This window comes from Gottfriedia luciferensis, assembly GCF_002156865.1.
GTDB lineage: Bacteria > Bacillota > Bacilli > Bacillales > Bacillaceae_G > Gottfriedia > Gottfriedia luciferensis.
The window spans coordinates 1-57,671 of sequence record NZ_NCTA01000006.1 but is presented as its reverse complement, the minus strand read 5'-3'; the positions used below and the strand labels follow the sequence as shown (position 1 = coordinate 57,671).

Below are 57,671 nucleotides of genomic sequence, written 5' to 3'. Positions count from 1 at the left end.
TTTATTTTAAACCAAGCTCATTTTTACCAATCAACGCAAGTACTTCTTGTCCTTTAATTGTAGGATGTATATCACCTTTCCGAACATATACGGCCTGATTTTTATCAAATGCGTTAAATGCATCCGCTATTTTTATATTTTTATTTTTCCTTGCAACTTTTGCAATTACTGGGTTAATTGATTTTGTTAGTAATTCATTGGAAAGATAATGTAAAGGGTTATTGATCTGATATGGATTATAGAAATTGTAGATAACAATCGGTGCATCACTTAATGACCTTACTTCCTTAATAATTTCATTTAAATTTTGTGATAAAGCAGGTAACATCGAATCAATCACGCTAGGAATTTCAGTTAAATTATCCTTATTTTTCTTTAAGACATGTAAAAGGTCATTGTTTCCAATATCTAATGTAATATAGTCTGCTTGATTTATTGAGTTTCTAAAATTATTATCGTTCTTTAAGGCTTTTAATAGATTTTTTGTCGTCCACCCTGGCACTCCTAAATCACGAACTTCTAGGTTTGTATTTTCCGCAATCAGATACGGGAATGCATAACTAGATGGTTCTCCATTTTTAATGCCTAAATTGTAACCAAATGTTATCGAATCGCCTAAACTGACCAACTCAATATTCCCATTACTTTGACCATTGTTTTCCATTGCAAAAGCGGTGGTTGTAAATAACGATCCAGTTAATGCAATCGTTAGAAAAGTTGTACCGAATTTTCTTTTCACAAATCCGCCTCCTTTTAATTTAACGATTTGTCCATTGATAAAATACGCTAAGAACACTCTTTTTATATTATTTTTATTGATACTCAACTTTATACTTTAAACAATTAATAAAATTATTAACTTATGATGATCTATCTATACTTTTTTAAAATGATGGATTTGTAAAGTGAAATGACAAAAAAAGCTAACAAAATTGTTAGCTTCAAGCTGTAAAAAAATAATCTTGTCAAATAACTATCAAATTTTCGTAAAGGAAGTTTAGTGATGTTCATTTCCACTACAGTATGCTCGCTTTCCATGGGGCGAAACCTGAGCCTCCTCGGCAAGCCTGCGGGGTCTTTAGCCTTTCCGCATTTCCCATAGGAGTCGAGCATCCTTTCGTTCCAATAAACTTATTCTTCAAAAAAAGTATTCATTAAAAAACGAATTAAATATCCTTTACTTAGACCAAATTACTAATCAGTTTGAATTCATTTTTCTAATTATTAGTACTAAAGATTTTAATCTAATGAAAAAAACTAAGTAATGATTTGGGTTTGAGTGTATAAATATTGCTCAAAACAGATTAACATTTCTATTCATTAATCAATTATCAAATATACTAACTTTTTATTTCAATAGTGTTTACTTAATGACCATTTTTCATATTGACCGTTATATATTTCAACACTCTGAAGCTAACAAAAACGTTAGCTTTTTTCAGAAATATATTTTATTAAATTTCTACAACTTTCGAAGGATTATTTAATTTATATTTTACTTCCTTGTTCAATTTCTTATCAACAACTTTACCATCAAATTGATAAGCCTTACCTACTTCTAATTCAACAGCTTTTAAAGATTTACTTAATGAACACCAAGCGTTTCCAATTTCTAAATCTTGTTCAGCTTTTACAAAAACATTTTCCCAAATGACAATTTCTTCTTCACTGTCATTAAAATGATTATATTTCGTACTAAATTCTTTTACTGTTCCATTAAAATGTGATTTTTCTGTAGGTAACGTAATCGAAACAACTTCTTTCTTTTCTACTTTTTTCTTAGGAGTTGCCGTAGTTTTTGTTTCTTTCTTTTCTGATTCTTGTTTTTTCTCTTCTACAATTTTCGAATCATTATCTCCTACTAAATACACTTTCTTGAAGCTAGGAGACTGCATTTCCTTTAGATAGGCTGGATGAATACATGATTGGTTCCCATCTTCAAACTCAATAATAATCGTATGATATTCATCTGTTACCCCATATGTTTCATATCCTACTAATTTTACTTTCTTTTGGAAGTCTTGACCTTTAAACAGAAAGTCATATTTTGGATTTTTATTAAATAATCCCCAAAGTCTTCCCTTCTCTTGGTAATCTTCATCTGATAAAAATTTAGTAAAATCTCCTTTTGGAGGTATGTATTTAATAAAATCAGATTTATCTTTTTGAACTAGATTCTCTGTCATTTTTATTTGCTCCTTTTTTGAACTGTATTTCTTCTATTCATCTAAAAGAATAATTTTTGATTTCTATGAAATTATAGTGTAATTTGGAACATTTTGTCTATCTTATCACTGAATCTCTTTTTTTGTTTATTGAAATATTACGGTAAGTGAAATTTTAAGAGCAGGGATTAGGAAATGCAGGAAAAGAGTTTTATTGAATCCAATCATATTTCAATCGAATAAGACAGTCAAAAAGCCCCTATCCAAAACAGATTATTCCGTTTCAAACAAGGGCTATTTTACTATATAAATGAGGTATTAATTTAATCTAAATGCTTTAATAATAGATTGCTGGATGCGGTTGCCTTCATCATCCCATGCGCCAGCGCGAAGCGATACAGAGCCACCTGGATTTTTCGGAAGTTTAAGTTTCGTTTCCCAACCTGATTCTTGTGCATTTAATGTTGTTTCTTCCCAAGTATTTCCGTCATCGAAGGAAACTTCAAGAGTTGCTCCCTCGATTTGTCCTGCACCTTTTGCACCATCGATGTGCGAAGCAGAAAACTTTAGTTTAATAGAGCTTCTAGCCTTTACGTCCCCTGCTAAATTTGTATGGATATCATAGTTCAAAGCAAGTAACGGAACTGTCGCACGTTTTGCTTCATAATCTGACCAGAATGTCCATTCGGTGTGTGTTTGTGTAGACGTATTCCAGCGTGCTGGATCGCGTTGTGAGTCCTCAATCAGTTTATAATTTCCTTCTTCTATCTAGTTGTTTAAGCAATTTTTTAATGATGTCTTCAAGCTTTCTAACAAACTAAAATTCAACTTTGTCAAAATGATAGCAATTTGTTAAATATGACATTTTTGAATTAATGACAAGCTTTTGGCAATAGTCTTCTAATACTTTTGGACCTGTTACAAATTTACTCATTGCAAATGTGCCTTTACGATATTGATCCGTTCGATCTCTAGAACTATCAAAACGATAGTAAATTAATTTACCATTAAATTGATATTCTGTTATCACTGGGTCACCTTTTGAAGTAAATTCAACAAATCGAATAAAGTCAGGATTTTTATTTATCACATTATTTACGAATTGCTTAATTCTTTTATTTTCTTTCGCAGTTCGATGTTTATGTATAATATCACCGTTTTTTTTAGCGTCTTTTTTGCTATAAGATGCTGGAACCATGTTTGTTTCTTTCTTACCGTAATTTTCAATTTCTTTTACTAACATTTCTTTTGTAAATCCACTTGCTTCTGCAATCATAATATGATCGAATGAATAACTAATCCCAACTAGAAGTATAAATGAAATAATTGTTTTAAACATTTGAACCTCCATTATTTCTACCTATATTATATTTGGTTAGTTTTTCCATTCACGTATTACTTATACAAAAGTAGCGTTTTTTATCTAATCAAATTTTTTTCAATCGAGATTACTAAAAGAAAACCACCTTCATTAAAAGGTGGCGTAATCATTAGGAAGAATATGAACGATAAGAACTTGAATGATGTCTTCGCTGATACTTTCTTGAAGACGAAGAATGTCGATAATGGTGGTTAGAAGATGATGAGTGTCGATGCTGTTTTCTATGCTTACGATGACGACGGCGTGAGCTACCAAACAACGAACTAAAAAATCCAAGTTGAAGCATATCTGGATCGACTCCATATCTACCAACATCTACAATTCGTATTTCGCCATTATTCGTTAACATAATATTGTGATTATGCAGATCAAATGCATGAAGCCCCACTTTTTTAGCATCATAGATAGCATGTTCAATCTCATTTTTATATTGTTTACGTAGTTTTTTATTGTGTCCATCTAAATTATAAAATGTTTCTCCGTCTATACGATCGCATATCATAAATTCGTTTGTAAACGCATGTACTTTTGGATAATAGATACTATTCTCTAGCAAATGTAATTTAAACCCATCGTCTTGACTTTCTCCATCAAGCTTAAATACTTTCATTACATAATGATTGCGAGCGTATACATCCCCATCCTTACCGCTTGCTATGTATTCAAAATTGTCTGCATGTTCACCGAACATTGAAAAATCATGGAACTCCTTTATAAACGATTGTTTCATTCGTAATCCCCCATTTGATTTTTGTACAAACTTTTTATAGCTAATTCATTTATATTCTCTTGATTCATTCATTTTACCTACTATGATCGTTAAAAAATTTCTAATCGTATATGATTTTTCATTCTTTGGAGATACTAACGTCTTAACTGAGAAGATCGTAATGATCGAAATCGAAGACTGTGAAAGGATTCAAATAAAAATTACATATGTTCCAGTGTCGAGCTTTCACGTATAGTCTTTCCTTTATGAATTAATGAACAAACTATTTAATTTAAGGAGCGAAAAAATAATGCATGAAATCATTATGAGTTTAATTGCAGGGATTATAGTTGGCGTTGTTTTTACTCTTATTAAATTACCGATTCCCGCGCCACCTGTTTTTTCTGCAATATGTGGAATATTCGGTGTATGGGCTGGTATGAAATTAGTTCAACTATTTTTATAAAGATAAATTATTAATGATATTTTTTTTATGATTGGTAAAAATAAAATTGCAAAAGTGATAAATTTTTACTAGAAGGATTTATCTAGTCTGGAGGAAAACATATGTCATATATTATCGCTATAATAGGTATTATCCTACTTCTTGCGATTTGTTGGATAATGTCAAATGATAAAAAGAATATAAACTACAAAGCAGTTGCAATCATGTTAATCGTTCAATTGTTATTAGCTTGGTTTATGTTAAATACTGCTATTGGTAAAACTATTTTACAAAAGATTATCTCTTTCTTTAATAAAGTTTTATCTTTCGGTAATGAAGGGATTGCATTTGTTTTCGGTGATTTATCTACAAAAGGTTATTTCTGGATTAATGTTTTAATGATGATTATTTTTATTTCATCACTACTATCGATTTTAACGTATACAAGAATTCTACCTTTAGCAATTAAATATATCGGTGGAGCTGTAGCGAAAGTTACTGGATTACCAAAAATTGAGTCATTCGTTGCAGTGAATAGTATGGTATTTGGTGATACAACCGCAATCCTCTCAGTAAAATCTGAACTTCATAAGCTTACACCAAATCGATTATTCGTTGTTGTAACGTCTTCATTAGTCGCAGTATCTTGTTCAATCTTAGGTGCTTATATGCAAATGATTCCTGCAGAATATGTTTTAGTTGCTCTACCAATAAACGTATTCTCTGGATTAATTCTTTCATCAATGGTAAGCCCCGTTACTTCTGAGCAAGATGAAGAAATTAATGTGAAAGAAATGATTAAAGAAAAGTCACTATTTGAAGCAATCGGTAATGGAGCATTAGATGGTGGAAAAGTTGCTCTAATCGTAGGTGCAATGTTAATCACTTATATTGGATTACTGGCAATGATAAATTTTGTATTCAACTCAATATTTGGTCTAACTTTTACTGAAATATTAGGATATGTTTTTGCCCCTGTTGCCTTTATAATGGGTGTACCAACAGACGAATTAGTTCGTTCGGGATCAATAATGGGAACTAAAGTAGCAGCGAATGAATTTGTCGCAATGCTTGATTTCCAAAAAATAATACCAAATTTAACTTCTAAAACGATAGCAATTGTGTCATCATTCTTAGTTTCATTCGCAAACTTTTCTTCAATAGGTATTATTTATGGAGCAATCGCAGCGATTGATAAAAAACAATCCGAACTATTTGCTAAAATCGGATTAAAAGTATTATTAGTTGCTACATTAGGTTCGGTCTTAACAGGAACAATTGTTGGATTATTTGTTAGATAATTAAAGCATAAAGAACAAATAGTATATTTTTGATCCTAATTAAAATAACACCAAAGCATGAGCTAATTTAATGCTTGGGTGTTATTTTTCTTCTATTTTATTTCTTCTTTTTTAATTTTTCTTCTGCTTTTTTTCTATCCTCTATTGCACGAAATTTGACTATTTCTTTAATTAAATCAAATGGTAGTGGATCATTTATTGGAAATTGAACAGATCCTTTTGCACCTTTATAAATAGATAATTCTTCTTTAAACGCCGCAATACCACTTGCACCAGGATAAAAGCCAATATGATTTTTAAAAGCTGCAAAATGGACTAAATTCTTATGTACAGCAAAGGTCGGCATTTGATAGCTTATTTTTTCTACTGCATTTGGAACAATTTCTTTTATTGTTTTTCTTAGCGCTTGTAATTTTTCTTGAACATCAGGTTGAAATTGTGAAATATATTCATCAATATTGTCGAACGTATTTTTAGATTTTTCCATAATTTCTCCTTTTATAAAGTAATTAGATTAACTTTCAGATAGAGAACGAATTCTTCTTAGTGAAGGAAATAAGTACATCCATAACCCTGCTACAAGAACTGTACCAAGTCCACCTACAAATGCGGCTGGAACCGTACCAATTAATCCTGCCATTGTACCTGATTCAAACTCTCCAAGCTGATTGGAGGTTCCAATAAACAGTGAATTTACTGCGTTAACCCTACCTCTCATATCATCAGGTGTTTGTAATTGTACTAAAGAAGATCGAATGACAACACTCACTACGTCTGATGCACCAATCATAAATAATGCAAACAATGAAATAATTATATTTGTTGAAACTGCAAATAACATGGTTGCTAGTCCAAATACACCTAATGCTGCAAATAAAATAGGACCAAATGATTTTTTCAATGGGAAATAAGCTAATACTAAAGACATTAACAGTGCACCAACTGCCGGTGCCGTACGCATTAATCCTAAGCCCCAAGGACCGGTATGTAAAATATCTTGCGCATAAATTGGTAAAAGCGCTGTTGCACCGCCAAGTAAGACTGCGAATAAATCGAGTGAGATTGTTCCTAGAATAACAGGATGACGATAAACAAATTCTAATCCCATTAACATCGAACGTAATGTAACCGGCTCAGATTTACGAATAAATTGACTATCCAACTTAATTAAGTACGTAAGAAAACTCGAAATTAATAACGCAATTGTAGCAGTACAATATACGAACGCAGGTCCTAATGAAAATAATAACCCTCCAAGTGATGGTCCTAATATTTGAGCAGTTTGGCCTGCCGAAGTGCTCCATGAAATTGCCTGCTGTAAAATTTCTTTTGGGACTACTTGTGGCAATAATGCTGAAGAGGATGGACCCTCAAACGAACGACATGCTCCTAGTATAAACGCAGCAATTAAAATTTCCTCACGACCAAGCCAGTTTGCGAAATTCCCATATAAAAGTAGACCAGCAATTACTGCTTCAATCATTTGACAAAGAAATACAATTTTTCGTCGATCCACTCTGTCTGCAACTTGTCCTACGACCAAAGTAAGTAATACCATCGGGATAAACTGTGCTAACCCTACCAAACCAAGACTAAAAGCATCATGGGTCAGATCATACATTTGCCATCCAATTGCTACAGATAACATTTGAAATGAAGTGGAGGTTAACATTCTCGATATCCAAAAATTTGAAAACGAAGTTCCCTTAAAAGTACCATTTAAACCAAACAATTCAAAAATCTCCCTTTATTTATCGTCTTACCTAAATTTAAATACAGATCATTATACTATTTTTACACTGTGTTTGTTTAATCATTCAACCTATCGATTTTACCTTTTCATTTTCAATTATGTTTCAAATTTTTGTCTTGATTTTTAGATAATCAATTAGTAAGTCAATTAACTCATAATGATAAAATATAAGCTTATTTCGAACATAAAAATAAGCAATCTTACATTATAAAAAGATTAGTGTATTTTATATCTAAATTATTCAAGCGTAATCCAATTATTTTTAACCGCTAAAATAACTGCATTTAATCGATCCGATACTTGAAGCTTATGAATAATATTCGAAACGTGATTTTTTACAGTTTTACTTGAAATAAACAATTCAGTTCCGATTTGTATATTGGAATATCCTTGAGCCAATAATTGGAGTATTTCGATTTCTCTTCTAGTCAAAAGATTTTTCATTGATCTATAATCTAATTCTTTTCTTTTCTTGCTATCCTCAATAAGACGATTGTTTTCTTGTATTATTTTATTGGTTAAGCGAGAATCTAAAAAGAAATGACCATTTTGAACTTGTTTAATAATTTGGATCAAGTATTGTTCATCAATATCAGCTAAGCAGATTGCATTGACTCCAATGCTAATTAGTCGGACAATTTCGTTATAATCTAGATTATTTTTAAGAATAATGACATTCGCTTTGCGATTACGTAACTTGACCAACTGCGACTTTTTTTCCATTTCTTCATTTTTGACATAACAAATGAAATAAGTTTCATCTAATTCAAAAGTATTTATTTGATGAAAGTCTATTTTTTTAACATCCATTTTATAGTTTTCTAAAATCGTACAAATACCTGAAACAAATAAAGCATTTTCAACAAATATAAATGTTTTGTTTTCTTGATGATTCAACAAATTGTTTGCAAACATTTTTATTTCCCAACTTTCAACAATAATTTAAGCAACAGACTGATATTTAATTGCATTAATCCCTATTAATCCTATAAAATTAAAAGACATTAATATTTTACATGTTTTCAGTTAGAAAATATAGTAACCATTATTTAATCGAAATTTAAGTTTTACTTAACAATTAAATTCCCTTTCCAAATAGGATAGTTATTATAAGGAGATAAACATGAACTTTGAACAACTCGAGTATATTGTAACGGTAGCAAATGAAAAATCAATCTCAAAAGCTGCGGAAAAATTACATATTTCTCCTTCTGGAATTAGCCAAGCGATCTCGCAACTAGAAAAAGAATTAGAAATTAATATATTTAATCGCTCAAGGGGTGGAGTTACCCTAACTAATCAAGGAGAAATCGTTTTAACAAGCTCAATTGAAATATTAAATAATTTGACACATTTAAAAGAAAAACTTGCTAATAATAAGGAAACTAGTCTTAAACATATTCATTTAGCATGCGCTCCTACTTTTACTTTTCTATTGTATGATGTTCTAAAAAAATACACTGGAGAAAATAGAAATGTTACGTTTGAACTAATTGAAAAAAGTACGACACAAATTATGAATAATTTTACGAATGATCGTTTTGATTTAGCATTAGTCGTATCCACAAAAGCAGAGTTAGAAAAAGAAAATAAGTTAAATTTTGAGTATTTATGTACGGGATATGTCTGCGTTTTAGTCGGTAAAAATTCACCATTTTATAATTTAGACTTTGTAACAGCAAACGATTTAAATAATCAGAAGGTAGTTATGTATAATTTCTCAAATAAAAATTTTCTTCAAATGGCAAAAAGATTTAAAAATGATATTGTTTTCAAATCAAATCGTACATTAGCACTAATCGAGATGATAAAAGAAAACCAAGTATTTAAATATACTCACAATACGACTTTAAAAAATTTCCCCGAAGTACGAAAAGGTGAGCTAAAAATCTTACCAATTAAAGAAAATGATGATTTTATTTACCAGGACTTTTGGTTTGTATCCCCTAGCGACAGGCCAATTTCGAACACCTGTAAAGAATTTATACAATCGATCAAAAATCATTTACAAAGTATGACTGAATAATGTAAAAAAGCTAAATTCACAAGTATAATGTGTAAATTTAGCTTTTTTTGTTTATTTTTTATGCATTTGGAAAAATCTTTTTTAAAGCTTCGATCATATCTGGATTTGATTTGATCGTTGGACGAATTGCTCTAGTCATCTCTTCAGCTTCTTCAATTGTTTTAGCTTTGTTTAAAGCAATCATAGTCCCCATTGCTACTGTGCCTGCTCGTGTATTTCCTCCACCACAATGAAAGTACACCTTTTGATCATTTTGATACGCGTTCACAACATGATCAATTGCTTGTTTTAGTGTTTTAGCTTGTTCTTCTTTCGAATCTACTATTGGACTATGTACGCGATTTAATGAGGAATCTGCTTCAAATTTTTTTACTCTTAGATCAAAAATAATATCTGCATTTTCCTGTTCCATCATTTCTTTTACATCTTCAGCGCCACCAAAATAAATTCGATCTTTTATTAATTCCTGATAATTTTTACTCATACTATCCCCTACTACTTTTATTTTTTTATGATTTCATTTAATCTTTCTTTAACATTGCCTTCAAAAAGGCCACCGTGATAACAAATTACCCTATCAATATCAAATGATAATAGTCCTTCAATTGACTTTATCGACTGTTCAACATCATATGTGTATTGAGGATTTGAAGGGTACAGTTGTCCATTTTCGATCAATAATGCATCACCTGCAACTAATGTTTTAGATTCTTTATGATAAAAGCTAATATGTCCCGGCGTATGACCGGCAGTATCGATTACACTAATTCCTCCACAAATTGACAATTCATTCCCTAGTTCTAAACCATGATTTATTTTACCTTTAGGTGGATTTTCCAATCTGTGTTTAAATGCTTTACGGAAATCATCAGACGCTTCAGCAGGTAATGATTCTAGAGCCTTTGCAATTGATTCCGGTGTGAGTTTTACAAGCATCTTATCCCCTTGTATATAAGGTTTTTCAACCTCACTCGCGTAAACCTCAATTTTATTAATCGATTCATCTACAATCGCAGAAAGACTTCCTATATGATCAATATCTTGATGTGTAATTAAAATTTTGTTTAGTTTTTCAAATGATACCCCCAACTGATTGAAACAGTTTCGAAATTCGTTTAATTGTCCAGGATAACCTGTATCAATTAAGACAACATTTTGATCATCCCAGATTAAAGTTGGATGGATTTTATTCGACATACCATTTGTATTCATTGTAATCGTTAACATTTGGATATTACTTGTTCCATGCATAAAAATCACTCCTAAACAGAAATTTATTTATTCATTTGCAAGTATTATCGTACCTATTAAACCTTAAGTAGTCAATAAGTAAATATATTATTATAACACATAAAAATATATTTGTCAACGATTTTTTTCATCGGTAAAATATTTAACTTTTTTTTAATTGGTTCTGTAAAAAAAGAGTGTTGATGATTTCCGTTCCAGGATGCTCGCTTTCTTAAGTGCAGGGACAAGGAATAGCAGGATCAAGGGAAGATATAAAAAATTTTAGTGTATTTTATTTCCTCTGTTTATTTTTCGTCCTAAGCTTTCCTTGTTTTACCTAGCTTCCTGCTTTACCTACTCTTAACTCCTTCCACTCCAATCACTCTCTAAATATAATATTATTTAAATCCTTCTATAAAATCTTTTTCAAAAATGAGTTTTATATACTATAAACAATTGACATGAACAGAGCCTATTCTATTAATTAAATATTACACTAAATAAATAAAAAACCAGATATACCTGGTTTCAGTGTGTAGACAAATCCTATTTATTTGATTTTCAGACTGATTGAAAACGCTTGTCTTTAGAGGCGCGAAGCCTAGTGAGGAGCGGAGTTACCATTAGACGGTAATGAGCACCGCAGTCAGGCGAAGCAACGAAGAAAGCGAGCGTTTGTCAACAGTCTGAAACCAGATATACCTGTTTTTGGTCTATCTAGTTTGTACCTTAAAGAGGGATATTCCCATGTTTTTTCTTTGGTCTTGTTTCACTTTTTGTTTTGAGCATTTCTAATGATTGCTTTAATACTTTACGCGTCTCTCTTGGATCAATTACATCGTCCACCATTCCATGTGATGCAGCAACATATGGATTTGCAAACATTTCGCGATATTCTGAAATTTTATCGGATCGCGTGGCTGCTGGGTCGATACTTTGATTGATTTCTTTCGCAAAAATAATATTTGCTGCTCCTTCAGGACCCATTACAGCAATTTCAGCGTTCGGCCATGCATATACTACATCCGCTCCAATTGCTTTTGAATTCATTGCAACATATGCACCACCATATGCTTTTCTTAAAATTACAGTTATTTTCGGAACTGTCGCTTCTGAGTACGCATATAAAATTTTGGCTCCGTGTCGAATAATTCCGCCATGCTCCTGATTTACTCCAGGGAAAAATCCGGTTACATCTTCAAAAGTAATTAAAGGAATATTAAACGAGTCACAGAATCGAATAAATCTTGAAAGCTTATCAGATGAATTAATATCTAGTCCACCTGCCATTACTTTCGGTTGATTTGCAATAATGCCTACACTATTACCATCTAACCGTCCAAATCCAACAACTATATTTTTTGCGAAATTTGGTTGTACTTCCATAAAGTCGCCATTATCAAGAATTTGTTCGATTACTTTTCGAACATCATAAACTTTAGTTGATTCAATTGGAACTAAATCGATTAAATCTTCACGCCAGTCGTCCTGTTCAAAGAAAGGAATTCCTTCTGGCTTTTCGTTATTGTTTTGCGGTAAGAAACTAATTAATCTTCTCACTTGCTCTAATATCTCAGGTTCCGTTTCTTCAGTGAAATGTGCTACACCACTGATCGATGAATGCACCTTAGCACCACCAAGATTTTCAGTTGAAATTTGTTCTCCGGTAATCGTTTCAATTACTTTCGGTCCAGTTATAAACATTTGACTTGTTTTTTCCACCATAAATACAAAATCAGTAATAGCTGGCGAATATACGGCACCACCTGCACATGGACCCATAATGACTGAGATCTGTGGCACTACACCAGAATAAATAGAGTTTCGATAAAAAATATGACCGTATCCGTCTAATGAAACTACTCCTTCTTGTATTCTAGCACCACCTGAATCATTTAAGCCGATGATAGGAGCTCCTACTTTTGCTGCTAAATCCATAATCTTTGCTATTTTGATAGCATGCATTTCACCTAATGCACCACCGAAAACAGTAAAATCTTGTGCAAAAACGTAAATTAATCGTCCATGAATTTTCCCGTAGCCAGTAACAACTCCTTCTCCAGGACTTTCCATTTTATCCATGCCGAAATTTGTTGCTCGATGCTTGATAAAAGGATTTAACTCTACAAAAGTGTCTTCATCTAATAATAAATTAATACGTTCCCTAGCAGTTAACTTCCCTCTATTGTGCTGAGAATCGATTCGATCGTCTCCTCCACCCAGTTCAATTACTCTTTTTCTATCCATTAATTCATTTATTTTTTCATATGCAGTAGTCATTTTATTATTCAACTTCCTTTCTGGAAATGCTTGAAGATGGCTGGCATAATTCAATCAATACTTTATTCGTTGAATTAGGATGAAGGAATGCAACTAGGCTCCCATGTGCACCAATCTTAGGTACTTCGTTTATAAGGTTTATTCCTTGCTCTTTCACAATTTTTAACTGCTTCTCACAGTTTTCAGTTTCGAATGCGATATGATGAATCCCTTCACCTTTTTTCTCAATAAATTTTGCAATCGGACTCTCTGGGCTTGTTGCTTCTAACAATTCAATCTTTACTTCTCCTATTTCGATAAACGCCACACGAACCTTTTCACTTTCAACCGTTTCAATTCCAATAAGATTTAAGCCAAGGACATTTGTGTACAATTGAATAGAACTCTCTAAATCTCTTACAGCAATTCCGATATGATTTATTTTCTTAGGCTTAATCTCCTGCATTCAAATTTCCCCTTTCAGTACCTTCAAAAATATTTAATAGATTCTTTGCAGCTAATGTTGCTGTTATTGTTCCATTAACAATTGAGTTTTCGATGGATCGTAAATTTAGTTTTACACCTTCATGATTCATGAAGCTATGTTTCAATTGGTCATATACCATGTTGTACATCCAATCAATCATTTGATTTTGACGACGTTTTTGAAAATATCCTGAGTCTAGTGTAATTTGTCTAAATGCCAAGATTTCAGTCCAGATTTCTTCAATTCCTTCACTTAACAAAGCCGAAACTGTGTACGCCTTGCTAGTCCATCCAGGAGTTGAAGGTTGTAGCAAATGCAATATTCGATTGAATTCAGCCTTTGCTGCTAGTGCTTTGATTTTGTTTTCTCCATCGGCTTTATTAATGACAATCGAATCTGCTAGTTCCATGATTCCTTTTTTTATGCCTTGTAGTTCATCACCTGCTCCAGTCAGCATAACTAATAGGAAATAATCAACCATGGAACGAACTTGCACTTCACTTTGTCCAACTCCAACAGTTTCTATTAATATCACGTCATATCCAGCTGCTTCGCATACTAACATTGATTCTCGTGTCTTCCTTGCAATTCCACCAAGGGATCCTCCTGAAGCAGAAGGTCGAATAAAAGCATTTGGATTCCTAGATAGTGAATCCATTCTTGTTTTGTCACCAAGGATACTTCCTTTTGTTATCGTGCTACTAGGATCAATCGTTAAAACAGCAACCTTATGTCCTTGTTCACACAAATACATTCCAAAGCTTTCTATTAAACTACTTTTTCCGGCACCTGGAACCCCAGTTATTCCAATACGGATCGAACGTCCTGTATGAGGGAGTAGTCTAGTCAATACATTTTGAGCAGAATTCATATGCGCCAACGAATTACTTTCAATTAACGTAATTGTTTGTGCCAATATTGTTCTATTCCCCTCAAGAACGCCATTTACGTAGTCATCTTCTGAAAGCTTTTTCTTCCTTTTATTTTGTTGGTCCATTTAAAGCGTATCCTCTAGTCTACGATTAATTTCTTCGATGACTTTTTGAGCTGCAACTGGGATTACAGTACCTGGTCCGAATATTGCAGCAGCTCCGTTTTTCAATAAAAATTCATAGTCCCCTGCAGGTATTACTCCACCTGCGATAATGACAATATCTTCACGACCTAATTTTCTTAATTCCTCTACTAATTGCGGAAGAAGTGTTTTATGACCTCCTGCTAATGAACTCATCCCAATAACATGTACGTCATTTTCGACTGCTTGTAGTGCAGTTTCTGCAGGTGTTTGGAATAAAGGACCGATATCTACATCAAAACCTAAATCGGCAAATGCAGTTGCAATGACTTTCGCTCCTCGATCGTGTCCATCTTGACCTAATTTTGCAATCATAATTCTAGGACGGCGACCTTCAGTTTCCTCGAAATCATCCGCCATTTTACGAACAATCTCAATTTCCTCTTTCTCCCCATATTCAGCACTATATACGCCCATAATGGAACGAATAACAGCTTTATGTCGACCAACTACTTTTTCATATGCATCAGAAATTTCTCCTAATGTTGCTCTAGCTCTTGCAGCTTCAATTGCAAGCGCTAACAAATTTCCTTTACCTGACTTAGCTGATTCAGTAATTGCAGTTAATGCAGCCTGTACTTTCGCTTCATCTCTAGTTGCACGAAGTTCATGTAAACGCATAATTTGTGCTTCACGAACAGCTGTATTATCTACTTCTAGAACTTCTAATGGATCCTCTTTTTCAAGGCGGTATTTGTTAACCCCTATTATTGTTTCCTTACCTGAATCGATATGCGCTTGACGTCTTGCTGCAGCTTCTTCAATTCTCATTTTTGGTAAGCCTGTTTCAATTGCTTTTGCCATTCCGCCTAATGATTCAACCTCTTGAATATGTGACCATGCTTTATGAACCAGTTCACTCGTCAACGCTTCAACGTAATAGGATCCACCCCATGGGTCAACAACTTTACAGATTCCAGTTTCTTCTTGCAAATAAAGCTGCGTATTACGTGCGATTCTGGCAGAAAAATCTGTCGGTAAAGCGATCGCTTCATCTAAAGCATTTGTATGAAGTGATTGAGTATGTCCTAAAACTGCTGCCATTGCTTCGATACATGTACGAGTAACATTATTAAACGGATCTTGCTCAGTTAAGCTCCACCCGGAAGTTTGAGAATGTGTTCTTAATGCCATTGATTTTTCTTTCTTTGGATCAAAAGATTTAATTAATTTAGCCCATAACAAGCGGGCAGCTCTCATTTTAGCAATCTCCATAAAGTAGTTCATTCCAATTCCCCAGAAAAAAGACAGACGAGGAGCGAATGAATCGATATCAATTCCTGCTTTTAATCCAGTTCTTACGTATTCCAATCCGTTCGCCAATGTATAACCTAATTCAATATCTGCAGTAGCTCCTGCTTCTTGCATATGGTAACCAGATATACTAATACTGTTGAATTTTGGCATATGCTCAGATGTATAAGAAAAAATATCTGCGATGATTCGCATTGACGCTTCAGGTGGATAAATATATGTGTTTCGAACCATATATTCTTTTAAAATATCGTTTTGAATTGTTCCAGTTAATTGCGATTGGTGCACACCTTGTTCTTCTGCAGCAACAATATAAAAAGCTAAAACAGGTAATACCGCACCATTCATCGTCATTGATACTGACATTTTGTCTAAAGGAATTCCATCAAATAAAATCTTCATGTCTAAAATTGAATCAATTGCAACACCTGCTTTTCCAACATCCCCTTCAACTCGAGGATGATCTGAATCATACCCGCGATGAGTTGCTAAATCGAACGCAATCGATAATCCCTTTTGACCAGCTGCTAAATTTCTTCGATAAAATGCATTACTCTCTTCAGCAGTTGAAAAACCAGCATATTGACGAATTGTCCAAGGCTTATTTATATACATTGCAGGGTAAGGACCTCTTAAAAAAGGAGCAATGCCCGAAACATAACCTAAATGCTCCATATTATTTAAATCATTTAAGTCGTAAAGAGGCTTTACATCAATCTGCTCGTATGTTTTCCATTCCTTTATCTCATTTTCGACCTGCTTTGGAGGAGTTGAATTCGGTAATGTAAATGTTGTATGAAACGGCATTTTACTAAAATCAATTAATTTGTTCATTTTCTAAACCCTCCATCCAATTGAAGATTTTCCAATTTATCATAATTGTTTACATGCATATGGATGAAATCATTGACGCCAAGTTGTTTATATAAGTTCATTTCCTCTATAACAGGCTTTCCTGCTAAAAGAACATTTACTTTTGGATTTTTTAATTTAAATTGTTTTGTTAAAATTGGTACAATTTCTGGATATTGGTCATCAGTTGAACAAATTACAGCAATTGTTGACCCTGATTGATTAAACAGATCTATCACTTCAGTAATTGAATCAAACCCTTTATTTTGCAGTACTTTAAACCCACCGACTTCAAAGAAATCTGTAACAAAATCTGTTCTTGCCTTATACTTTGCAACAGGACCGTAATTTGCTACAAATACAGTAGGAAATTCACCATTTTTATGTTTGTAGGCTTCAGAAAATTGACGTAAAATTTCATACGGTTTTGCTCCACGATTAATCATTAAAGGACGAATCTTTGGCCGTGTTGAAGTTGAGTAGTTCATCATTTTTTTCAACTCAGTAATCGAAGCCCCGTTATTTGCTGCGTCAATTGCATCTTCCATTGAAAGATTTTCTAATTCTTTTAAATGAGCTAAGTTAGTTTTAACATCATCAGTAGTTGATTTTTGGTCAACATCTTCCTCTTGATTTAAAGCCTTTGTTTTTAATGACGTTTCCAAAAGATTTGGATAAATATTTGTCCCAATAAATTTATCTTTTCTATTTTTAATGTTCGCTGTTTTCTCTTCTGAAACTTGAGCAATCAATTCTTGAGGTAGACCGATTTGTAATGCTTTAAACATTCCTCCGTTTTCTTCCACCTTTTGGAAAAGTTCCCAAGCTTTTTCAGCAATTGTATAAGTAAGTGATTCAATATACCAAGATCCCCCGGCTGGATCAGTTACTTTTGATAAATTAGATTCTTTATCAAGTATTAAATGAGTATTTCTAGCAATTCGGCGTGAAAATTCATCTGATGTTTTAATGGCTTCATCAAATGGCGATACTTGCAGACTATCTGTTCCGCCAATTACTCCTGCGAATGCTTCAACTGTTCCACGTAGTATGTTTACATAAGGATCATATTTTGTTTTCGTCCAAGCGGATGTACGTGAATGGATCGTCATTTTTTGAGCAGCTTCATTTCCACCTAATTCTTTGATGATTCTTGCCCACAACATCCTCGCCGCTCTCAATTTCGCAATTTCCATGAAAAAGTTAGAACCGATTGAAAACGAGAAAATCATTTTATTCGCTGCATCATCAATCGATAGATCTCGATGATCCATTTCCCGTAAGTACTCTAAACCAGATGAAATAGCAAAAGCTAACTCATGAATAACATTTCCTCCAGCATCATGATAAGGATGTGTTTGAACAAATAGAGTGCGTAAATTTGGTGTATTTTTGATAGACCATTTTGTCATCTCAGCCATCATTTCATAAGTATCATTTAAAGAATAACTGAGGGAACCTTCCTTTACTAAATCGCTTAAAGGATCCATCCCAAAACAGCCTTTTATTTTTTTAAAATCATAATTTTGTTGTTGTATGTATGCTACAAATGAGGCAAAAAATGCTTTTCCTCCATTTGCAGTTTCAATATAAAATGGTACTTCCTCTAAATTGATATTTTGGAAAGCTTTTCTAAAATCGTTAACAGAACTAATTAATAGTCCCTTTCTTTTATTTGCTTGATGTATATTTATTTCATCTGATTCATATAGAAACAGCTTTAACATCGTTTGCCCTCTATCTAAATCATACCTTGCAATTTGGTTAAATTCCTCTGGGGTTGAAGAGTCGATATCTTGACAAATATCCCATGGTTTATCAAGATAACCTTGCTTTTTTGTTCCTCTCACAAATGGAAACTCTCCAGGTTTCGTCTCTAAATACGGAAAACCTTCGATATCTTCTTCCCTATACATTGGCTGCAAATCAATTTTTTCATATGTTCTCGTAACAAGCTTTTCCTCAATAGTGGCTCCTTTTAAAGATTTTTCTACTACGTCTCTCCACTCCTGTGCAGTCGGCTTCGGAAATTCAGTAAATAATTTCTCTTCTAAATGATGGTTTGAAGTATTTGTATTCTCTGACATGTTTAAAGCCACTCCTTTCCTTATCTTTCAATCTCATAAACTAAATGAACGATCAAATTTAAAAAAGTAAATCGACATAATAAGTTGTCACAAACATAAAAATGCAAAGAATAATTAAAATTTCGACAACCATCTAACAAAATCCTCTAAAATTATGAATATTAAGTATTTTTTAAATGGTCTAACTTTTCTTTTTTTATCAGATTTTTTCTTTTTAGTAATATTGATGATTTCCGTTTCAGGATGCTCGCTTTCCATGGGGCGTGAGCTGAGCCTCCTCGGCAAGCCTGCGGGGTCTCAGCCTTCCCGCTACTCCCATAGGAGTCTCGCAACTTCCACTCCAATCTATGTCTTTATTCATTTCTATACTATAAATTCATTCAATACCTATCAAAACCTATTAAAGCCTATAGAAAATGTATTCATTACAAGTGCTTAATTATAAGAAATGAGATTTAAGATTAGTAGCCCACAATATTAGAGACATATTTTTTTCAAATAAAAAAAGCTATTCTACCAATACGGCCTGAATAGCTTTTACTTTAAAATTAATTTGATTAATTAAACCTCTAAGACAATTTGATTTGACTTCGCTCTAGAGACACATGTTAAAATCATTTTATTACTTTTCCTTTGTTCTTCATCTAATAAATAGTCATGATGTTCCACTTGACCATCTATTACATTAATTTCACACGTTCCACATCTCCCTACTCTACATGAATAAGGTACTTTTAACCCTTCATCAAGTAATACCTCTAAAAGAGTTTTATCTACCGGAACTTGTTTTGTCTTTCCATTTGCTAATTTCACTTCAAAAGGACGTGAATTAGGAGTCAATTGAGGTTTAAATAATTCTAAATGAACACTTGATTTAGGATATCCAAATGCATAAGCAGCTTCGTTAAATTGAGAAATAAAACGATTAGGACCACAGAAATAGATATGAGTTCCAATTGAATGATTTAAAAGTGATTCTACACTTATACGATTAGAATTAACCTCTTTTGTAAAGTAAAAAGATGTTTCATTTTTAAAATTTTTAAATAGATATTCATAAAATGCACAGCTTTCTTTTGTGGCACAAGTATAATGTAATTCATAAGATTTGTTATTATTTTTTAATTCCTTCATCATTGATAAGAAAGGAGTAATACCAATTCCCGCTGCGTAAAACACATGGTGTTTCGCTCTAGAACTCATTGGAAAATGATTTTTTGGATAACTGATTCGTAATGGATCACCTTTTTTGATCTGACTATGCCAAAATTGCGAACCACCTTTCGAGTCTGAGCTTAATTGAATAGCAATTTTATATGTATTGTCTCTAGATGAATAATCAACTAAAGAATAAGGTCTGCAAATTGTATGAATACCATCATCAACATACGTATTAATATGAGAACCACCACTAAATGCAGGAAGTAAAAATGAGTCTGTTGGAAATAGAGTAAATTCCTTTACATTTGGTGTTAATTGTTTAATTTCACTAACGCGAACTTGGATCGTATTCTCTACCAATTTTGCTCCCTCCTCTATAAATTTGCTATATTCCCTAAGTATGCATCATATAAAGTTGAATAATAATCAGAAACTAGAAGTAATATATGACAGTTTTGACATTTCATTTCACTCCCAATTTCTAAATTTTTCAATTGCGTTAAACTATGACAACGACAACAAAACACCTTAGAATGCATTTCACCATATCCTACATACTGAACTTCATCCTCAAAAAATCCAATTTCTTCTATTAATGGTCTTAAATTTTTAAGCTCTTCTTTACTTAATGCTAAATAAAGATAACTTCCCATCTTCTGATTTTGTAACCAAGTTTTTAAATTATTCTTTGTCTGCTCTGGAGTTGAATCAAAACCAATAAATACGAAATCGAACGAATAATTTTTCGAAAGCAATTTTTCTAAAATTGGTTGTATTAATGCCATTCCTTTATGATTCGTACAAATTAAATACTTTCTTTTACCATCGATAAAATTTGCTTGTTCAACAATTAAATTATTCATCTATTTACCTATCTTTACCCTAGTTTATTTTTTAAATAAGTTAGTACAATGTTTTTATATGAAGATATCCCTTTATAGCTAAAATGTATTCTGGTAACTCCGAAAGAATCGTATAGAACTGCTTTAGCCATACCTTATTTAACGACAATTGCTCTAAAGATAATAAATGAGTATGAATAGTGAAGAGAAGCCCATTACTAACTGGTAATCGAAATAACTTCTGAACTTCTACTCGTAAATGAACAATTTGGCCTACATTTTCATGTGTTACATTTTTTCTTTCTTTACCCCATACTTCAAAAGTCTCTAATGAAGTATCCAGTCTATCACCAGCCATTAATGACCAGTTTTTTCGTGTCCACGGGTTTCCTTGATCTATATTTTTTATGAATCGTAGAATTCGATCATCTAATGATTTCTCATTAAACCGAGGAATTGGTTCATGAATTTCTTTAAATCGCATTCCTAATTTAAAGGCAAGTGACCAATTTGATGGAAAACATAGATGGCCAGCATCCAAATAAAGATCAGCATCTCTTTGGGCCATATAGAGTAAATCTTCTTGTACGTGTTTACCGATGAAATTCATTGGTTCACCATTTACTGAACTCGAATCTCCAAAGATAAAATGTTCTTCTTCCTTTAAAATTTTATTATGTAAAATCCAATTTCCGTTTCTTTTATGTAATTCAAAATAATGAGGATAAAAAGTTATTAAATGATTTAAAACTAATTCTACTATTTCCCACTGTGCTTCAAAACTAGTTGGCAATGCTTGATAGCAATGACTAGGTGAAGTTTTTAACAAAGTTCTTTTTAGTAGAATTTCATTTTCATATTTTGATGTGATTTCAATGCTATTAGGCGGATTTAAAATAATTGAATTATTAGAGTAACGATATGAATTCTCTTTAAATGGATAAGGAAAGCTATCAATTTTATTCAATTCATTTGAACACCCTTTATAATAGATTAATAAGAATTTTGCTAGACTACAGTTTGATTTTAATTAATTATAGGAATTTTCTGTTTTTTATGTCAATAGTTTGCCGTTATTATTGTGCAAATTAATAGTAAAAATTTCCATAAAAAAAATACTTATTTTATTCAATAAGTATTTTCAGTGTGTAGACAAAGTCCTATTAATCTGATTTTCAGACTGATTGAAAACGCTTCTCTTTCAAGGCGCGAAGCCTGGTAAGGAGTAGAGTTACCATTAGACGGTAATGAGCACCGCAAGCAGGCGAAGCAACGAAGAAAGCGAGCGTTTAGCGGCATCAGAAAAATTAATTATTCAATTTCACCTGTCCAAGCAAGCATACCACCAGTCATGTTGATAACATTGAATCCATGACTTTCTAAAAATTCTACAGCTCGGCTACTTCTTCCTCCAGCATGGCATACGACAATATACTCATTACTTTTATTTAAATCAGCCATTTTAAACTCAACTAAGCCTAGTGGAATATGAATTGCACCAGGTATCTTACCATTAGCTACTTCATCCGCTTCACGAACATCAATTATATTAACACTATTTCCATCCTTTATTAATGTTTCAAGTTTTTCAGCTGTTATTTCTTTCATCAGTATTTCTCTCCTTTTATGACCAGGCACCCATACCGCCTTTAACATTTGTTAAATTTGAATAACCCATTTTTTTAAGTACTTTACATGCTTTCATACTTCTTATTCCACTTTGACAAATAACAATTGTTTCTTTTTCTTTTGAAAGCTCGTTTGCATTCTGTTTCAATAAATGAAGTGGAATGTTTTTAAATTGTTTAATATGTCTACCTTTATACTCTCCAGGAGTTCGTACATCTATAAATTGCTTATCTTTACTTTTCAATTCATTTTTTAATTCTTCAGTAGAAATTTGCTTTACGCCTCTAACTGGTAAAAAATTTTGTATTAGTAAAAAGGCAATTAAAACGATGATTAGGATATTTAAGTATTCCATTAAAGTCACACTTTCTTTTACTATTAGCTTACAAAGCTAATAGTATTTTTTTAAAATCTTCTAAATTTTAATTTTAAATTTTTTTATCTACTTTTTACAAGTAAGTTAACAGCTTCTTTAACTAACTCTTCGGCATTTTCACCTTTTTCTTCAGCTAATCTTACGCACTCAACAAGATTCGAGCTGACGATTACACCGATTGTTCGATCCATTGCCGATCTTACTGCAGAAAGTTGTGTTATTACATCTTTACATTCTTTATCTTCTTCCATCATTTTAAGAATTCCTCTAAGTTGACCTTCGATTCTTTTTACTCTATTTTTTACTTTATCATCGTAAACCATAAAAATTCTTCCTTTCAAAATAATCTTTTGTTTTATTAGCTTAAGTGAACTATATACCCAGATAGGTATGAAGTCAAATAGTTAGCTCTTACTCTCAGAAAAAAGTTGACTGTTGATTTCCACTACAGGATGCAAGCTTAAAAGCTGGAACAAGGAAATGCAGGATTAAAGGGAAAGTGAAAGGAAAAGATATTAAAAGACTTAGAGTATTTTTATTATTTCCTATCTGCTTTTCCTGCTTTTCCTGCTTTCCCTGCCTTTAACATAGGAGTCGAGCTTCCTTTCGTTCCAATCACTTTCTTCATAATAAAGTGTTTTCTTAAATACAACTTGAATTACCGTTTATTAGTCCCTAAGGATTCTTCTAACCCTAAAATTTCTAATCTAAAAAGGCAGGTTCAAAGAGATGGATATGATATTTAAAGACTTTTAGAATATAAGTCATTCCTGTCCTATTTGCATTCTTTGCACCCAATTTCTCCATCCCCCTAAAAATATCAAATCCATTTATGGACTTCATTTAGTAAATAAGCAAATAAAAAGCAAAGCCTGATTCAAGAGAATGAATCGGACTTTGCTTTTTTACATATTTGTTACAAGAAAAGGTATCGTGACTACGGCTAATAACATTAGTAACCAATTGTATTTTTTTATGTGCATTTCAGATTTAATTGGTTCTTCTACTTTTTGTTCTTCATTTGTATTCATTTTTATTTCCTTCTTTCAATTTTAAGTATTTTTAATTAAAATAAATACTTTAATTCTTAAATTTGCTATTAGTTTCTACAATTTATAAACTAACAAAGAAAGATGAAAAATAAATGAAAATGTGGTTTTTATTTTTATTTTCTTGAAATTTAAAAAAAGAGTTAAAAGATCCTTTCAGTTTGTAGACAAAGTCTTATTTATCTGATATTCAGACTGTTTGAAAACGCTTGGCGGGCAGTCTGAAAGGAGTTAGTTTCTTAATGAACGACTCTTACTCTATTAAATGGATAGAATACCCCTTCTACTTTTCCGATGATTTCAGATTTTTTGATAAAACCTAATCCGTTTCTACTATCCATACTATTTAATCGATTATCTCCCATAACTAAGTATGAATTGTTAGGTACTTTTACTTGGTTAAATTGTAGGTATTCTTTATATTCAGTTCTTAAGCTTGCGTTAAGATAGTTTTCGTCGATTGATTTACCGTTAATATGTAAAACACCATTTGTTATATTAACTTGATCATTAGGCATACCAATTATTCTTTTAACATAGTACTTTGGATCATTTTGTTTTTTTATAATAACGACTTCACCTCTATTTATCGAAGTTATATGAAATGAAGCTTTGTTTACGAATAAGTAATCATGATTATGTAAAGTTGGTTGCATGGAGGCACCTTCAACAATAAAGGGTGAAAAAATAAAAAGCTTAATAATAAATGCAATCGTGAAAGAATACGCGATTAATTTAATCGTTTGCCATGAACTATCCTTTTTTTTAGTCTTCAAGTGTATATCCCCTTTAAATTTGTTTTATCCACATTTTAACATAAATATTGTTTGAATATTCCTTACAAATCTTTAATAAAGAAAAAATAGCAAAGCTAAAGTTGAGCTTTGCTATTTCATGATAAAAAAAAGAAAACGACAATCATTTTTCTTTGATGTTTATCATGCTCTTTTTCTATATTAGATTTGTTTTTGAGCGCTTTCAACCGCTTGCTCTCTTAAGCGAAATTTTTGTATTTTGCCTGATGCAGTCATCGGGTAGGCATCCACAAATTCAATGTAACGAGGAATTTTATGTTTCGAGATTTTCCCTTTACAGTAGTTGCGAATATCCTCTGGGCTTGTTGAAACATCATCTTTTAAAATGATCCAAGCCATTACTTCTTCACCATAAACAGAATCTGGAACGCCGACCACTTGTACATCTAATACGTCTGGATGTGTATATAAAAACTCTTCGATCTCACGTGGGTAAATATTTTCACCACCACGAATGATCATATCTTTCAGACGACCAGTAACTTTACAGTAGCCATTTTCATCCATGATGGCTAAATCACCAGTATGTAACCATCCTTCTTCATCAATTGCTGCACGTGTTGCTTCTTCATTTTTGTAATACCCTTTCATTACGTGATATCCTCTTGTACAAAGCTCACCTTGGACTCCACGCGGTACCTCAATAGATGTACCTGGTTCAACGATTTTTACTTCAACGTTCGGTAAAGCTTTACCTACAGATTCAACCCGTAATTCGATTGGATCATCCGTACGCGTTTGGGTAATAACTGGTGAAGACTCAGTTTGTCCATATGCAATTGTGATTTGATCAATTCCCATTTTTTCTATGACAGCTTTCATAACTTCAATCGGACAGTTTGAACCGGCCATAATTCCTGTACGTAAAGTTGATAAATTATATGTAGAAAAATCTGGTTCATTTAATTCGGCAATAAACATTGTTGGAACGCCATGTAATCCAGTACATTTTTCATCTTGTACTGTTTGAAGAACACGTTTCGGATTAAAGTCTTGTACTGGTACCATTGTAGCCCCAACAGTTACACAAGCCATCGTACCTAATACACATCCAAAACAATGGAAGAAAGGAACAGGGATACATAATCGATCCTCTTTAGTTAACTTCATACAATTCGCTATATTAAATCCATTATTTACAATGTTCGAATGGGTTAACATTACCCCTTTAGGGAACCCAGTAGTCCCTGATGTATATTGCATATTAATAACATCGTATGGGCTCATTGAATCAATTCGGTAATTTAACTCCTCATCAGAAACATGTTTTGCCATAGCAATAAGCTCATTCCATGAAAATGTTCCAGGATATTTTTTCTCACCAAGAACAATGACATTACGTAAAAAAGGTAATCTACTACTTTGAAGTTCTCCTGGAATGGAATCCTTTAATTCTGGTACGATTTCATACAGCATTTCTATATACGACGAATCTTTATGTTGATCCATTAATATAATCGTTGTTGAATCGGATTGTTTTAGCAAATATTCTAGTTCAGTTGTACGATAATTCGTATTGACCGTTACAAGAACAGCTCCCATTTTACCAGTAGCAAACTGTGCCGTCAGCCATTCAGGAGTATTTGATGACCAAACTGCAATATGATCACCTTTTTGAATGCGAAGACTCATTAATCCTTTTGCGATTTCCCTACAATGTTGTTCAAATTGCTCATAATTCATCCTTAACCCTCTATCAGCATAGACAACAGCTTCATGTTCAGGATGTAATTTAGCCTTTTCTTCTAAAAGTTTTCCTATCGTTACATTTAGTAAATTTGTCATCATATCCTCCTTAATTGATTTCCATTGGAAAAAATGTCTATTATTAACGGAACACAATTAAGAATATTCTATATTTTTAATCTTTTTCCTTTTAAAATATTTAGAGCAGGAATAAGGAAAGGCAGGATTTAGGAAAAAAACGAAAAGATTTAAGAGACTTTTGCGAATTTTCAATGCCCTGTAAGTAAATTTTGTACCATATGCTTCCCCTGCCTTTACTACTTCTCCCTGCACTTTCCTGCTCTTCCTGCCCCTAAAATTTTATCGATTGTAGCATTTCAATCAAATTTGGAGTGATTCCTTCTGATCCCTCTTTGTTTTCAAAATGAATTGTGAATCGAACGAGTTTCCCATCAACTTTTTTTACAACAATATTTTGTTGAATTTTTTTGTTATGTGCGTGAAGAAAAAAGTATGCATTTTTATAAAGAGGTAATCCTTGATTCGTAGGATATTCTGTTACTTTACCTGTAGATAACAAGTAATTTATTGAGTTCTTTTTAACATCACTTATTTTAGAATTTGCATCTAATATTTCAATCCGTGCAAAATAATTTCCATTCTTTTTATATTGAAGTATATATCTTCCAGGCTCCTCATGATCAAATGTATACCCAGCTTTGGGCTTCAGGCGAACATTTACTTTGAAAGGGTCATAACTTGCATCTTTACTGATATAGATTAATTTTCCTGCATAGATTACATCTGAATGTAATTGATTTATTTTTTTCAGTTCAGCTACAGTTGTATGAAATTTTTTTGCAATTGAATACAATGTATCCCCTTTTTTTATTTTATAAGATACAGTTTCGGCATTTACAGATTGTGAAAAAGCGAGCATAGTAGTAATACCCAAAGTTAATCCAACTGTTTTCAATAAACTTCTCCTCATTTGAACCCCCTGATTTTTCTATTTAGCGGATCATCATAAACCATCCACATTTTTAGATATATTCTTAAACTTCTACTTTTTTACCTTTTTTTAATGAATTTGTAAAAAAAGTGAAATAATTTCTCTTTAAAAAGAATGTCTGAATAGCATATCCAGGTAAAATATAAAAATAATTTCGTTTAACATCCCTGTCTTTCCTGCTTTTCCTCTCTTTCCTGCCCTTAACTTCAGATGCAAAAACAAAAAAAAGAAGAAGCTAGTGCTTCTTCTTTTTTACTTACATTGCGATACTATTATCATTTTTTGCTTCTGGCTTAAATACACCTTCCCATTTAGCAATTACGACTGCTGCTAATGAGTTTCCAACAACATTTACTGCAGTTCTTGCCATATCTAAAATACGGTCAATTCCAGCAATAAATGCTAAACCTTCAACTGGAATACCTGCTGTTCCTAAAGTTGCTAATAATACTACAAATGATACTCCAGGTACACCTGCGATACCTTTTGAAGTTACCATTAATACTAACATTAGAGAAATCTGTGCAGTTATTGATAAATGGATACCATACATTTGTGCAATAAAGATTGCCGCTAATGCTTGGTATAATGTTGATCCATCAAGATTAAATGAATAGCCAGTTGGAATTACGAATGAAGAAATTGACTTAGGTACTCCAAACTTTTCAACTTTTTCCATAATTCTTGGTAAAACCGTTTCAGAGCTTGCTGTAGAGTAAGCTAAAATCAATTCATCTTTAATTAATTTAATGAATTTAAAAATATTAACTCCAACCATTTTTGCAACTAAACCTAGAACAACTACGATAAAGAATGCCATCGTAATATAAACGGTAATGACTAATTTCCCTAAAGGAATTAATGATTCTAGTCCAAATTTTGAAACTGTAACGCCGATTAATGCAAATACTCCAAATGGAGCAAATTTCATAATTTGATTCGTAATATAAAACATTGTATCAGCTGTTCCTTGGAAAAATGCTAATACTGGCTTACCTCTTTCACCTATTGCTGCAATTCCTAGACCAAATAACACTGAGAAAAAGATAATTGCTAACATATTTCCTTCAACGAATGCTGAAAATATATTTGGAGGCACGATGTTTACAAATGTATCTGCAAAACCATGACTCTTAACTTCTTTAGCTGTTTCAACATAAGTGTTAATATCAGTTTTATGCAGAATACTCATATCAACACCAGAACCTGGTTTAAATATATTCGCTACAAGTAGTCCAATTAAAATAGCAATGGTAGTAATAATCTCAAAGTAAAGAATTGTTTTTCCGCCTAAGCGTCCAAGTTTTTTAGTATCACCAACACTAGCAACACCTACGATAATACTTGAAACAACAATCGGTATAACGATCATTTTTATTAATCGTAAAAAGATATCTCCAATTGGTTGTAGATAGTCTGCAACTTTTGGATTTCCATAAAAAATCGCGCCAACGATGATCCCGATAACAAGACCAATTAAAATTTGCCATGCTAAGCCAATTTTTTTCATATTAAAAGTCCCCCTAAAAAGTAGATTTTTGAAGTAGAATCCAAATAAATAACAAAACCATTTAAATGTTGAGATTAAATGGTCTTTTGAAAACTACATAGCTTCATATGTTGTCGATGGAACTTTCATCATTTACCCATCATTAAAAAATTATTTTTTGAATGTATTCAGAATTTACACTCAAAAAAAGATACAAAAAACAGTATATCAGAATTCTATTTGATTTCAATATGATACTGTTTTCCAAATGTCTGGTAATGTACTCTACAATTTTACTAGAAAACTAATAAATTTACAAATTCCTCTCATCTTTTTTTAATTATTTTTTAATTTTTATCTGTATTTATGGCTCATTTTGCCAAACAATTAAGTAAATAGAATCATTTTTCCAAGAAAGTAATAACCCCTTTATTTCCCTATCATAACAGTAAAAAAATATACTATTTTAATCAGTCTTTTGTTTACGAAACAGTTTGTTTTGTTTATGATATAAATTGTATAATTTGGTAATTATTTTTTTATATTAATTTATGAAAATGCTTTCAAATAAAAAAAAGCCTTTTACAGAAACTTTTTTAAAGTCATTTTACATAATTTGTATAATCAATCGTGATTATTACTAAAATAAGTTAGTAATTTAAGTTTAAGAAGTGAGGTATATTCATTGAAAACTAAAGTTAACCCGAAAGCAGTAATTGTCATTTTTGGAGCTACAGGAGATCTTGCAAAAAGAAAGCTATTTATTTCAATTTATAGATTGTTTTTAAGTCAAAAAATTGATGAAGGTTTTGCGGTTGTAGGAGTAGGAAGAAGACCTTGGTCAAATCATGAATTTCGTGAAACTGTAAAAAAATCAATCCAGTCTATTGGTTCCAATCCAGACGAAATTGAAAGTTTCTTATCACATTTTTATTATCATCAATTTGAAGTTTTGGAATCATCTTCATACATAGAATTAGGTAATTTATTAACGAACTTAGATGGTCACTATTCAATACCTGGTAATCGAATCTTCTTCCTAGCAATGGCTCCAGAATTTTTTGGTACAATCGCGAAACAATTAAAGGCAAATGGATTAGCTGATACAAACGGTTGGAGCAGAATCGTAATCGAAAAACCATTTGGACATGACTTACCAAGTGCAATTGAATTAAATGATGAAATTCGAGAAGCTTTTTCGGAAGACCAAATATACCGTATTGACCATTACTTAGGCAAAGAGATGGTTCAAAATATAGAAGTAATTCGATTTGCAAATGCAATGTTTGAACCACTGTGGAATAATCGATTTATCTCTAATATACAAATTACATCTAGTGAAGTACTTGGGGTAGAAGATCGCGGAAAATACTATGAGAATTCTGGTGCATTAAAAGATATGGTGCAAAATCATATGCTTCAAATGGCAGCCTTACTTGCAATGGAACCTCCTATAAAATTAACGACTGAGGAGATTCGAAGTGAAAAAGTAAAAGTATTTAAAGCCCTTCGAAAAATCGACGAATCCGAAGTAAAAGACTATTTTGTTCGTGGACAATATGACGCAGGTGTGATTGATAGTAAAGATGTACCTGCATATCGAAATGAAAATAATGTCGATCCCGTTTCTGAAACTGAAACATTTGTTGCAGGAAAACTTTATATAGATAATTTTAGATGGGCTGGTGTTCCATTCTATATTCGTACAGGAAAAAGAATGGCTACAAAGTCTACAAAGATTATCGTTCAATTTTCAGATATTCCAATGAACTTGTACTATGATACGAAAGAACAAATGTCACCAAATTTATTAATTATCCATATTCAGCCTGATGAAGGAATTACATTACAATTAAATGCGAAACGATCTGGTCCAGAAGGAAATGCGAAACCAATTCAATTAACGTTTAATAATAATTGCGTTGACTGTATAAATACACCTGAAGCGTATGAGCGATTAATTCATGATTGTATGTTAGGAGACGGGACAAACTTTACACACTGGGATGAAGTTAAATATTCTTGGAGTTTTGTTGATGTCATTTCTAAATCATGGAAAAATAATTTAGCGCCTCTTACAACATATCAATCTGGCTCAATGGGTCCAATTGAAGCTGATACATTATTAGAAGTTGATGGGCATAAATGGTGGCCAGTCACAGATCGACTGAATGAAAATAAAGATCATTTTTAAAAAGAAAACCCCTCTTGTTTTAAACAAGAGGGGTTTTCTTTTTAAGCCCACTGAGTATGGAACTTTCCTTCTTTATCAATTCGTTCATATGTGTGTGCACCGAAATAATCTCTTTGTGCTTGTATTAAATTCGCTGGAAGTGTTTCCGTACGATAGCTATCGTAATATGCTAGTGCTGCTGAAAAACATGGTATAGGTACACCAGCTTCAATTGCCACTACGCTAATTTTACGTAAAGCACCTTGATAACTTTCAACTATTTCTTTGAAATATGGATCAAGTAATAAGTTTGAAAGGTTTGCATCAAGATCATAAGCTTCTTTAATTTTTTGTAAGAAAGCTGCGCGAATAATACATCCTCCACGGAAAATCATTGCGATATCTCCGTATTTTAAATCCCAATTATATTCGTCTGATGCCGCACGTAGTTGAGCAAAACCTTGCGCATATGAACAAATTTTACTCATATACAACGCTTTTCGAACATCTTCTATTAATTGCTCTCTATTTCCATTGTATGTACTAGTTGATGGACCAGATAACATTTTACTTGCTTTTACTCTTTCATCTTTCATTGCAGAAATGAAACGTGCAAATACCGACTCTGTAATGATTGATAAAGGAACTCCTAAATCTAATGTACTTTGACTTGTCCATTTACCAGTACCTTTTTGACCTGCTTTATCTAAAATAACATCAACTAGCGGCTTACCTGTTTCATCATCAACTTTTGTAAAAATATCGGCTGTTATTTCAATTAAATAGCTATCTAACTCGCCTTTATTCCATTCATTAAAAACATGATGCAATTCTTCAGCACTTAACCCAAGCACATTCTTTAGTAAAAAATAAGCTTCTGAGATTAATTGCATATCACCATATTCTATTCCATTGTGCACCATTTTTACATAGTGACCAGCTCCATCAGGACCGATATATGTTGTACATGGCTCATTATTGACTTTAGCGGAAATAGCTTCGAAAATAGGCTTAACTAATTCAAAAGCTTCCTTTTGACCACCAGGCATAATAGAAGGTCCTTTTAACGCGCCCTCTTCTCCACCTGAAACACCTGTACCAATAAAGTGTATGCCGCTATCAGATAATTTTTTATTTCTTCTTTGTGTATCTTTATAATATGTATTTCCACCATCAATTAATATATCCCCTTTATCTAAATGAGGAAGTAACAGATCAATTGTAGAATCAGTTGGAGCACCTGCTTTTACCATAATTAATATTTTGCGAGGTTTTTCTAGGGAATTTACAAATTCCTCAATTGAAAAAGTTCCAACTACATTTTTACCATTTGATTCTTTTAAAAATTCTTCTGTTTTTTCAACTGATCGGTTATATACAGCTATCGAGAAACCACGGCTTTCAATATTTAAAGCTAAGTTTTTCCCCATAACTGCTAAACCAATAACGCCTATTTGTTGTTTAGCCAATTCAATTAGTCCCTTCTAATTAAAATTTGCAAGAGTAAGTAAATAAAATTGTTATTAATTACCTATATTTAATATGTGCTTTGAATCGTTTTGCTATCCTGATTACTACGCTAAATTCAACGATTCAAGCAAATACCTTGCACACCATAAACTTAAGGTCAATAATGATATTATCATATCAGAAGCTTTGATAAAATCTTATCCTCTAATGTTCATAAAAATTTAAAAATTGAAAAGAAGTGAAATTATGCTTGCCCAATTAATCGACAAATATAAGTGGATTCAAATTCTACTTACATTGATTATTGCCACTATAGGAGGTGTAATCTTTCAATTCATTAAATTACCAATTCCTTGGCTACTTGGACCAATGTTCTTTGTTCTAATATTTTCAAAAATGAAAGGTATAAAACTATTATGGCCAAGTAAAATTCGTGATACAGCGATGATTATAATTGGTTACACGATTGGTCTTTCTTTTACTGCTTCAACTTTTATTCAAATTGGTCATCAATTACCATCAATGATTTTGATGACGTTCCTACTCATCGTTTTCACAATTATTATTTCAATCATCATTTCTAAAGTATTCAAATTACATTATCCAACTGTGTTATTAGGGAGCATTCCTGGGGGCTTAAGCCAGATGATTACACTTGCTGAAGAAATAAAAGACGTTGATTTTACGATTGTTACATTCTTACAAATTTCAAGATTAATGATGATTATATTTTTCATTCCTTTATTAATCTTTAGTCCATTTTTCGATGTACATAAAAATTCGATTTTGGAACCGATACTACATTCAGCAGCTAGCTGGAGTGGTTTATTCCCAAATATCTTTATTTTTGCAATAGCTTGTACTTTACTTGGTATTTTAGGAAAGAAAATAAATTTTCCAACAGCATTACTATTAGGACCAATGATTGCAACGATCATTCTAAATTTATCAGGTCTTCATGGTCCACCACTTCCTACGATTATCTTAAATTGTTCACAGTTGATGATGGGTAGCTATATTGGGCTATTATTGAAACCAGAAAACTTAACGAACAAATTCAAAATAATCCTAATCTCAATTTTAAGTGGACTAATTTTATTATCTTTTTCACTTTTATCAAGCATATTTTTAACACACCTACATGCAATTAATAAGATAACCGCATTGCTAAGTTTAGCTCCGGGCGGAATGGATCAAATGGCACTAATCGCTAAAGAAGTAAATGCAGACATCACTGTTATCATGTGCTACCAACTATTTAGGACATTATTTATTTTTATTTTAGTTCCATATTTCTTGAGATTTATTTTTAAAGAAAAAGGCACTGTTAAAAAAGAAGGTTGATTTCTTTTCCAGGATGCCCTAAAGAGCAGGAACAAGGAAAGGCAGGATCAAGGAGAAAACAAAAGAGATTAAAAGAATTTAGAGAATGTTATTCATTTCCTTTCAGAATTCCTACCAATCTGTTTTTCCCTGCTTTACCTGCTCTTCCTGCTTTTATCACCATTTAGCAATAAAAGAGCCTAAAAAAATGGTCAACCAGTCATTTAACTGGATGACCATATAAAACTAACTCATTAGTTAGTTTAAATAATATCTATCACCTTGTTATCATTTAACCTGAAGCTCTATTATCTGTATTCTTACCTCCATTTGATGGAAATGTATCATGTTTTACACTTTCTGACTCTTGAAGTTGTTTGTCCGAAAGTTTCTCGTGTGTTGGACTTTTACCGAAAGCTAAAACGTTGAAAACAGCGACTAATCCTATAAGACAAATAGCACCTCCAGCAATCCATATCACGTTCTTATTCACCCTCTTGTAATAGTTTGTTTAATCAACTAACTCTATTAATTACAATCACTGACTTAAATGTGCTCTTATTATCTTTCCTATATCCATATTTTACCATTAAATAATATTTTAGGATACAATGGTCGCTACTCTTATTGGTGAAACTGCTAGTCAGTTCAAAAAAAGAGACTTTTTAGTGATTCGTGATTTTCAACTAATGCATAATTTCGTTCTATCAGTTTTTATAATTGATTGACTAGGTTCAGCAATTCTCCCAAATCATCAATTGTATATTCGATTTCATTTGATTCACTCCAAAATGGATCTTTTTTCCATACAGCGTTCATACCAACATTTAGAGCACCTATTACGTCATTTTCTGGATGGTCACCTACATATAAACTTTCTTCTGGAGTTACGCCTAATTTCTCTAATGCCCTTAAAAATATTTCAGGTTGTGGCTTTTTAATCCCTTCTTGTTCCGAAATTAATATGGTATCTATGTATTTATGGATTCCTAAAGCTTGGAGGTTTAAAGATTGAAATTTAGTAAATCCGTTCGTAATCATACCTAATCGTATTCCTTTATTTTTAAGTTCTTTTAGTATATATTCCATATTTTTAAAAGGTATACAACTAGATTGAAATGAATAAATATAATCTTCTAGTAGCTGTTCCCATGTTAAATTAGAAATCGAGTATTCTTGAATTAATTGTTGATATACCTTATCTTTCCATACATATCCCTTATTATCTAATTCAATGAATCGTTCGGTAAATCGCTGTTCAGGTATATGTTTTAATTCTCTAATGAATTTCTTATACTGATTTTTAATAAATAGCTTTAAGGAGCGTTCTCGATCTAATAAAGTTCCATCTAAATCAAAAATAACAGCTTTAATCACATCACTTCATCCTTTTTCAATAATACGATCATAAAAAAGTTTAAACTCAGCTCCTAACAAATAAAAGGAGCACATTTCTAGCATCTATTAAAAATCTTCTAACCTAGCATTTAGTCAAAAAAAGAATGGCAGAAGTAAATAACGTAATACATTAGTCGTATTTACTTATTTTAGCTCTTTTAATAGTTTAATAATTTCTTCATTTTGCTTTGAAACTTTTCGCAAAGCTTCTGAAAAATACCATATTAAATAACAAACGATTGCAATTAAAAATAGTATAGGTATTAGCAAAATTAAACTCCCCCAAACACATTTCAAATGTTGAAACCAAATTTCCTATCTTCCATATTTTACCATACATTTCAAGATCTTTTATAAATTCATATCTAAATAAATTAATTTTTTCATAGTTTAAATGAACTAACTGTCTATACTACATATCCCTTCCTCTTATCATATTTATTAAATTACTACTATTTTATATTCAGAATATCTTTTTCTAATCCTGTTTAAATTTTCTTCATAATAAAAAGGACTGTTAATACAGCCCCAATTGCTCTTTAACTATTATATTTATGTTCCGATTTGTTTATCTTAATTCGTTCTAATTAAAATAAACCTTTAATATTTCGGTTTTATTTTGAATACGACAATTTTAGAGTAATTGTTATACCCTTCACTCCATGTTAAGGTAAACGATAACTGATTTTTTTTGTTTGAGAAAACACTACCTTCATAATCATAACTTCCAAAGGTTTTAAGTGGTGTATGAGGTTTTACGTTATCATATTCTAATTTTGATTGATCATAATTTAAAACAACTAAGTGGGGTACAGTTTTTTCTCCCAAATAGGTAATTGACGTATCATAAACCCATTTTTTATGATTTAACCTTGGTATGACTTTAATATCCCAATTCCATATTTCCTTTGTTTGTTTAATAACTACTTTCTTAGGTTGAACCGTTTCATTTGAAGTATTGATTGATGTGCACGCCGTCATTAGTAAAAACATCGATAAAAATAATAAGAAGAAGTATCGTTTATTCATATATCCTCCTGAAATCAAAAGTCTATGTGGTGGACTTCCCGTAAAAATTGTATACATTAAAATCAGTCATAGGTGCATCAATCAATCCAACATTTCGCCCAATCGTAATTATTTGCCCTCTATGATAGGTACTGTGGTTCACTATTTGAAGAATGAATTCAAATCTAGGATGAGTTTCATTAAACCATGGAGTTTCCACAGAGCAATTTAATTTAATTGAACTCTCTGTAAGGGTGCTAACATATAAGGCAAATTCTTCGGAGTTTTCCAAAATCATACTAAATACTTCTTCGATTGTCTCATTAGATTGCTCACTGAACCGTGCTATGTCTGGCCGTGATTCCTGCTTTATAACTTCTAACCAAAATCTTTCAGTAAGAGAAAGATGCTTAAGTGTTAATTTAATACTTGGAAAACTTGATGATACTTCTTGTTCTATTTTTTCAGGAGGCTTTGTTTTCAGCCACTCTACTAACTTAGTATTTGCCCAGTAATTGTAGTTCGCATAGTCTTTCATAAGCGATGCTAAGTTCATTTCTTTTGATGCTTGTTGCTTTTCTTCCATAGCTAAAGGCTCCTTCATTACAATATTTTTTTCCTATCTTGATGTTGCTGTAACTTACTTCTCCATTTATATCGAATAATGCAAGTTTTTATGAAATATTTTCCAATATAAATAGAGAAATAATAGATCCTTTGCTAATAAACTAAAAACTGTCCTTTTAGAAGGACAACACTATTTTTAACTACAAGCGCTCTTTTAATAGATTTTTACCGCTGTTATTCTGAAACAGAATACTAAATATACTTCCACCTTTTGGATTTGCTTTATATTCCAACTTAGCACCTAATAAATTCGCACTATCATTAGCGATTGCTAATCCAAGTCCCACACCTTTTTTGTCAGAACGTTCTTTATTACCACGATAGAATTGATCAAATATAAAGGGTATGTCCTCTTCTGAAATACCAGAGCCATTATCTTTCACACAAATATAATTATCATTTACAATAATTCCAATCATTGAGTTACTATACTTTATCGAGTTATCAATAAAAATATATAGAATTTGTTCTATTAATTCTCTGTTACTGAAAGCTGTTCCCTTACCTTCAATTTCAATTTGCCTATTACTAATAACCTCGAATTTCTTTGCTACACCTTTTGCTAATAAATCCAACTGAATTGTATCATTCGTGATACTACGTTTTTTTAAACTCGTTAAAAGCAACATAGGCTCAATTAAACCGTACTTCATACGACTTGTCTCTTCAATTATATGTTCAATACTTTCTTTAGCAATTTCTGGATTTTCTAATCCCCATCGCTCCAATAGTTTTCCGTATCCTTCGATAATTGTAATGGGTGTTTTTAATTCGTGTGAAACATTAATGACAAAAGATTCTTGTCTTTTTATCATATCTTTAATTTTATGAATCATCTGATTGAATGCCATTACAATTTGACCTAACTCATCTCGTTTATGTTTCAATCCTATTTCTTTTAAATCCTCACTTTCCGTAATCTCGTTCATGGTATTGATAATTACTTTAACTGGTTTAAATAAAAAATGAACGAATGAATAAATGCAGATTGTTCCAAGAGTAATAATGCTAATTGTAACTTCTATTAATACTTTTTGAAGATGGCTTAACATTTCATTGAGTTCACGATTATAAAATTTAAATGCTACAAAGTAATCATTCGTTTTATCGCTTATAGACATTCCAAAGGATGTTATAAATGGTCCTAAATATCTGCTATAATTTTGACCATTTATAGCGTTATTCATTTTTTCTTCCTCACCTGGTCTACCACCATGAAATTCTTTTTTATATAAAACTTTATTTTTTTTATAAACAGTCATATACCCTTCGTTAAAAAATAGTCCTGCGCTCACATTTCCTTTATCCCAATCTTCTAAAGGAATATCACTCATTATCACTTTAAAATTATTTTTCATTTCGACATAACTTTTTTCAGTTGCATAATTATAGGTCGTTAAATAAATTGCTATACTACTAGCTACTGTACAAAGAATTAAAATACAACTAAATAAAAATACTAACTTCGTTTTCATGTTCATCACATCAGTCCTTCCATTGGTACCCAATACCTCGGATTGTCGCTAATCGATTTGGTTGTAACTTCTTTCTTAAATAACCGACATACACATCCACAATTTTTATCTCACCTTCAAAATCAAAACCCCAAACTGCATTTAGAATTTGTTCTCTTGAAAGGACTGAGTTTCGATTACGTAAAAAATAACTTAGTAATGAATACTCCTTTTCTGTTAGTGCTATATCCTTTCCATTTTTCATAACCGATTTTTCTTTAAAATTTATAAATAATTCGCCCATTTGTTCTACATTATTCCATTTTCTATTTCTCAATAAAACTCTTATTCTGGCAAGCAATTCTTCTACAACAAAAGGTTTTGTTACATAATCATTTGCACCACGGTCTAACCCTTTAATTTTATCTTGAATCTGTCCTTTAGCAGATAATATTAAAACAGGTAGCTCTGAATCATATTTTCGAATTTCTTGAATAACTTCCATTCCATCTAATTTAGGCATCATAATATCTAACAAAACTAAGTCAAAGTCATGTTTATGCAAAATACGTAACGCACTAACCCCATCATAAACACAGTCTACTTCATAAGCAGCATGGTTTAATTCTAGCTCTAATAATCGAGCAATCTTTAAATCATCTTCTACGACAAGAATCCTAATCCCCATTTCATTCTCACTCCTTACAAATAATTGTACAAAAACTTTGTAAGAATTTGGTAAGAATAGGTTAAGATTATCAAATTTATACAATAAAACTAAAAAAAGTTGCCGAAGCAACCCTTATTGAATAGCTAACAAAATCTATTCGTTTTATTTTACAATATTGGTAAGATGGGTTAGCACAAAAAAAGACCGGCATTGCTGAAGACCATTTTATGTAACTAAAGCTTGAGTTAGTTGAATTAGGAGAATTATTTAATTCATATATAAACACTTTGTTTTTACCCACATTCATTATGCATTTGTATCGAGCATTGCTGGAATATTAATTTCCTTTACACAAGACGCTTTCGATAGGTTCATTACGCATTTAACTAGTGAAACAATATCCTGAAGGGGAATTTGTGTGCCATTGTATGTTGTCAAAACTTTCTCAATCCCTTCTTCATAAGCTATTTGCGTTGCAATTTCGCCAGGATTAATGCAGGTTACACTAATTCCATATTTTTTCACATGTTCTCTTAATGAATTTCCAATACCTCTTAGCCCAAATTTAGAAGCCACAAAGGAAATTTGGGTAATTTGATTATTTTCTAGTCCTGCTGTAGATCCAATTAAGATAATCTTTCCGTTATCGGATTTTTTAAGATTCAATAATAACTTTTGTATGCAAGTAATTACTGAGGTTACGTTTATTTGGATTATTTTTGCAATTTCTTCTGGATCATCATTCTCAAAATCATATCCTTCTCGAAACCCTTTACTCTCCCAAATGCCAACATTATAGATTAAACCGTCTAATCTAACGCCATCTAAGGCATTCGAAATCCGATTGCTCGCATCAGATTTCGATAAGTCAGCTTCTATCCAATATCTATTGATCCCATCTTTAATATTCAAACTCTTAGGATAACTTCTGGAAACAATCCATACATGATCACCTTTATCTGGCAACCCTTTGGCGAATGCCTGACCCAGTCCTTTGCTACCTCCGAAAATAATAAAGTTTTTCACTAAAGTCACTTCCTTGTATTTAAATAGTCTCTTCTATTAAAAGAAGTCCTTTTCACCTTATCTATTAAACTATATTGATATAAGTTATAAAAAATATGGACTACTGGAATAGTCCATGACTGTTTAACTAACACATGCGTTGGAATTAATGATCTGAATCTATGATTTTCCTACTCATTTACATATTATAAATTAATAAATAGATTGGAGTATAAACAATAAGTGTAAATGTAATAACAATAATAACAATTAACTCAGTTCTTACTTCCTTACCTTTAATCAATAGTTTAATAAGATCAATAACACTTAAAATAAAGAATAGACAAATAAAAGGCATTAAATAGATACCTATAAAACTAAAAATAACTTCCATTATCCCACACCCCAATAAGTTCTTACTATCATGCGACTTTAAAAATTCTAAACCTTCATCTATAACTCTCTTTTATTTATTCATTCTTGATAGTTCATATTCCTTGTTTAGTTTTTAATAAGTTTCCCATTAATCCTCAAATGTCAAAAATTTGAATTACTTTATTAAAAAAAGAAAAACAGCAAAAAACTCAGATTAAATAGAATTGGCAATTAAAAGCAAAATTAAAGGCCTGTATCTTCAATTACTCAGTAATTTCGATACAGGCACTTTTTTATCTACAATTTATTTTTATCCTAATTAAACCTATCCATTAGTTACTATTTATAAAGTATAACGGAATGAGTAACAAAACTTATCGTATTCCATTTTTTCCTCATAGAATCGATGAGCGTCAACTCTGTGAAGAGCTGATTCTAATGTTACATATGAACATTCTTTCTCGCGAGCGTAGCGATGGATGTATGACATTAATTCTTCACCATATCCTTTTGATCTTTCTGTGTCTTTCGTTACCAAATCGTATACGAAAAGAAATTTATTATTATAAAAATTTGTTAAAATATTGATCCCTGCAACTGCAACAATCTCCTCATTTACTTCCAAACTAATCAAACGATATCCTTCTTTATACATTTGATTAGTCTGTTCTACAAATTTTTCTAATGTTAAGTGTGTTCTCAATTGATTTAAAACGTTAAAAGCTTTTACTAATTCATCTTTTGATTTCAAATGCTTAATACTTGATAATTGATGCATAATATCCCCCTTGATAAGCTCTGATTATTTTATAATTTATAGATTTGAAGACTATCTAATTTATTCAATTAAAAAAGCATTACTTCCTGCTTACTGAAGTAATGCTTGCATTTTTAGTTACACTAAGATTTTTAATGTAATCATCAAATTTACGATAGGTTTTTCCTTTTAGTTTAAAATAGTCATTTTATAAAATATTTGAGCACCTAAATTAATATAGGAGCTGTTTGATCGTCATCAGCTCCTATATGGTATACAACTAACGCTGAATGCAAGTTTAATTAAATAGATTAGTTTAGTTTTCGTTTTTCATAAGTTCATCAAGAATACTATACATAGCTATTATTACGTATACTGATTGTTTGACTTCAAGTTTTGTAGAATCATGCTTTTATTTATTTCTTAAAACAAATGAACGTTTTCCTTTTTACATGCTTCTCGCATTTCATCAGGCCATACAGAAGATTGAACTTCACCAATATGCGCTTTACGTAAGAAGTACATGCACATCCTAGATTGACCAATACCACCACCAATTGTTAGTGGAAGAACTTCTTCTAAAATACCTTTATGAAAATCATACTCGCGTTTAAAATCTTCACCTGACTTTGTTAACTGTTCATCAAGTGACTTACTATCAACTCGGATACCCATAGAAGATAATTCAAATGAAGATTGTAAGATTGGATGCCAGAATAAGATATCTCCGTTTAATTTCCAATCGTCATAGTCAGCTGCGCGTCCATCATGTTTATCACCAGAACGAAGTGCATCACCAATTCCAATAATAAAAACTGCACCGTGCTCTTTTGCAATCGCATGCTCACGATCTTTTGGTGTTAACTCTGGGTATTTGTCTTCTAACTCTTGTGACGTGATAAATACGATATCTTCTGGTAAATACTTCCCAAGATACGGATATTTTTCAAATAAATGATTTTCTAATTCTTTGAAGATACCATAAATTGTTCGCACTGTTTCTTGTAAATAATCGATTGTACGCCATTCGTTTTGAATAATTTTTTCCCAATCCCATTGGTCAACATAAATTGAATGCGTTGCATCAAGCTCCTCATCACGTCGAATTGCGTTCATGTTTGTATATAAACCTTCACCAGCTTCATAACCATATTCATGCAGTGCAAATCGTTTCCATTTCGCTAGTGAGTGAACAATTTCTAACTCTTCTCCTGAATGAAGCATATCAAATTCAATTGGGCGTTCTACCCCGTTTAAGTGATCGTTTAGACCTGATTTTTTCGTTACGAATAATGGTGCAGAAACGCGGAACAAACCAAGACGATCCGCTAATTGATCCTCAAAAAATGTTTTAACTTCCTTAATTGCGATTTGTGTCTCTCTTACTGTCATTAATGATTGATACATGCCTATTTCCCCCTAAAATGTTTGGATGTAGTAGATTGAAGCCAACAAAAAAAGCCCTTCTTTCCCAAAAAACTGGGACGAAAGGCTTTGGTTCCGCGGTACCACCCAAATTAGCAACAGAGGTTGCTCACTTATTCAGTACGGAGTTTAGAGAGATCTCGATACTGTTCTTCTTGTAACGTAGAAGTTCACGGCTAAGTCTACTTTCCTTTAAAGGATTTCGGTCAGCGACTCCAGGAGGTTCTTCATAATAGGCTTCGTATCAGGCTCACACCACCCCTGACTCGCTTTGTCTACGTCCTACTACTACTCGTCCTTTCACAGTCGTTTTATTGTCACATCTCTGAAACATTTTATTAATCATTATTTTATATGGAAAATTTAGAAAGTCAACACTTTTTTAATTTTTTATATTATTCTTAATAAAGATTACTATTCCTCATAGAAATTGACCTGATTGAGTGTTTATCGTTTCCTTTTTATTGTTTAAATCCATTTTGGGCGGTGTTTCAAATAAATATTCAAGATATGGTTTGGAGTTATCAATCTTTATTTAACCCTTGTATAATTATGCTTACGTCTAAACGTAACATTCATTTTTTTACTATCCCGCCAAATACAAAATTAAAAGCAGCCTATGGCTGCTTTAATTTAATTATTAGAAACCCATAATCTTTATGATAAAGTTTCTTTAATTGCTTTTTGAACTTAAAAGTTCCACCATCTATCACAACGACCACCGAAATTATCACGTCTATCATCGTCACAACGATCAACCGCACGACAGAATTCCTCTTTATCAATCGTGATTTTCGCATTAAATGTAAAATCTCTATTTCTTCTTCTGTTTCGATCGTTATTTCTTTCGTTAAATCTTTCATTATTTCTTTCGTTATTACAGTTGCAACTCATTCTATCCACACCTTTTATTTTGTTTGTTCTCAACATCTTATGTTTGGACAAGCAAAAAGAAATGGACAAGTGTTTGTTTTTAATGAATAGTTTATGCAATTCTGTTTATTTAATGTAGAGCAAAATAACATAAATGGATATTCTTAAAAGTGTTAGAATTCCCCAACAAACACCATTTAGAACACATTTACTCGTAAGGGGTTATTATCATAATTTAACTGTTGTATCAAACTGATGCAGACAAATCATTGTTTCTTCATTTGTACAGACACTTATTATGAATTCTCCTACTTGAATCGTACAAATTGAATTAACCGCAAATGAATTGATATATGCAATATCCTCATCAAGCCCAGTACCCTTATATTTCAAATACGCTTCTTTTTTTGTCCAGACATGTGAAAAAGGTGTCCCGTTTAAAAGATGAGCTTTTTCTTCTTTATGAAGCACCCATCCATATAAAGAATGATCGTAGTCAAGAATAGTTTGTTCGATATCTACTCCAATTCGACCATTTTTACTGACAGCAAGTACCCATGCTCCTTTTGTGTGAGACCAATTAATCGAGCGAACATCATTCCTAAGGTATGGTTTCCCTTTATCATCTCTCTCAATTTCGACATCTCCAAGTACATATTTTACAAGCTGGTAAGACAACTTTGATTGGAACCCATTTCCGTATTTTATTAACCACTTTTCCTCGCGTTCAGTTAAATTCGGAAGCTCTACTAGGTCGAGGAACGGTATCCAATCAGTAAAAATATATAAATCAGTCATATTCTTATACTAGTATTTTTTCTTTTACATTAGGTAGATACTCTACCTTTACAGCATAGGATAACATTTTTTGCATATAATCATAGTCTATTTCCGGAACATCATTAAACAATAAGACCTCCATTGTTTTTCGGCTATCAAAAATCACTTCCGAATCTTTTACACCATCACCATCTAATTGGGATACAGCTAATTGATTTGCTTCAGAAGAAGGATCTAAGGATAGTAAAATTTCTTCATATTCAGCAAGTGGCAAGAGCTCAACATGATACCCCACATCATTTATTAAATGAATCATATCACGGTAATGAATAGGTTTTGGATGCGTTACATGATATACGCGTTGAGAGTGAGTTGTTGTTAATACAGATTTCGTAACGACTTCGCTTGCCAAATCAACCGGCGTAAAGTCAACCATCCAGTTTACAATTGGTGCTTTTCCAAGTAATATCATTAGTTTGATACTTCTATAAAAGGCATTTCGATCAATGTTTGACTGGAATACTCCGTCATTTTTTCTTCCAGTTAAATTACCCATTCGGTAAATAAATATATTTTTGCCTTCCTTTTCTTTACTTAATACAAATCTTTCCGCTTCTAGTTTTGTGTCGGTATATACATTATTTAATGATAAATTATTGGAAATGGTTGCAGAACCTTCTAACTCATGCCATTTATTTTCTCCTACTAAATCTTCTATAACCCCGACTGTTGAAATGTGATGAAATGCAATCTCTGGATTATAATTTACTAATTCAAAGACATGTTTCGTTCCATCTACATTTATTTTTCCAAACCCTTCTCGATCACCAAAATGACGCACATCTGCAGCGCTATGTATAATTGCATCTGTTTTAAAAGCGAGTTCGCTGAAGGTTTTTTCATCAAGTCCGAAATGTCTTTTTGTGATATCCCCTTCCAATACTTCTACGCGACTAGTTAACTCTACTGAAAAATACGTACGATAAACTTTCGATAAACGCTCTCTAGCATTTTTCCCTCTTACGATAACTGTTGTATGGACGAATTCATCAGTTAATTGTTTTAATAAATGACTGCCTAAAAATCCAGTTGCCCCAGTTAATACGACATGATTTACTTCTTTTAATTCATTAGGAACTTCTATTTTCGGATACTCTTCACAACGAGTAAATACGATTTCCTTTAAGGTGCTTTCTTTTATACTATTCATTGCTTTATTCGCTAATTTTTCAACCGTTTTCAATTCAAAAAAGTCACTGATTCTTAAATGTTTGTATGTTTTTTTTAAAAGAGCAAGGACTGCAATTATTTTTAACGAATGTCCTCCAACTTCAAAAAAGCTATCTGTTACTCCGATGCCTTCAATATTTAATACTTCTTTCCAAGCATTCAAAATAGTCTCTTCTACTTCATTTCGTGGATTAACTATATCAGTTCCTAAAAATACGTTATCAGCTTCTATTAAGCTTAATTTCTTTCTATCTACCTTACCCGTAGGTGCAAATGGGATTGAAGGAATTTGTTTTATTTTAGATGGAATCATATAACTTGTTAAATTCTTTTTCAATTCATTAATGATAAACGATCCATTTAGTTCTTGATTGGATGTATAAAAAGCTTTTAATAACTTGTCTCCATCTGATTCTTCAACAACAACGATCCCATCATCAATTCCTTTAATTTGCGACAAACGGTTTTCAATTTCTGCAATTTCAATACGGTGGCCACGGATTTTTACTTGAGTATCTTTTCGGTCAACAAACTCCAAGTTTCCATCTTCCAATTCTTTTACTAGATCACCGGATTTGTATACCATACCTTCAAAGTCATCACTGAAAGGATTTTTAATAAAAACTTCATTTGTTTTTTCAAGGTTATTTAAATAACCTACAGATATCCCTTTAGAAGCAATCCACAATTCTCCAGTTTCACCAGGAATACATCGTTCACCGTTTTCGTTAACGACATATAATTTAGTTCCTTTGGTTTCTTTTCCAATTGGAACACTATACACAGTTTCATCAATTACATCAGGTGTTCGATAGAATGAAGCAGCAACAGTTGTTTCGGTCGGACCATATAAGTTGTATAATACGGTTTCTGTTCCAAATTGCTTTTTAAAGTTTCTCACAACTTCACCAGTTAATAATTCACCAGCTACTCCTATTGAACGTACTTTCCCAATACTAGTTAATCCATTTTGTTTTGCATACTTTGATAATTGATTAAAAAATATAGTTGGTAATGCAGTTATGACCGTTATATTTTCTCTATCCACAGTTTGAATAAAATGTTCTGAAGACATTCTATCTTCATCATCAATGAGATATAGTGTAGATCCATTAAATAGTGATACAAATGTTTCATACACTGAAGCATCAAAACTGAAAGTTGCAAATTGTAATAATGTATCGTTTGGATTAATATTATATTCTGTTTGAATCCACTCAGATAAATTTAATACTCCGACATGTCTTAATAATGTTCCTTTTGGATTTCCAGTCGTACCAGATGTATAAATTACATAGGCTAAATCATTTTCATTAATGTCTATTTTAAACTCTTCACCTTCATTATCTAATTGATCGATTAAAACCGTTTTAGATTTAACATTTAACTTACAGGTTTCTTCATACAGTTCTGAATTAGTTAATAAAAATGGAGATTTAGTATCATTGATAATATACCTATTTCTATCTTCAGGATGAGTTGGATCTAGCGCTACATAGGCACCTCCAGCTTTTAAAATACCTAAAATCGAAACGATCGTATCAACACTTCGTTTTAAAAAAATACTAACAAATTCACCCTTCTTAATACCATTTCTTCTCAATTCACTTGCTACACGAGTTGATTCTTGGTCTAATTCCATATAAGTTAATTCACGATTTTTATCTTTTATTGCCACATTCATTGGAAAGTTTTCTACTACAATTTTAAATTCATTTACTATATTATTCATTTCTTGTTCCTCCATTAAAACAGAAACCTCCCAAGGGAGGCCTTATTTATACTGTGAATTGATCACTTAATTCTGCTAATATCTTAGAGGTTTTATTTAAATTGGTTGCCATTTCTTTAATTGATTTAAATGAAGCTTCTTGTTCTTGAATATTTTCTACGATCGTATCGTACCCATTCGTAATATTTTCAGTATTACTTGATATTTCTACAATTGAAGCTGTAGATTCTTCAATACCTGCTGAAATCTGTTGAGATGAATTAGATACAGCTTGTAATTTATCTGCAACTTCTTGAATCGATAGATAAATTTTCCCAAATACTTCAGAAGTAGTTTCAGTAACTTGAATACCTTCATTTACATCATCTTTAATGATTTCCATTGATCCAAAAACTTTTTCTACTTGATTTTTTACGTTATCAATTACTTTTTTAATGCTATCTACTGAATCTGAAGATTGCTCTGATAGTTTTTTAACTTCATTTGCGACTACAGCAAATCCTTTTCCATGTTCACCTACTCTCGCAGCTTCAATTGATGCATTTAAAGCTAATAAATTTGTTTCATGTGCGATATTTGTGATTACTTGTAAAATATTCGATATCTCATCAGAAGCATCTACTAATTCTTTAATTGAGATTCTAGAATTATCTACATTCCTATTAATCCGTTTCATTTGTTCTACAACTTTATCAGTTGATTGTTTTCCTTCTTCAGAAAGATCATTTACGTTTTCAGAAAGCTTATACACTTCATTTGTAGAATCGGCAATACTAGTAATTTCCTGTGAGATATGTTCCATTGATACAGCAGATTCCCTTATTGATAAAGTTTGTGATTTTAATAATTCTTGAACACCTTCTACTGAAGAGCTAATATTACTAGAAGCTTCATAACTAGCTTCAAATGATGCATATAAACCATCAGCATCTTCATCAACTTCTCTAGAGGTTTTTCGAATACTCGTTACCATTCCTTTTAAAATATTTATCATGGAGTTGAATTTTTTATTAACCTGACCAATTTCATCTCCACGTACTACTAAGTTAATGTTTAAGTTCCCCTGACTAGCCTCATCAATTCCACTCATTAAATTCGTTAATGGCTTTAATGAATTTTTCAACAATAAATATTGAAAAAATATTAATAGGATAAGAATAATTAATAAAGCTATACTCGTTTTAATCAACAGTTCATTTTGACCTTTAGCTACGTTTTTAGCATCTACATCTACACCAAAGTAAGCATATACTTCTCCATTACTATTTGTAATTGGATATAAAACAGTAATCCAAGTTCCTAGCTTATCTTTATAGATCGTTGTAAACTGTAATTTTTTTTCATTTTTCAACTTCTTAATCGCATCTACTATTACAGGAGGTTGTTCATACATATCCCCTACTTTTAAACCATTTTTTTGTAATGCTTGCCATATTGATGTCGGATATGAAACTAACGAAGTTTCATTTCCTTTCTTACCACTTAGTTCAGTTCCAAAAATATATCCTTGAGAAATATTTGGATTATACTCTATTAATTTATCAAATAACATTGTTAATTCTTTATGCTCAGGAGTCGTTATATCTTCCAACTTGGAAGCTTTTTCAATTGTATTAAAGTCCATTTTTTTTATCCAAGATGAAGAAATTTCTTTTGATTGACTTTTTAATTGATCTGTTAATAATTTCCCTTGAATAAAATAACTAATCCCAATGAGTAATATTCCAATTAAAACTACTCCAGATATTGAGAATATCATATTTTTTGTGAATAACTTCATGTTCTTAAACACACTATTGTCCTCCTCACCAGGGAGTTTGTCCTAATATCATGGTGTTACCTTCATACCTATGAATGAGATAAAAACACATAATGTAACTTCCTGATGATAATCATCCATTTCGAACGAAAAAGGGAACCTGACTTATTGATAAACTTGCCTGATTTTTCATTTTTTTACAATTTATCCCAAATTATACCAATTTTCGATAAATTCTGCCATGCTCCATTTGAACCAAAAAAAACTTATGCCATTTCTTAAAAATTAGAAATATCATAATTTATTATTATATTTTTACAATAATTTTAGTACTTATGTCATATACATTTTTTATTAAAGATATTGTTATATGGTACAAGTAGTTGGAGTGATAGTGTAGGAGTCTGACAAAATATTACCTATTGTCTGATGATCGTAAGTAGTATTGTTTATTTAATTATTAGAAAGAAAAAGGATTCAAGCAGATCTTACTTTTAAATATGAAGATGTACATTAAAATAAGAGTGAATACGTAAAAAAAAGATGTGATCGACAGTCTAGTCAATCACATCTTTTTTACGTATTCTGGAGGATATTTTTATTCAATTATCCTATGCGTTAGTTGAAAATTTGTTTTTTAATAAACATTAAAATTATTATTTATACGAAGTTTAATAACAATTGTATGAGTAAGTTGAATTCTTTTTCTCTATCCATTTGGAAACTAGATTTGATACTTTTGTTGGTTCATCCCATTGAATCATATGGTTGGTATCTTCAATAGCAATGACACTTAAATCCTTAATAGTATGATTTAACTGTGAAATTCCAATATCTCTCGCTGTATTCAAACTGATTGGTAAAGTTGAATGAATTAACATTACTGGTACATTAATAAATGGATATGTTTGTGAGAATGGTTCTTTAAAGAATGATTTAATAATCGCTAAAACTGTAAACTTTGAAGTAACTAGTTCAAACTGGTCTTCATTCTTTTTAATAAAAATTGAAGCTACATACTGTTCAATCTCGCTACTCCATCTTTTTGTATAATTTTTATATTCCTGAATTACTTCATCCCAATTGTAATACATTGAATTATCCATGTATTCATTCCAACCTGTAAATGCTTTTTTAAATGTCATATCGCTTTGATTTTCTGGAAAGGTAAATCCGCCATCTAATAATACTAATCCCAGTACATTATTGGGCTTCATTTTTGTGAAATGGAGTACGATATCAGCCCCCCAAGAATGCCCCATTAGATAAAATGGTTTATTTAATACTTGTTGAAAAACTTTGTCATACCATTTTGATAAATTAGAAAATAAGTAATCATCTTCGTGATCAAATGCTGTTGTTTTCCCATGTCCTGGATTATCGAACACGATCAAATGAAATTTATTTTCTAGAATTTTTGCTATTTCTGCAAAACTATAAATTGCATTTCCGACAAGGCCATGGATACAAACAACAGTTGGATTTTCTTTATTTCCATATTCATAATAACTAACTTTTTTATTGTCAATATTTAATATTACATTCTTCAATTTTCGAGTCTCCCAATATTTTAATATTTATAAAGACTTCCTCTTTTTATCAATCTATTTAACCAACAAGTCCTTTATATTTTAATCCGATCATTTTATTTGCGTTAGCTGATTAAGTTTTCAAGAATATTAGCTACACCATCTTCGTCGTTAGAAGTTGTAATCTTTTTCGCGATGCCTTTTAATTCGTCTATCGCATTGTCCATAGCAATTGGAATTCCACATAGCTTAAATAAACCTAAGTCGTTAAAATCATCACCGAAGACCATTGTTTTTTCTAAAGTAATTTCTAATCTTTTTGCAAGGTTTGCTAATGCGGATTCCTTTGAAACCCCTAATCCCATTATTTGTGTAAGTTGGTTCGAATCAGTCGTAATAATATTAACTTTATCACTGAATCTATTAGTAAAAGCCTCAATATTCTTTAAGTGTGACACAAGTATTTTCGTAGGGCTTTTTAATTTTATTTTTAATAGTTCAATAATTTCAGGTTTCTCAGTAACCTGAATAAATGAGCGATAATCAATATTTTGATAGCTGTACCAAGTATCATTAACTTCAATTGAAAATAAGTGTTGTGGTTCGTTGATCATTAAGTATTCAATAATTTGATTATTTAGTTTCGAATCAATCGAATAATGCTCGTTAATTTGTAATTCGCTATTTATAATTAATGCACCGTTATAATAAACAAAAATTGCTATTTCTTGAATTTCTTTTGGTAGTAAATATTTAATTGTTCTTGGTGGTCGAGCTGTTGCTATTATAATTGGTATGCCAGCTTTATGTATGGATCTTATTGCTTCTAAATTTCTTTTACTTACCTCCTTATTAGAGTTTAGTAAAGTACCATCTAAATCCAATACGACTGCATCTATTTCCTTTCTAACCTTTAAAACTCCCATAGTTGTCCCCTTGTTTTATTCATTAAATATCCAAGTTGTTTTTCTAAACTGTTTTTAATTACTATTCTTTTGCTAACAGATTTAATGTGTAACTTAATCATGAATAGTTGCATAAAATAATGATTCCTTTATACAGAAATACCTCTATTTATCATACATCTGATAAACTATTCAAGCGAAGATGTGATTACAGTACGTGTATTATCCTTTAATAATGAATAAGGCTAAAAAACTACCGATTAATATGATTAACCCACTAAATAAGCCAGTAATAAAACGATTATCCCAATGAATAAAATGATCTAATATTGTACTTGCAATTGCATATAAGATAGCTATAAAAAATAGATGAGAAATACTCATTTTTCTATTTATCTTTAACATAGGGTGAGTTCCATCCTCTCAAGAACTAAGCAATAAAGACCACCTTGGGCAGTCATGTTTTTAGTCATTAAAATCACTCTCATATGGATTTGTATATAAGTCTATTTCTATCGTTGCTCCAATCCTTGAACAAAAATTAATGACTTCTTGATCGTAACCTATTGCAGGGCAATATCCATTTTCTATAATTGGAACTTGCATTAGAATAAACTGACAATCATATTTCTTTTTTATTGTTACTAATTCATTGATTTTGTTTAATAAAGGTGCGATTAATTCTTTGGCCTGTTTATTAGCATATAATGTCTCAACATAATCTGTCCCTAATTGCCAACATGTATAGGTTCTAAAACGTTTTTTTGTTGAGATTGTTTTAGAATTGTTTGTTCTATTAATCTCTTCACCTTTTAGAAATGACTTAGTTGGGCTAATACCTAATATTTCAGTTACATATTCGATCGAAAAGTAATCGCCTCTTATCTCAAAATAAGTCATTACATTTGTTTGATCCATAATTCACCTCATGATGCTCAATTCTAGCATTCAAATCATTTATTTTATAGGATAGATGATTTTTCCCTCTTTATTTTTACAAACAAATTCAATATTTCCAGTAAAATTTTTGAGGATATGATCGATTGGGATTTTTTTATAGATGAAATAGACATCTTGTTTTGGAACTTCTAGAATTGTAGTGTAATCAGAATATGCATTAACGCCATTCTTCCAAGTAAATGCCCTTAATTCTATCGTATCAATATCCTTATTTTCATTATTACCCATTATTACTTGATATCTTCCTTTGTTCGTTTTAAACGTTTCAACTTCGGCGGGATCTAATCTCCCCCTCCAGGAAGAGCCTTTAATTTGATACTTACCATTTGGACCTTTAACCAAACGCGTTCTACCATAAAGTCCATTATATTTAGCAAATGCTAAAGCGATATTACTGTCTTCTAATGTAACTACTCTCAAAGCTTGTACTTTTACTAATTCACTTCTACGTCCATGAAAGTAATTGATATTGTATTCGATTTTTTTACTTAAGTTATTAGAATAAATATTTACCGAAAATTTATGATTTCGATAGATATTTATTGCAAACCATAAAAGCAAAATAATAATAAGTAACCAGATTATTTTTTTATTTTTCAAAGTTAATCCTCCTTAAAATAGGAAGAATATTAATTCCTATCCTAATATGACTATTCTTCTTCTAACTACTTATTCCTTTTACCTTTTTGGTTCTAACTACCAAGTACGTTACATCAACTTCATATGATTCAGCTTTGGATTCTGATGCTTAACTTTTAGCTTGTATAAAATAGTAGATACAATGCAACAAACTATTCCAACAATAAGTGCACTAAATGATCTAACTGAATTTTCAGTTGTAAAAGAAGTTGTTTACTAGACTATTTTTTAAGTCTGTTTTCGTAAAAAAGTTGATTTAAGCTTCTCTAAATCCAAATATAGCCATTAATAACACTGGGACAATAGTCACTCCTATTACGAAAAGAAATACTATTATGATTCCAACATATTTTAAGAAGCCTTTTTCATTAGACCTTATTCCCAAGATTCCAAAAATGATACTTGTTAACATAGTAGCAATTCCTGTAAAGAAAAATATTCCTATGCCGACTTTTTGCAAAAATGTTGGGTTCTCAGAAATAGAATAACTCACTATAAACAATACAATTCCTACAATGCTCAAAGTCGTTGACCATAACCCTTTTTTCAACGAAGACACTGTAACTCCCCCTCAACCTACAAATAGAACTTTCAGTAAAAATAATGTTTATCGCATGCGCTAATAGAGTTTAGGTGTCAATTAAACAATTTGATAATTAAAGGGATTACGATATAAGCAACTAATGGACCAACTAAGCCAAAACCAAGAAAAAGTGCAACAAACTTACCAACAGTCGATAAACCTTTTTTTCGTTCATTGTTAAGACTTTCAAGTTTATCATTTAACGCTTTTAATTCTTTTAGAATTTCTTTATTGATCTCTTCAGACATATCATAATCTCCTTTAAATCTTAGTTTATAACTTTAGTATAAAAGAAATTGGAAAATTTTGTATTTTTTTTTTTGCAGGCAAGTTTCTTATTAGACCAGAGTTGGCTTAAAAACCGACAATATTGTCGATCATGTTATTTAACTAATACTGAGCTTTAGTTAAACGAGATTATTACAAAATGGCCTCCCATTCAAATATAGAATAAAATAGACTCAGAGTTTACTACTCTACTTCAAATAAAAAGACGTTCAATTTGAACGCCTTATTTAAACCATAGTTTACTATTAATTTCATCTAATTTTTTTTGATTATTTTTCACCTTACTTACTGAGTTTTTCCGAATCTTTTCTAATTCGTGTTTAACATCAAAGTACTTATCTACAGTCGCAGAATACTTATCGTCAAAATCATTGTAATAGCCCATACTCTCATTCCAATGGTATAAGTCATCAGATTTCATAAATCTCAGTAAATCGCTTGTTGTGTCTTTTAATGAAGTAATAGCTTCTACTCGGCGAGAGGAAGCTAGCTTTAAATCTTCAAATAAGTCTTTAATTTGTTCATTCGATGTTTTTGCCTCGTAATTTTGAATTATATGATCAGCGGCTACTTCGACGTTGTAGTTATCTAATGTAGCTGTATTAAGTAAAGTAGCGTAGTTATGGTCAATTAAGTTTTTTTTATCATATTCATTGAATTTATTAGATGATTCGTCGCCTTTTTTCGTTAATGCAACAACTTCAGGATCATCGTTTACATTTTCAAAATCACTAATTGATATCACATCATTCATTAATTTAGAGTTCGATTGACGTAACTCCTTCGCATCTTGATTTAATGTATATTGTACGTACCCAAACCAACTGCCACTTATTAATGTTAATAAAACTACAGCCCCTGCGACAATAAACGTTAATTTACTTTTCTTTGTTGCATCAATACTTAATCCTTCATTCACTTCTTTTCCCCCTTAAATACATACACAAATGTATATATTCGTTAAAAAAACTTATATTCCTTTATACCTATAAAAAAGACGCAGTAAAATATGGTCTTGCTTCTGATAAGTAGACGAATCTAAATATGATTAACTAAATAACGATTTTTAACCTGTATATCCAGATTAGAAATTTATTATTTGAAAGTCAATTAACTGAGAGAAGAATAGGTAACAGGAATGACACCTATCCTTTTTTGTATTTTAAGTACCTACATTTTTAGGAAAACATATTGAACTATACCATTAAATTTGTTTAACACTAACCATTACTAATTTTGTAAATACATCCAAAAAAATTGAGTCACCTCCGTGACTCATAAATTTCAATTAGTCAAATATAATTTTTATTTAGTTTTAACTGTCCTGTTGCTTAAACGATTTTGAATAAAAAATGCAACTGTAGCAGAAAACAGTGCAATCATTATTGTAGGCAGTAATGAACTTTTTACAAAAACAACTTCAGATGACAATTGATCAACATTATTCCATAAAGATAAAGTAGTCGGATTTTGTTGATAAAAAACAGTTTGCAACATACCTGAAAAAACATTAAAAACACCAAATAATAAAATAAAGCTAAAAACAAACAATAGATACTTTTTCATTTTGTTTTCTCCTTTAGTTTGATTATGTATTTACTAAGAAGATTTATCTGTTGTAACACATATAATTTTACCATAATTTTCCTTTTTTAAGAAAATATGATTAATCCCTGTATTAATGCAACTAATGCATTTGTTTGTTCAACGAGAAATGCGACTAGATCGTGCTTAATATAGATTTGATTTTCTTCAATAGAAACTGTTTTTCAGACTCTTCTATACTTTCGACCAGCCTTGCAGCCATTATTGGTAAAAACCATCTATTTATACTTTCTGATGACGAATTAGTTACTTTTATGTATGAATTTAAATAAAATCTCGCAAACACTTTTCTTACTGTTTGGATTATTAATTTTGTCAATTTTGGCATACCATTTGGGAGGGATGCATACCGTAAGATGATTAGAGTTCTTGCAACATCACCGCATGGATTACCTGATGTTCCAGTCATCCAGTCGAGTACAATCGGTTTTCTTTTCATCAGGGATATATTATCTGGATGATAATCACCATGACAAACTTTATTATCCGCCGGTAAATACTTTAAATAATTTACTATCAATTCTTTTTCTTCTTTATTTAATAAGCTAGTTCCTTTGATGTTCTGAGAAAGATATTCTTTTTGTGGAGCTAACTCATCATTACTCATTTGATGAAATGAAGCTTGTATTTCAGCAAAAATGTAGGCATTTTTTTTTAATAATAGTGGATTGGAGGATAAAACTTGTGTAAAGTTTTGACCAAATATTTTTTCATAAATGATACCCCATTTATTATTCACCTCTAAAATACTATCTACATTAGGGGAAGGAATACCCAGTTGATTTATTATCTTGCTTGTTTCATATTCTTTTTTTATATGTTTAAAAGGAATTGATTCATAAAATAGTTTCATAACTTTTTGATCTACATGATCTAACTCATATACTTCTGCTGTATTTCCTCGTCCAATTTTTTTACCTAATAACATAAATTTACTACCCACTTTTCTAATTTTTGGCATTTTCAGTAGTTTTTCGTCATTATCATATTTCCAAATATAAAGAAAATTAATTATTAGTACTCTGATAAAATTGAAATTCCACATAAGATTTTTTTAAACCGTCTAAGGGTAACTCGCTATTCAATCTGGCCACGATCTCTTTCGCACTTTCATTGATCGTTTGGGTAGAAGTATTAACTACTATATCGTATGTTTCATTTTTATGTACAAATGTGAGCTGTGATATTGCTTGTCCGATGTTGCGGTCACCTCTTGACTCTTCTCTCTGTTTAAGGTCTTCCTTTTGACAATGAACACCCACAAGTAAGATTGGATAAGAGTTCAGAATATCATAAAAATTTTGTAATGTTGTATGGTCATGCAGAATCTGATCAAGTATTAAATTAACACCCCTATCTGAAAACATTGCAACATTTTTATAATAAAAATAATCAGTTTCAATAGGAATTAACCTCTGATTTTCTCTATCCTCCATCTTTTCAATAACTAAATCATATTCATCAATGCTAAAAGCAAAAAAGTTTGGTAGTAACTTAGTTAACTCTTTAGCTAAAGTTGATTTTCCTGAACTCGAAACACCGTTTAGTACAACGATCATACCTTTTTCCATCTTTTTCTCCTTTTATAAAAATATTTAATAAGAATTTTACTTATTTACAAATTGTTATAATAGTATGTTTTATATCCTACATTTAATTTTAGCAGTATAAACATAAAATTTGTACAATTCTGGAAACTATTATTTCATAAGTTAAATGAAGAAAAGAAGAAATCAAAAAAGAGAGAAACTCATGATAAAGAGTTTCCCTTAAAATAAGGTGATACTGGTAAAAAAGAGACAACTTTACAATCTGATTGGGCATTCCTTATAAATAAATTTAGTTACTAGTGAACTTCTATCCAAATCTTATTTAAGATTACAACTACATAAAAAAAAGAAATAGATAAAATCTATTTCTCACGCTGTTGAAAAATAATCTCAAATAACTACCAAATTTTCGTAAAAGAAGTTGAGTGATGTTCATTTCCACTACAGTATGCTCGCTTTCCATGGGGCGA

Annotated in this window: 58 protein-coding genes and 1 other annotated feature; of the genes, 5 read left to right on the top strand and 53 right to left on the bottom strand. The window is 31.4% G+C overall.

The features are described from left to right. Position 1: 1 nt before the first annotated feature. The 5 genes from B7R67_RS06970 to B7R67_RS06950 form a co-directional block, all read right to left on the bottom strand. The gene (locus B7R67_RS06970; RefSeq protein WP_088068879.1) at positions 2-739 is read right to left on the bottom strand and encodes a GDSL-type esterase/lipase family protein; all 738 of its coding nucleotides are present in this window, start codon (positions 737-739) and stop codon (positions 2-4) included. Between the two features lie 715 nt (positions 740-1,454). Further along, entirely contained in the window at positions 1,455-2,186 is a 732-nt protein-coding gene (locus B7R67_RS06965) for a hypothetical protein (protein ID WP_088068877.1), read from the bottom strand. Between the two features lie 297 nt (positions 2,187-2,483). Beyond that, complete coding sequence (locus tag B7R67_RS06960; RefSeq protein ID WP_088068875.1) at positions 2,484-2,795, bottom strand: hypothetical protein; 312 nt, start codon at positions 2,793-2,795, stop codon at positions 2,484-2,486. A gap of 187 nt (positions 2,796-2,982) precedes the next feature. Beyond that, entirely contained in the window at positions 2,983-3,504 is a 522-nt protein-coding gene (locus tag B7R67_RS06955; protein WP_158095043.1) for a DUF4362 domain-containing protein, read from the bottom strand. 151 nt (positions 3,505-3,655) lie between these two features. Continuing rightward, complete coding sequence (locus B7R67_RS06950; protein ID WP_088068871.1) at positions 3,656-4,276, bottom strand: hypothetical protein; 621 nt, start codon at positions 4,274-4,276, stop codon at positions 3,656-3,658. A gap of 289 nt (positions 4,277-4,565) precedes the next feature. Here B7R67_RS06950 and B7R67_RS06945 point away from each other — a divergent pair, with 289 nt between their 5' ends. Both B7R67_RS06945 and B7R67_RS06940 read left to right on the top strand, forming a co-directional pair. Continuing rightward, a complete protein-coding gene (locus B7R67_RS06945) occupies positions 4,566-4,721 on the top strand; it encodes a XapX domain-containing protein (RefSeq protein WP_088068869.1) in 156 nt (51 codons plus the stop codon). A 101-nt stretch (positions 4,722-4,822) separates the two neighbouring features. After that, positions 4,823-6,001, top strand: a complete 1,179-nt coding sequence (locus B7R67_RS06940; protein ID WP_088068867.1) for a NupC/NupG family nucleoside CNT transporter — start codon at positions 4,823-4,825, stop codon at positions 5,999-6,001. Positions 6,002-6,098: 97 nt separating this feature from the next. Here B7R67_RS06940 and B7R67_RS06935 read toward each other — a convergent pair whose 3' ends face one another. From B7R67_RS06935 to B7R67_RS22735, 3 genes are all read right to left on the bottom strand, one after another. Further along, entirely contained in the window at positions 6,099-6,488 is a 390-nt protein-coding gene (locus tag B7R67_RS06935) for an iron chaperone (RefSeq protein ID WP_088068865.1), read from the bottom strand. A gap of 27 nt (positions 6,489-6,515) precedes the next feature. Then, positions 6,516-7,733 (bottom strand): MFS transporter, encoded by a 1,218-nt coding sequence (locus B7R67_RS06930; RefSeq protein WP_208615632.1) that lies wholly within the window; start codon positions 7,731-7,733, stop codon positions 6,516-6,518. A 258-nt stretch (positions 7,734-7,991) separates the two neighbouring features. Then, positions 7,992-8,669 carry a response regulator transcription factor gene (locus B7R67_RS22735; protein WP_088068863.1) on the bottom strand — a complete coding sequence of 226 codons (678 nt, stop codon included), beginning with the start codon at positions 8,667-8,669 and terminating at the stop codon, positions 7,992-7,994. 208 nt (positions 8,670-8,877) lie between these two features. Here B7R67_RS22735 and B7R67_RS06920 point away from each other — a divergent pair, with 208 nt between their 5' ends. Next, positions 8,878-9,780: a LysR family transcriptional regulator gene (locus tag B7R67_RS06920; protein WP_088068861.1), complete on the top strand. Its 903-nt coding sequence runs from the start codon at positions 8,878-8,880 to the stop codon at positions 9,778-9,780. A gap of 58 nt (positions 9,781-9,838) precedes the next feature. Here B7R67_RS06920 and B7R67_RS06915 read toward each other — a convergent pair whose 3' ends face one another. The 18 genes from B7R67_RS06915 to B7R67_RS06835 all read right to left on the bottom strand — a co-directional run bounded on the left by B7R67_RS06915 (position 9,839) and on the right by B7R67_RS06835 (position 29,104). Next, entirely contained in the window at positions 9,839-10,264 is a 426-nt protein-coding gene (locus B7R67_RS06915) for a protein-tyrosine phosphatase family protein (RefSeq protein ID WP_088068859.1), read from the bottom strand. A 17-nt stretch (positions 10,265-10,281) separates the two neighbouring features. Next, entirely contained in the window at positions 10,282-11,031 is a 750-nt protein-coding gene (locus tag B7R67_RS06910; RefSeq protein WP_088068857.1) for an MBL fold metallo-hydrolase, read from the bottom strand. Between the two features lie 708 nt (positions 11,032-11,739). Next, positions 11,740-13,290: an acyl-CoA carboxylase subunit beta gene (locus B7R67_RS06905; protein WP_088068856.1), complete on the bottom strand. Its 1,551-nt coding sequence runs from the start codon at positions 13,288-13,290 to the stop codon at positions 11,740-11,742. A 4-nt stretch (positions 13,291-13,294) separates the two neighbouring features. Next, the gene (gene mce, locus B7R67_RS06900) at positions 13,295-13,735 is read right to left on the bottom strand and encodes a methylmalonyl-CoA epimerase (protein WP_088068854.1); all 441 of its coding nucleotides are present in this window, start codon (positions 13,733-13,735) and stop codon (positions 13,295-13,297) included. Beyond that, entirely contained in the window at positions 13,722-14,753 is a 1,032-nt protein-coding gene (meaB, locus tag B7R67_RS06895; RefSeq protein WP_088068852.1) for a methylmalonyl Co-A mutase-associated GTPase MeaB, read from the bottom strand. Before meaB ends, mce begins: the two co-directional genes overlap by 14 nt. After that, on the bottom strand, positions 14,754-16,919 hold the full coding sequence (gene scpA / locus B7R67_RS06890; RefSeq protein ID WP_088068850.1) for a methylmalonyl-CoA mutase: 2,166 nt from the start codon (positions 16,917-16,919) through the stop codon (positions 14,754-14,756). Further along, entirely contained in the window at positions 16,916-19,024 is a 2,109-nt protein-coding gene (locus B7R67_RS06885) for a methylmalonyl-CoA mutase family protein (RefSeq protein WP_088068848.1), read from the bottom strand. The genes scpA and B7R67_RS06885 overlap by 4 nt, the downstream gene beginning before the upstream one ends. A 561-nt stretch (positions 19,025-19,585) precedes the next feature. Further along, positions 19,586-20,545: a PDR/VanB family oxidoreductase gene (locus tag B7R67_RS06880; protein ID WP_088068846.1), complete on the bottom strand. Its 960-nt coding sequence runs from the start codon at positions 20,543-20,545 to the stop codon at positions 19,586-19,588. Between the two features lie 14 nt (positions 20,546-20,559). Further along, a complete protein-coding gene (locus B7R67_RS06875) occupies positions 20,560-21,048 on the bottom strand; it encodes a hypothetical protein (RefSeq protein WP_088068844.1) in 489 nt (162 codons plus the stop codon). Between the two features lie 40 nt (positions 21,049-21,088). Beyond that, complete coding sequence (locus B7R67_RS06870; RefSeq protein WP_235822109.1) at positions 21,089-21,994, bottom strand: heme-dependent oxidative N-demethylase family protein; 906 nt, start codon at positions 21,992-21,994, stop codon at positions 21,089-21,091. Between the two features lie 344 nt (positions 21,995-22,338). Further along, on the bottom strand, positions 22,339-22,635 hold the full coding sequence (locus B7R67_RS06865) for a rhodanese-like domain-containing protein (protein ID WP_088068842.1): 297 nt from the start codon (positions 22,633-22,635) through the stop codon (positions 22,339-22,341). A gap of 16 nt (positions 22,636-22,651) precedes the next feature. Beyond that, positions 22,652-23,011: a rhodanese-like domain-containing protein gene (locus B7R67_RS06860; RefSeq protein WP_088068840.1), complete on the bottom strand. Its 360-nt coding sequence runs from the start codon at positions 23,009-23,011 to the stop codon at positions 22,652-22,654. A gap of 83 nt (positions 23,012-23,094) precedes the next feature. Next, complete coding sequence (locus B7R67_RS06855) at positions 23,095-23,355, bottom strand: metal-sensitive transcriptional regulator (protein ID WP_088068838.1); 261 nt, start codon at positions 23,353-23,355, stop codon at positions 23,095-23,097. A 582-nt stretch (positions 23,356-23,937) separates the two neighbouring features. Continuing rightward, the gene (locus B7R67_RS22655) at positions 23,938-24,063 is read right to left on the bottom strand and encodes a hypothetical protein (RefSeq protein WP_268876005.1); all 126 of its coding nucleotides are present in this window, start codon (positions 24,061-24,063) and stop codon (positions 23,938-23,940) included. 257 nt (positions 24,064-24,320) lie between these two features. Further along, positions 24,321-24,857 carry a signal peptidase I gene (gene lepB / locus B7R67_RS06850; RefSeq protein ID WP_235822108.1) on the bottom strand — a complete coding sequence of 179 codons (537 nt, stop codon included), beginning with the start codon at positions 24,855-24,857 and terminating at the stop codon, positions 24,321-24,323. Between the two features lie 180 nt (positions 24,858-25,037). Then, positions 25,038-26,681 carry an AMP-binding protein gene (locus B7R67_RS06845; protein WP_088068834.1) on the bottom strand — a complete coding sequence of 548 codons (1,644 nt, stop codon included), beginning with the start codon at positions 26,679-26,681 and terminating at the stop codon, positions 25,038-25,040. A 253-nt stretch (positions 26,682-26,934) separates the two neighbouring features. After that, on the bottom strand, positions 26,935-27,573 hold the full coding sequence (locus tag B7R67_RS06840) for a LysM peptidoglycan-binding domain-containing protein (protein WP_088068832.1): 639 nt from the start codon (positions 27,571-27,573) through the stop codon (positions 26,935-26,937). 277 nt (positions 27,574-27,850) lie between these two features. Further along, a complete protein-coding gene (locus tag B7R67_RS06835; RefSeq protein WP_088068830.1) occupies positions 27,851-29,104 on the bottom strand; it encodes a cation:dicarboxylate symporter family transporter in 1,254 nt (417 codons plus the stop codon). 664 nt (positions 29,105-29,768) lie between these two features. Between B7R67_RS06835 and zwf the strand changes: the two genes are divergently transcribed. Further along, complete coding sequence (zwf, locus tag B7R67_RS06830; RefSeq protein ID WP_088068828.1) at positions 29,769-31,277, top strand: glucose-6-phosphate dehydrogenase; 1,509 nt, start codon at positions 29,769-29,771, stop codon at positions 31,275-31,277. A 41-nt stretch (positions 31,278-31,318) separates the two neighbouring features. Here the strand turns inward: zwf and gndA are convergent, their stop codons facing one another. Then, a complete protein-coding gene (gene gndA / locus B7R67_RS06825) occupies positions 31,319-32,725 on the bottom strand; it encodes an NADP-dependent phosphogluconate dehydrogenase (protein ID WP_088068826.1) in 1,407 nt (468 codons plus the stop codon). A 247-nt stretch (positions 32,726-32,972) separates the two neighbouring features. Here gndA and B7R67_RS06820 point away from each other — a divergent pair, with 247 nt between their 5' ends. Beyond that, positions 32,973-34,070: an AbrB family transcriptional regulator gene (locus B7R67_RS06820; protein ID WP_088068824.1), complete on the top strand. Its 1,098-nt coding sequence runs from the start codon at positions 32,973-32,975 to the stop codon at positions 34,068-34,070. Positions 34,071-34,341: 271 nt separating this feature from the next. Here the strand turns inward: B7R67_RS06820 and B7R67_RS06815 are convergent, their stop codons facing one another. The 26 genes from B7R67_RS06815 to B7R67_RS06690 form a co-directional block, all read right to left on the bottom strand. Then, on the bottom strand, positions 34,342-34,530 hold the full coding sequence (locus B7R67_RS06815; protein WP_088068822.1) for a hypothetical protein: 189 nt from the start codon (positions 34,528-34,530) through the stop codon (positions 34,342-34,344). 233 nt (positions 34,531-34,763) lie between these two features. Next, positions 34,764-35,426 carry an HAD family hydrolase gene (locus B7R67_RS06810; protein ID WP_088068820.1) on the bottom strand — a complete coding sequence of 221 codons (663 nt, stop codon included), beginning with the start codon at positions 35,424-35,426 and terminating at the stop codon, positions 34,764-34,766. A gap of 165 nt (positions 35,427-35,591) precedes the next feature. Further along, positions 35,592-35,717, bottom strand: a complete 126-nt coding sequence (locus tag B7R67_RS22650; protein ID WP_268876004.1) for a hypothetical protein — start codon at positions 35,715-35,717, stop codon at positions 35,592-35,594. A 330-nt stretch (positions 35,718-36,047) separates the two neighbouring features. Beyond that, a complete protein-coding gene (locus tag B7R67_RS06805) occupies positions 36,048-36,476 on the bottom strand; it encodes a hypothetical protein (RefSeq protein ID WP_088068818.1) in 429 nt (142 codons plus the stop codon). Between the two features lie 22 nt (positions 36,477-36,498). Beyond that, on the bottom strand, positions 36,499-37,041 hold the full coding sequence (locus B7R67_RS06800) for a DinB family protein (RefSeq protein WP_088068816.1): 543 nt from the start codon (positions 37,039-37,041) through the stop codon (positions 36,499-36,501). Between the two features lie 181 nt (positions 37,042-37,222). Further along, positions 37,223-38,563: a sensor histidine kinase gene (locus tag B7R67_RS06795; RefSeq protein WP_142289527.1), complete on the bottom strand. Its 1,341-nt coding sequence runs from the start codon at positions 38,561-38,563 to the stop codon at positions 37,223-37,225. A 4-nt stretch (positions 38,564-38,567) separates the two neighbouring features. Next, positions 38,568-39,224, bottom strand: a complete 657-nt coding sequence (locus tag B7R67_RS06790; RefSeq protein WP_088068812.1) for a response regulator transcription factor — start codon at positions 39,222-39,224, stop codon at positions 38,568-38,570. A 288-nt stretch (positions 39,225-39,512) separates the two neighbouring features. Beyond that, positions 39,513-40,232: an SDR family NAD(P)-dependent oxidoreductase gene (locus B7R67_RS06785; protein ID WP_088068810.1), complete on the bottom strand. Its 720-nt coding sequence runs from the start codon at positions 40,230-40,232 to the stop codon at positions 39,513-39,515. 178 nt (positions 40,233-40,410) lie between these two features. Then, positions 40,411-40,605 carry a hypothetical protein gene (locus B7R67_RS06780; RefSeq protein ID WP_088068808.1) on the bottom strand — a complete coding sequence of 65 codons (195 nt, stop codon included), beginning with the start codon at positions 40,603-40,605 and terminating at the stop codon, positions 40,411-40,413. A gap of 324 nt (positions 40,606-40,929) precedes the next feature. Further along, entirely contained in the window at positions 40,930-41,364 is a 435-nt protein-coding gene (locus B7R67_RS06775; RefSeq protein WP_088068806.1) for a GNAT family N-acetyltransferase, read from the bottom strand. Positions 41,365-41,766: 402 nt separating this feature from the next. Then, complete coding sequence (asnA, locus tag B7R67_RS06770) at positions 41,767-42,750, bottom strand: aspartate--ammonia ligase (protein WP_088068804.1); 984 nt, start codon at positions 42,748-42,750, stop codon at positions 41,767-41,769. Positions 42,751-42,820: 70 nt separating this feature from the next. Beyond that, positions 42,821-43,081 (bottom strand) — a binding site (T-box leader). A gap of 377 nt (positions 43,082-43,458) precedes the next feature. Then, complete coding sequence (locus tag B7R67_RS06760; protein WP_088068802.1) at positions 43,459-43,662, bottom strand: hypothetical protein; 204 nt, start codon at positions 43,660-43,662, stop codon at positions 43,459-43,461. Positions 43,663-43,869: 207 nt separating this feature from the next. Next, the gene (locus B7R67_RS06755; protein ID WP_088068800.1) at positions 43,870-44,439 is read right to left on the bottom strand and encodes a 4'-phosphopantetheinyl transferase family protein; all 570 of its coding nucleotides are present in this window, start codon (positions 44,437-44,439) and stop codon (positions 43,870-43,872) included. Positions 44,440-44,443: 4 nt separating this feature from the next. Then, positions 44,444-47,383 (bottom strand): amino acid adenylation domain-containing protein, encoded by a 2,940-nt coding sequence (locus tag B7R67_RS06750; RefSeq protein WP_088069066.1) that lies wholly within the window; start codon positions 47,381-47,383, stop codon positions 44,444-44,446. A gap of 46 nt (positions 47,384-47,429) precedes the next feature. Continuing rightward, on the bottom strand, positions 47,430-49,175 hold the full coding sequence (locus tag B7R67_RS06745) for a methyl-accepting chemotaxis protein (protein WP_088068798.1): 1,746 nt from the start codon (positions 49,173-49,175) through the stop codon (positions 47,430-47,432). Between the two features lie 638 nt (positions 49,176-49,813). Beyond that, positions 49,814-50,692, bottom strand: coding sequence for an alpha/beta fold hydrolase (locus B7R67_RS06740; RefSeq protein WP_088068796.1), 879 nt, complete (start codon positions 50,690-50,692; stop codon positions 49,814-49,816). 104 nt (positions 50,693-50,796) lie between these two features. Beyond that, on the bottom strand, positions 50,797-51,597 hold the full coding sequence (locus tag B7R67_RS06735) for a Cof-type HAD-IIB family hydrolase (protein ID WP_088068794.1): 801 nt from the start codon (positions 51,595-51,597) through the stop codon (positions 50,797-50,799). A 201-nt stretch (positions 51,598-51,798) separates the two neighbouring features. Continuing rightward, positions 51,799-51,981, bottom strand: coding sequence for a hypothetical protein (locus B7R67_RS06730; protein WP_088068792.1), 183 nt, complete (start codon positions 51,979-51,981; stop codon positions 51,799-51,801). Positions 51,982-52,041: 60 nt separating this feature from the next. Next, positions 52,042-52,494, bottom strand: a complete 453-nt coding sequence (locus B7R67_RS06725) for a DUF4279 domain-containing protein (RefSeq protein WP_088068790.1) — start codon at positions 52,492-52,494, stop codon at positions 52,042-52,044. Positions 52,495-52,533: 39 nt separating this feature from the next. After that, complete coding sequence (locus B7R67_RS06720; RefSeq protein ID WP_088068788.1) at positions 52,534-53,136, bottom strand: hypothetical protein; 603 nt, start codon at positions 53,134-53,136, stop codon at positions 52,534-52,536. A 295-nt stretch (positions 53,137-53,431) separates the two neighbouring features. Then, complete coding sequence (locus tag B7R67_RS06715; protein WP_088068786.1) at positions 53,432-53,734, bottom strand: hypothetical protein; 303 nt, start codon at positions 53,732-53,734, stop codon at positions 53,432-53,434. A 77-nt stretch (positions 53,735-53,811) separates the two neighbouring features. Next, complete coding sequence (locus B7R67_RS06710) at positions 53,812-54,006, bottom strand: hypothetical protein (RefSeq protein ID WP_088068784.1); 195 nt, start codon at positions 54,004-54,006, stop codon at positions 53,812-53,814. A 263-nt stretch (positions 54,007-54,269) separates the two neighbouring features. Further along, a complete protein-coding gene (locus tag B7R67_RS06705; RefSeq protein ID WP_088068782.1) occupies positions 54,270-54,965 on the bottom strand; it encodes a hypothetical protein in 696 nt (231 codons plus the stop codon). A 386-nt stretch (positions 54,966-55,351) separates the two neighbouring features. Continuing rightward, the gene (locus tag B7R67_RS06700; RefSeq protein ID WP_088068780.1) at positions 55,352-55,612 is read right to left on the bottom strand and encodes a hypothetical protein; all 261 of its coding nucleotides are present in this window, start codon (positions 55,610-55,612) and stop codon (positions 55,352-55,354) included. Positions 55,613-55,766: 154 nt separating this feature from the next. After that, a complete protein-coding gene (locus tag B7R67_RS06695) occupies positions 55,767-56,579 on the bottom strand; it encodes a phosphotransferase (protein WP_158095042.1) in 813 nt (270 codons plus the stop codon). 79 nt (positions 56,580-56,658) lie between these two features. Then, complete coding sequence (locus B7R67_RS06690) at positions 56,659-57,222, bottom strand: phosphotransferase-like protein (protein ID WP_088068776.1); 564 nt, start codon at positions 57,220-57,222, stop codon at positions 56,659-56,661. Positions 57,223-57,671 lie beyond the last annotated feature (449 nt).

Coding starts and splice junctions, on each gene's coding strand:
- B7R67_RS06965 (WP_088068877.1), bottom strand. CDS start 2,186: ATGACAGAGAATCTAGTTCAAAAAGATAAATCTGATTTTATTAAATAC.
- B7R67_RS06955 (WP_158095043.1), bottom strand. CDS start 3,504: ATGTTTAAAACAATTATTTCATTTATACTTCTAGTTGGGATTAGTTAT.
- B7R67_RS06950 (WP_088068871.1), bottom strand. CDS start 4,276: ATGAAACAATCGTTTATAAAGGAGTTCCATGATTTTTCAATGTTCGGT.
- B7R67_RS06945 (WP_088068869.1), top strand. CDS start 4,566: ATGCATGAAATCATTATGAGTTTAATTGCAGGGATTATAGTTGGCGTT.
- B7R67_RS06940 (WP_088068867.1), top strand. CDS start 4,823: ATGTCATATATTATCGCTATAATAGGTATTATCCTACTTCTTGCGATT.
- B7R67_RS06935 (WP_088068865.1), bottom strand. CDS start 6,488: ATGGAAAAATCTAAAAATACGTTCGACAATATTGATGAATATATTTCA.
- B7R67_RS22735 (WP_088068863.1), bottom strand. CDS start 8,669: ATGTTTGCAAACAATTTGTTGAATCATCAAGAAAACAAAACATTTATA.
- B7R67_RS06920 (WP_088068861.1), top strand. CDS start 8,878: ATGAACTTTGAACAACTCGAGTATATTGTAACGGTAGCAAATGAAAAA.
- B7R67_RS06915 (WP_088068859.1), bottom strand. CDS start 10,264: ATGAGTAAAAATTATCAGGAATTAATAAAAGATCGAATTTATTTTGGT.
- B7R67_RS06910 (WP_088068857.1), bottom strand. CDS start 11,031: ATGCATGGAACAAGTAATATCCAAATGTTAACGATTACAATGAATACA.
- B7R67_RS06905 (WP_088068856.1), bottom strand. CDS start 13,290: ATGACTACTGCATATGAAAAAATAAATGAATTAATGGATAGAAAAAGA.
- mce (WP_088068854.1), bottom strand. CDS start 13,735: ATGCAGGAGATTAAGCCTAAGAAAATAAATCATATCGGAATTGCTGTA.
- meaB (WP_088068852.1), bottom strand. CDS start 14,753: ATGGACCAACAAAATAAAAGGAAGAAAAAGCTTTCAGAAGATGACTAC.
- scpA (WP_088068850.1), bottom strand. CDS start 16,919: ATGAACAAATTAATTGATTTTAGTAAAATGCCGTTTCATACAACATTT.
- B7R67_RS06885 (WP_088068848.1), bottom strand. CDS start 19,024: ATGTCAGAGAATACAAATACTTCAAACCATCATTTAGAAGAGAAATTA.
- B7R67_RS06875 (WP_088068844.1), bottom strand. CDS start 21,048: ATGAATAATTTAATTGTTGAACAAGCAAATTTTATCGATGGTAAAAGA.
- B7R67_RS06865 (WP_088068842.1), bottom strand. CDS start 22,635: ATGAAAGAAATAACAGCTGAAAAACTTGAAACATTAATAAAGGATGGA.
- B7R67_RS06860 (WP_088068840.1), bottom strand. CDS start 23,011: ATGGAATACTTAAATATCCTAATCATCGTTTTAATTGCCTTTTTACTA.
- B7R67_RS06855 (WP_088068838.1), bottom strand. CDS start 23,355: ATGGTTTACGATGATAAAGTAAAAAATAGAGTAAAAAGAATCGAAGGT.
- B7R67_RS22655 (WP_268876005.1), bottom strand. CDS start 24,063: ATGAATACAAATGAAGAACAAAAAGTAGAAGAACCAATTAAATCTGAA.
- B7R67_RS06845 (WP_088068834.1), bottom strand. CDS start 26,681: ATGACAAATTTACTAAATGTAACGATAGGAAAACTTTTAGAAGAAAAG.
- B7R67_RS06840 (WP_088068832.1), bottom strand. CDS start 27,573: ATGAGGAGAAGTTTATTGAAAACAGTTGGATTAACTTTGGGTATTACT.
- B7R67_RS06835 (WP_088068830.1), bottom strand. CDS start 29,104: ATGAAAAAAATTGGCTTAGCATGGCAAATTTTAATTGGTCTTGTTATC.
- B7R67_RS06820 (WP_088068824.1), top strand. CDS start 32,973: ATGCTTGCCCAATTAATCGACAAATATAAGTGGATTCAAATTCTACTT.
- B7R67_RS06805 (WP_088068818.1), bottom strand. CDS start 36,476: ATGAATAAACGATACTTCTTCTTATTATTTTTATCGATGTTTTTACTA.
- B7R67_RS06800 (WP_088068816.1), bottom strand. CDS start 37,041: ATGGAAGAAAAGCAACAAGCATCAAAAGAAATGAACTTAGCATCGCTT.
- B7R67_RS06795 (WP_142289527.1), bottom strand. CDS start 38,563: ATGAACATGAAAACGAAGTTAGTATTTTTATTTAGTTGTATTTTAATT.
- B7R67_RS06790 (WP_088068812.1), bottom strand. CDS start 39,224: ATGGGGATTAGGATTCTTGTCGTAGAAGATGATTTAAAGATTGCTCGA.
- B7R67_RS06780 (WP_088068808.1), bottom strand. CDS start 40,605: ATGGAAGTTATTTTTAGTTTTATAGGTATCTATTTAATGCCTTTTATT.
- B7R67_RS06775 (WP_088068806.1), bottom strand. CDS start 41,364: ATGCATCAATTATCAAGTATTAAGCATTTGAAATCAAAAGATGAATTA.
- asnA (WP_088068804.1), bottom strand. CDS start 42,750: ATGTATCAATCATTAATGACAGTAAGAGAGACACAAATCGCAATTAAG.
- B7R67_RS06760 (WP_088068802.1), bottom strand. CDS start 43,662: ATGAGTTGCAACTGTAATAACGAAAGAAATAATGAAAGATTTAACGAA.
- B7R67_RS06755 (WP_088068800.1), bottom strand. CDS start 44,439: ATGACTGATTTATATATTTTTACTGATTGGATACCGTTCCTCGACCTA.
- B7R67_RS06750 (WP_088069066.1), bottom strand. CDS start 47,383: ATGAATAATATAGTAAATGAATTTAAAATTGTAGTAGAAAACTTTCCA.
- B7R67_RS06735 (WP_088068794.1), bottom strand. CDS start 51,597: ATGGGAGTTTTAAAGGTTAGAAAGGAAATAGATGCAGTCGTATTGGAT.
- B7R67_RS06730 (WP_088068792.1), bottom strand. CDS start 51,981: ATGTTAAAGATAAATAGAAAAATGAGTATTTCTCATCTATTTTTTATA.
- B7R67_RS06725 (WP_088068790.1), bottom strand. CDS start 52,494: ATGGATCAAACAAATGTAATGACTTATTTTGAGATAAGAGGCGATTAC.
- B7R67_RS06710 (WP_088068784.1), bottom strand. CDS start 54,006: ATGTCTGAAGAGATCAATAAAGAAATTCTAAAAGAATTAAAAGCGTTA.
- B7R67_RS06700 (WP_088068780.1), bottom strand. CDS start 55,612: ATGAAAAAGTATCTATTGTTTGTTTTTAGCTTTATTTTATTATTTGGT.
- B7R67_RS06695 (WP_158095042.1), bottom strand. CDS start 56,579: ATGTTATTAGGTAAAAAAATTGGACGAGGAAATACAGCAGAAGTATAT.
- B7R67_RS06690 (WP_088068776.1), bottom strand. CDS start 57,222: ATGGAAAAAGGTATGATCGTTGTACTAAACGGTGTTTCGAGTTCAGGA.